The sequence below is a fragment of the Kitasatospora sp. NPDC127116 genome, from assembly GCF_042677365.1.
GTDB classification, from domain to species: domain Bacteria; phylum Actinomycetota; class Actinomycetes; order Streptomycetales; family Streptomycetaceae; genus Kitasatospora; species Kitasatospora lactacystinica.
This window is the reverse complement of sequence record NZ_JBHXTL010000058.1, coordinates 1-57,275: the sequence shown is the minus strand read 5'-3', so window position 1 is coordinate 57,275 and position 57,275 is coordinate 1. Positions and strand designations below refer to the sequence as shown.

The 57,275-nt window shown below is 73.5% G+C and carries 27 protein-coding genes; 13 read left to right on the top strand and 14 right to left on the bottom strand.

Annotated features, from left to right (window positions below):
• Positions 1 to 77: 77 nt before the first annotated feature.
• From ACFVHV_RS22890 to ACFVHV_RS22855, 8 genes are all read right to left on the bottom strand, one after another.
• On the bottom strand, positions 78 to 3,110 hold the full coding sequence (locus ACFVHV_RS22890; protein WP_380353041.1) for a hypothetical protein: 3,033 nt from the start codon (positions 3,108 to 3,110) through the stop codon (positions 78 to 80).
• Positions 3,110 to 4,978 (bottom strand): HSP90 family protein, encoded by a 1,869-nt coding sequence (locus ACFVHV_RS22885; protein ID WP_359897626.1) that lies wholly within the window; start codon positions 4,976 to 4,978, stop codon positions 3,110 to 3,112. Before ACFVHV_RS22885 ends, ACFVHV_RS22890 begins: the two co-directional genes overlap by 1 nt.
• A gap of 93 nt (positions 4,979 to 5,071) precedes the next feature.
• On the bottom strand, positions 5,072 to 6,118 hold the full coding sequence (locus ACFVHV_RS22880; RefSeq protein ID WP_359897625.1) for a hypothetical protein: 1,047 nt from the start codon (positions 6,116 to 6,118) through the stop codon (positions 5,072 to 5,074).
• Positions 6,119 to 6,247: 129 nt separating this feature from the next.
• Complete coding sequence (locus ACFVHV_RS22875; protein WP_380353039.1) at positions 6,248 to 6,781, bottom strand: hypothetical protein; 534 nt, start codon at positions 6,779 to 6,781, stop codon at positions 6,248 to 6,250.
• Positions 6,782 to 7,186: 405 nt separating this feature from the next.
• Positions 7,187 to 8,629 carry a glyceraldehyde-3-phosphate dehydrogenase gene (locus ACFVHV_RS22870; RefSeq protein ID WP_380353038.1) on the bottom strand — a complete coding sequence of 481 codons (1,443 nt, stop codon included), beginning with the start codon at positions 8,627 to 8,629 and terminating at the stop codon, positions 7,187 to 7,189.
• A 195-nt stretch (positions 8,630 to 8,824) separates the two neighbouring features.
• On the bottom strand, positions 8,825 to 11,233 hold the full coding sequence (locus tag ACFVHV_RS22865) for an ATP-binding protein (RefSeq protein ID WP_380353036.1): 2,409 nt from the start codon (positions 11,231 to 11,233) through the stop codon (positions 8,825 to 8,827).
• Positions 11,234 to 11,236: 3 nt separating this feature from the next.
• A complete protein-coding gene (locus tag ACFVHV_RS22860) occupies positions 11,237 to 11,830 on the bottom strand; it encodes a DUF6879 family protein (RefSeq protein ID WP_380353035.1) in 594 nt (197 codons plus the stop codon).
• Positions 11,823 to 12,092 carry a hypothetical protein gene (locus ACFVHV_RS22855; RefSeq protein WP_380353043.1) on the bottom strand — a complete coding sequence of 90 codons (270 nt, stop codon included), beginning with the start codon at positions 12,090 to 12,092 and terminating at the stop codon, positions 11,823 to 11,825. Before ACFVHV_RS22855 ends, ACFVHV_RS22860 begins: the two co-directional genes overlap by 8 nt.
• Positions 12,093 to 12,477: 385 nt before the next feature.
• Here ACFVHV_RS22855 and ACFVHV_RS22850 point away from each other — a divergent pair, with 385 nt between their 5' ends.
• The 6 genes from ACFVHV_RS22850 (at position 12,478) to ACFVHV_RS22825 (ending at position 21,292) form a co-directional block, all read left to right on the top strand.
• A complete protein-coding gene (locus ACFVHV_RS22850; RefSeq protein WP_380353033.1) occupies positions 12,478 to 14,628 on the top strand; it encodes a UvrD-helicase domain-containing protein in 2,151 nt (716 codons plus the stop codon).
• A gap of 142 nt (positions 14,629 to 14,770) precedes the next feature.
• Positions 14,771 to 15,238, top strand: a complete 468-nt coding sequence (locus tag ACFVHV_RS22845; protein ID WP_359897621.1) for a GreA/GreB family elongation factor — start codon at positions 14,771 to 14,773, stop codon at positions 15,236 to 15,238.
• Positions 15,239 to 15,528: 290 nt separating this feature from the next.
• Positions 15,529 to 16,845, top strand: a complete 1,317-nt coding sequence (locus tag ACFVHV_RS22840) for an MFS transporter (protein ID WP_380353031.1) — start codon at positions 15,529 to 15,531, stop codon at positions 16,843 to 16,845.
• A 26-nt stretch (positions 16,846 to 16,871) separates the two neighbouring features.
• Entirely contained in the window at positions 16,872 to 17,792 is a 921-nt protein-coding gene (gene fdhD / locus ACFVHV_RS22835; protein ID WP_380353029.1) for a formate dehydrogenase accessory sulfurtransferase FdhD, read from the top strand.
• A 3-nt stretch (positions 17,793 to 17,795) separates the two neighbouring features.
• A complete protein-coding gene (locus ACFVHV_RS22830) occupies positions 17,796 to 18,713 on the top strand; it encodes a LysR family transcriptional regulator (protein ID WP_359897618.1) in 918 nt (305 codons plus the stop codon).
• Positions 18,714 to 18,961: 248 nt separating this feature from the next.
• Positions 18,962 to 21,292 (top strand): FdhF/YdeP family oxidoreductase, encoded by a 2,331-nt coding sequence (locus tag ACFVHV_RS22825; protein WP_380353027.1) that lies wholly within the window; start codon positions 18,962 to 18,964, stop codon positions 21,290 to 21,292.
• A 43-nt stretch (positions 21,293 to 21,335) separates the two neighbouring features.
• Here the strand turns inward: ACFVHV_RS22825 and ACFVHV_RS22820 are convergent, their stop codons facing one another.
• A complete protein-coding gene (locus tag ACFVHV_RS22820) occupies positions 21,336 to 22,646 on the bottom strand; it encodes a DUF3533 domain-containing protein (RefSeq protein WP_359897614.1) in 1,311 nt (436 codons plus the stop codon).
• Between the two features lie 659 nt (positions 22,647 to 23,305).
• Here ACFVHV_RS22820 and ACFVHV_RS22815 point away from each other — a divergent pair.
• The 4 genes from ACFVHV_RS22815 to ACFVHV_RS22800 all read left to right on the top strand — a co-directional run bounded on the left by ACFVHV_RS22815 (position 23,306) and on the right by ACFVHV_RS22800 (position 28,682).
• Entirely contained in the window at positions 23,306 to 24,955 is a 1,650-nt protein-coding gene (locus ACFVHV_RS22815) for an NRAMP family divalent metal transporter (protein WP_380353025.1), read from the top strand.
• 26 nt (positions 24,956 to 24,981) lie between these two features.
• Positions 24,982 to 25,365: a winged helix-turn-helix domain-containing protein gene (locus ACFVHV_RS22810; RefSeq protein ID WP_359897612.1), complete on the top strand. Its 384-nt coding sequence runs from the start codon at positions 24,982 to 24,984 to the stop codon at positions 25,363 to 25,365.
• Positions 25,366 to 25,512: 147 nt separating this feature from the next.
• On the top strand, positions 25,513 to 27,294 hold the full coding sequence (locus tag ACFVHV_RS22805) for an ABC transporter permease (protein WP_380353023.1): 1,782 nt from the start codon (positions 25,513 to 25,515) through the stop codon (positions 27,292 to 27,294).
• Between the two features lie 14 nt (positions 27,295 to 27,308).
• Positions 27,309 to 28,682: a nitrate/sulfonate/bicarbonate ABC transporter ATP-binding protein gene (locus tag ACFVHV_RS22800; RefSeq protein WP_380353022.1), complete on the top strand. Its 1,374-nt coding sequence runs from the start codon at positions 27,309 to 27,311 to the stop codon at positions 28,680 to 28,682.
• Between the two features lie 55 nt (positions 28,683 to 28,737).
• Here ACFVHV_RS22800 and ACFVHV_RS22795 read toward each other — a convergent pair whose 3' ends face one another.
• Positions 28,738 to 29,148, bottom strand: coding sequence for a metalloregulator ArsR/SmtB family transcription factor (locus ACFVHV_RS22795; RefSeq protein WP_359897608.1), 411 nt, complete (start codon positions 29,146 to 29,148; stop codon positions 28,738 to 28,740).
• 443 nt (positions 29,149 to 29,591) lie between these two features.
• Here ACFVHV_RS22795 and ACFVHV_RS22790 point away from each other — a divergent pair, with 443 nt between their 5' ends.
• The 3 genes from ACFVHV_RS22790 to ACFVHV_RS22780 all read left to right on the top strand — a co-directional run bounded on the left by ACFVHV_RS22790 (position 29,592) and on the right by ACFVHV_RS22780 (position 32,591).
• The gene (locus ACFVHV_RS22790; protein ID WP_380353020.1) at positions 29,592 to 30,350 is read left to right on the top strand and encodes a hypothetical protein; all 759 of its coding nucleotides are present in this window, start codon (positions 29,592 to 29,594) and stop codon (positions 30,348 to 30,350) included.
• Positions 30,351 to 30,459: 109 nt separating this feature from the next.
• Positions 30,460 to 31,809, top strand: a complete 1,350-nt coding sequence (locus ACFVHV_RS22785; protein WP_380353018.1) for a helix-turn-helix domain-containing protein — start codon at positions 30,460 to 30,462, stop codon at positions 31,807 to 31,809.
• A gap of 74 nt (positions 31,810 to 31,883) precedes the next feature.
• On the top strand, positions 31,884 to 32,591 hold the full coding sequence (locus ACFVHV_RS22780; RefSeq protein WP_359897605.1) for a TetR/AcrR family transcriptional regulator: 708 nt from the start codon (positions 31,884 to 31,886) through the stop codon (positions 32,589 to 32,591).
• A gap of 185 nt (positions 32,592 to 32,776) precedes the next feature.
• Here ACFVHV_RS22780 and ACFVHV_RS22775 read toward each other — a convergent pair whose 3' ends face one another.
• The 4 genes from ACFVHV_RS22775 to ACFVHV_RS22760 form a co-directional block, all read right to left on the bottom strand.
• Positions 32,777 to 34,414, bottom strand: coding sequence for an amidohydrolase (locus ACFVHV_RS22775; RefSeq protein WP_359897604.1), 1,638 nt, complete (start codon positions 34,412 to 34,414; stop codon positions 32,777 to 32,779).
• A 52-nt stretch (positions 34,415 to 34,466) separates the two neighbouring features.
• Positions 34,467 to 35,894, bottom strand: coding sequence for an APC family permease (locus ACFVHV_RS22770; protein ID WP_359897603.1), 1,428 nt, complete (start codon positions 35,892 to 35,894; stop codon positions 34,467 to 34,469).
• A gap of 367 nt (positions 35,895 to 36,261) precedes the next feature.
• Entirely contained in the window at positions 36,262 to 56,472 is a 20,211-nt protein-coding gene (locus tag ACFVHV_RS22765) for a non-ribosomal peptide synthase/polyketide synthase (protein WP_380353016.1), read from the bottom strand.
• The coding region (locus ACFVHV_RS22760) for a phosphopantetheine-binding protein (protein WP_380353014.1) at positions 56,472 to 57,275 on the bottom strand (804 nt) is incomplete at its 5' end. The genes ACFVHV_RS22765 and ACFVHV_RS22760, both read right to left, overlap by 1 nt.

Here is a 57,275-nt window from a genome sequence, read left to right as displayed (position 1 = left end):
GTGCGGGCGGCTGGCCGCCGCCCACGGCGGGGGTGGTGGGGGGGGCGCGCCCCCCCCCCGGCGGGGCACCGCGCGGGTCACTCCCCGGCGAACCGCTCCCGCAGCTCCACCAGCACCTCCGCCGCCTCCGACAGCCCGGCCGCCTCGCAGCGCGCGATGCCGGCGGCCAGCCGGGCCACCGCCGCCTCGGTGCGACCGAGGTCGCTGCCCTCGATCAGCGCGGCCAGCCGGACGGACTCCGCCCGCGGCGACTCGGCCCGCTCGCCGCCCGCCTCGTACTCCGGGACGGAGCGCTCGGCCTCGGCCAGCGCCTCCTCGTACCGCCCCGCGACGGCCAGCGAGCGCGCCCGCTCGTAGTGCGAACCACCGCGCAGGTACCAGGAGTTGTACTCCTCGCCGCCCTGTTCGGCCGCCTCTCCGACCGCGTCCGCCTCGGCCAGCAGGGCGAGCGCCGCCGCCAGCCCCTCCGCGCCCTGCTCCCGCATCGTCATCCGGGCCAGCTCCCGCAGGGTGGCCGCCAGCTGGTCCACCTGCGGGGCCTTGCCGTGCGCCTCGCGGGCGCGGGCCAGCGCCGCCTCGGCGGCGTCCGGGCGCTCCGCCCGGGCGAGCGCCAGGGTGGCCTCGCAGGCGACCATGGTGTGGGTCTCCTGGTCCTCCCAGCCGGCCACCAGATCGGCCAGCCGCAGGTACTCCTCGGCGGCGTCCCGGTGCTCCTCCAGCTCGGACAGCCCCCGGGCGAGGTCCAGCCGGGCCTGGGCGAGCATCCGCACGTCCAGCCGGGCCGCCGACGCGTCCAGCAGCACCGACTCCAGCACGGCCACCGCGTCCGCCGCCCGCCCGGTGTCGCGCAGCACGTCGGCCAGCTGCATGCGCACCCGGGCGGCCTCCTCGACCGCCTCGGCGCCCTTGCGGTCGTAGCGCGCGGCCGCCTCCGACAGCGCGCGGACGGCGCCGCCGAGGTCCCCCACCTGGAGGCAGCCGTGGCCGAGCATCATGTACGTCGGCGCGTACGGGTAGGAGTCGTCGCCCCAGCGCACGGCCTCGGCCAGCGCCCGGTGGAACACCTCGACCGCCTGGCCCGGCTCGCGGCCCTGCAGCAGCACCTGGCCCAGCAGACCGAGCACCCGCGGGGTGTGCCAGGGCAGCTCGGCGGCGTCCAACTGGGCCAGCACCTCGCGCAGTTCGGCCTCCGCCTCGGCCAGCAGGCCCTTCCGGGCGGCGGCGTCGGCGGTGTACTGCCGGGAGGTGGCGGCCCGCCGCTCGGAGCCGAGCTCCACGGCCGCGCGCCGGTAGGCCCCGACCACCGCCTCGAAGCGCTCGGCCACCTCGTCGGCGGGCTCGGGCAGCGTCTCGACCAGGTCGTGGTGGGCGGCGTAGGCGCGGGTCTGAAGCACGATCAGGTAGTCGTCGTCGGTCAGTTCGCCGCCGGCGCGCAGCTCCTCGGCCCGCGCCAGCGCCGCGTCGAGCGCCGCCCAGTCGGCCCGCCGGCCGCTGTGCCCGGTATCCGCGCCCGCATCCGCATCCGCATCCGCATCCACGCTGCGACCCGAGCCGCCCTCGCCCTCGTCGCTCTCGTGCCCGGCGCCCTCGTTCGGGGTGCCCTCGCCCCCGGCGCTCTCGTCGTCCAGGTCCGCGATGAGGGTCCGGGCCCGGCACATCAGCGCCGACCCGGCCAGCCCCGCCTGCTCGAACAGCTCGGCGGCGGCCAGCAGCCCGGCCTTGCCCTCGGCGTACGCGTCCCGCTGGAGCGCCTCGTGGGCGCGCTGCTCGGCGAGTTCGGCGCGCAGCCGCTCGGGGCCGCCCAGCTCGGTGCTCCGCGGGTGGACGAAGTCCGCGGCCCCGGCGCGCTCGGCGACCCGTTTCCACAGCCGGTCGGCGTCCGGGTGGCCGAGCACCTCCAGCTCGCGGGCCCGCAGCACCAGGGCGGTGAAGTCCTCCGGCTCCGGCTCGACCGTCCGGCGCGGCGCGGGCGCGACGACCGGGGCGTCGGACAGCCCCGGCGCGGCGACGGCCCGCACACCCAGTGCCAGCGGCTCGGCGAGCAGCGGCTCGACGGCCAGCCGGGCGCGCCGCTCGGCGCCGACCGCGCCGGTGCCGTTGCGGGCGTCGAAGCGGGCGGCCAGCGCGTCGGCCTCGGTGCGAACGTGGGCCAGCAGGGAGTCCACCGTCCAGGTGGTGCCCGCCGGGCCGCTCACCGCGAGTTCGCCGTGGCCGGCCCCGGCCAGCAGGGCGAGCAGCACCTCGACGCCGGTCAGGAAGCCCAGCCGGGCGGCGGGTTCGCCGGTGACCGCGAACAGGTCCCGGTTCTCGGCGAGCAGCTCCAGGCCGCGCGGCTCGTTGCCGGACAGCGCGCAGAACTCGATGTGCAGGCCGACGGCGTTCAGCATCGAGGCCTTGCCCCGGGCGAAGCGGTAGCCGGAGAGGTGGCCGGAGCGGGCCTCGTCCAACCGGCCCCGGCGCAGCTGCGCGAGCAGGGCGGTGGCCTGGCTGAGGTAGGGCTCCTGCTCGCAGCCGCTGCGGCCGTCCAGCACCGGGGCGATCACCTCCAGCGCCCGGGCGTCGTCCCCGGCGGCGATGAAGTGCCGGGCGCGGGCGCGGGTCTCGCAGGCGTGGCAGTCGCTCAGCTCGGAGCGCGGGCGGGCCGCCCACAGCTCGTAGGCGTCCTGCACGTCGAGGCCGGTCTGCACGGCCAGGTGGTAGCGCTGGGCGTAGTACGGCTGGAGGTCGTGGCCGGCCGTGCGGTAGCGGTCGCGCAGCTCGGTGTGCCAGCGCCGGATCGCCGCGAGCGGGACGTCCGGGGTGTCCTTGAGCGCGTCGGCGACCCACTTGAAGCGCCAGAGCACCTGGCGCCGGGCCCATTCGCCGAAGCCGTCCGGGTCGGTGTCCCAGAGCTTGAGGATGCGGGCGAAGACGACCGGGCTCTTGCTGCGCTCGCCGTCGTACTCGTAGGCCTCCATCAGCTCCAGCAGGGCCATCGAGCGGATCCCGGTGTCCTCGAACTGCTCGGCGGCGTCGACGAGTTCCTCGGCCGTGACGGTCCTGGTCCGGCCGTACGGGCGGGCGTCGTTCTCGCGCAGCGCGGCCATCACCGCGTCGGGGGTGTCCAGCATCACGCCTCCTTGTCGCCTTCGGGGGTGCCCGCCGCCTCGTGGCCGAGCATGGCGTGGTCCAGCAGGCTGATGAACGAGCGGTTGAGCAGGGCGGACTCGCTGGCCTTGAGCGGGCGGCGGGTCATCAGCACGGCCTGCCCGTACAGCGCCTCGACGGCGGTGACGGCCAGCTCGCGGCTGGTGACGGTGGCGGCGCGGCGCACCAGCGGGTTGAGGTGGTTGAGCACCAGTTGGGCGCGGGGCACCTCGGCGCGCAGCGAGCCGAGGATGTCCGCCCACAGCCCGTCGGCCTCGTCGGCGAGCTGGGCCCTGGTGCGCTCGTGCCGGGCCTCCCGGTTGTCGAGCAGCAGGGCGGGCGCGTTGGTCGGGTGGAAGCTGCGCAGCGCGACGTCGCAGTCGAACCGGCCGACGACCTCGCGGGCGATCGCCAGGAAGGCGTTGGCGGCCAGCTCGACGGCCGGGTCCACGGTGTCCAGGTGCGCGGTGACGGTGCCCGGGTCGAGGTCGGAGACCGAGACGCCGGGCCGGATCTCGGGCAGCCGGTGGACCAGGTCGTGGTCGTAGGTGTAGCCGCCGTTGACCACGCCGAGCCCGGCCGCGGCGGCGATCGGGGCGACCTGGCGGAACTCCTCGACCGTACGGGTCACCAGCACCGTCGGGTGGCTGCGGGCGAACTCGTCCAGGGTGACGTTGCCGTCGGTGGTCTCGAACGGCAGCCAGGGCAGCATCATCCGCAGCAACTCGTCGTCGTAGCGGGCGAGTTCCTTGACGGCCAGGTGGTGGACGGAAAGGAAGCGGTGCAGCAGCGCCGGGTCGCTCGCGGACAGGCCGGTCAGCCAGTCGCGGATCCGGGCGCCGAGCGCGTCCCGGACGGCGGCCAGCGTCTCGTCGGCGTACAGGCCCTCGCGGGAGGCGGTCGGGCGCAGCCCGTCGGTGTCGACGACGCAGCGGACGAAGAAGGCCCAGTCCGGCAGCAGTTCGTCGGCCTGGTCGGAGAGCAGCATGCCCTTGAGGTGCACCCGGTGGCCGTTGCGGCGCGAGGGCGGGGCGGCGTCCGGCAGCACGTACGCGACGCCGCGCAGGCCGACCAGCGGCAGGTCCAGCTCGATGGTGTCGAGCGGGGTGAAGTCGAAGGCGGCGCGGCAGTACTCGGTGAGCGCGTCGCGCCTGGCCAGCGGGGAGGCGTGGCGCTCGGCCCACGGCGGGGTGCGGTTGACCCGGTGCTCGGTGCCGGCGGCGTCGATCACCGTGACGTCGTGGCGCAGCAGGCTGCCGAAGTCCCGGGCGAGGGTGAGGACCCGGCCGGGGCGGGTCCACTCGGCGGCGTCGGCGCGCGGGGCCAGCGTGACGGTGGTGCCCGGCTCGGGCTTGGCCGAGGCGGGCAGCGTGCGGATGGTGTAGCTGCCGTCGGAGCTGCCGCGCCACTCGATCACCGGGGCGTCCGGGGTGGCGGCGGAGCGGGTGACCACGGTGATCTCGTCGGCGACCACGAAGCAGGCGAGCAGGCCGATGCCGAACTGGCCGATGAAGTCGCCGCGGGCCTTGGCCAGCCCGGCGCCGTCGAGCCGGCCGTCGGCGTCGCGCTTGGAGCTGCGGCCGATGGTGGCGAGGAAGGTGTGGACGTCCTTCTCCGTCAGGCCGATGCCGGTGTCGGTGACGGACAGCTCGTCGTCGGCGCGGACGGTGATCCTGGCCGGCGCCTCCGGGTCGAGGGCGCGGCGGGCGGAGATCGCGTCCACCGCGTTCTGCAGCAGCTCGCGCAGGTAGACCCGCGGGCTGGAGTAGAGGTGGTGGGAGAGCAGGTCCACCAGACCGCGCAGGTCCACCTGGAAGGTGTGCGCACTCGTCGGGTTGTCGGTAGGGGACACCGGAGGCTCTTTCGATCGCGGGGTGGATGACGGTGGTGGGATGTGGGTGCGGGTGCGGGTCGATACCGGCACCGGCACCGGCACCGGTACGCCTCAGCGCCAGTACGAGGTGCAGCGGTCGCGGTGGGCGCGGAAGGCCTTGACCGGATTGCCCGACAGGTAGTGCCAGGGCGATTCGGTCACGAAGCCGTCCAGCGCCTCGAACAGCAGGCGCGCGGTCTTCGGCTGGTCGGCGAGGGAGAAGGCCATCGCGAAGGTGTTGAAGGCGCCCTGCCAGCCGCGCGCCGGCACGAAGGCCGGGTGCAGGACGGACCGGAAGGCCGCCTCCTGCAGCCCCGCCACCACGGCCGGACTGGTCAGGTAGGCGCGGTCCTCGCCGTCCGGGAGGGCCAGCCAGTGCTCCAGGTGCGCGACCGCGACCAGCTCACCGAGGCGGCTGCCCTCCGGGGCCGCGAGCATCACGGAGCGGGCGAACTCGTGCATCTCCTCGTGCGAACCGCCCCACTTGGCGCTCAGCTGCTGCAGCCTGACCCAGTGCGAGGCGGAGTTCCCGGGCGCGCGGCGCACCGCGGCCTCGAAGCGGCTGGTGGCGACCTCCGGGCCGAGCGAGGCCCCGAGGGCGCTGGTCTGCAGGAACCGCCAGGGGGCGTGCCAGGACGGCTCGCGCTCGGCGACCTCCAGCAGTTGCTCCTCGGCGACCTCCAGCCGCTCGTGGAACACCTTCCACCGCTCCTCGGTGACGTCCTTGGCCCGGGCGCCCGTCCGGGCCTCCCAGCCCCAGTCGATGTGCCGGGCACCGGACAGCAACAGCAGCAGCGTGTCGTCCGGGGTGTCGGCCAGCGCGCGGGACGTCCACTGCTCGACCCGGGGCACGTCGGCTATCGCCCCGACCAGGAAGGTCAGGTCCTCGCCCTCGGCGGCGGCCAGCGCGGGGCGCAGCGCGGCCCAGTCCCCGTCGGCGGCCTGGCGGAGCGCCAGACGCACCGACTCGTCCCCGTACGCCGGGTCGAGCCGCGGCTCGGCAGCACCGGCCGGCGCGGCCGATCCGGCTCCCCGCCGGCCGAAGCCGAACCCGAGCCCGCGCCGCTCGGCCCGGTCCTCCGCGCCCTCCCCGCCGGAGCGGCGTCGGAACAGCGGCATGTCTGGCCCCCTCGAACGTCATCGGTATCTTTCGCATGGCCGCACAGTGGCCACGAGATAGGTACATATCACGGTCGACTGACATCCGTTTCCCCAGCCCAGCGCCCCGCCCGTGCGGAGAGGGGCCCCTCAGCCCACGCCCGGCCCGGCGTCCGGCGCCTTCCCGGCCTGGGCCTGCTCGATCCGCTTGACCAGCATCACCGCGAACTTCCGCGTCGCGGCCACGTCCACCGGACCGCCCTCGCTGGTCACGCTCGCCACCACGGTGCCCGAGCGCACCACGATGCCGACGCCCTCGCCCTCGGCCAGCGGCCCCTGGAACGCCTGGCTCTCGCTGCCCAGCACCGGGGTGTCGACCTTCTTGAACGGCCCGGCGGCGTACGAGGCGTAGCTCTCCTTCAGCCGCTGCGCCGCCGCGTCCCGGCTGGGCAGGGTGTCCACCAGGAAGCGGACGACCACGTCCCCCGAGGAGAACCGGACCGACCCGCTGAGCGGCTTTCCGGCGCAGGAGGCGGCGGCGGCACCGGTGCAGGTGACCTTGTGGTCGGCCGTGTCGACCTTCCGCTTCTCCTCCTCCCAGCCGGCCATCGCCTTGGCGTCCGGCAGCACCTGCCCGACCACCTTGTCGTCCAGCAGCGCCACCTCCAGGTCCCCGCGCGGCACCTCCACCGCGGCCGGGGCCGGTGCGGAGGCGGGCGCCGAACCCGCCCCGGGCGCCCCGGCGTCCGACCCGCTCGGCGCGGGCGCGGGCGCAGCCGCGGACGCCCCGGCCGTACCCGTCGACGCCGCCGCCGGACCGGACGCGGACGAACCCGCGGCCGCCGCCCCGCCGACCCCCTTCGACCCCCCGGAGGAGCACCCGGCCAACACGCCCGTCAGCACCCCCGCCGCCGCCACCGCGGCAAGCACCCGCCGACCACCCATCCCCGTCGCCCTCCCTAGACCTGTCAGTGATCCCTCAAGATAGCGACCGCCCCGCCCGCGAACGCCGACGGGGCGGCGACCTGTCGGTCACCGCCCCGTCGTACTGCTCGTCGTACTGCCCCGTCGTCCTGCCCTACCGGTGGATCAGACCGCCGGAACCGGGAAGGTCGGGAACTCGACGCCCGAGATGTACTGGACGACCCGGATCACCTGGCACGAGTAGCCGAACTCGTTGTCGTACCACAGGTAGAGGATCGCGTTGTCGCCCTCGACCTTGGTCGCGCCGGCGTCCACGATCGAGGCGTGGCGCGAGCCGATGAAGTCGCTGGAGACGGCGTCGGGCGAGTCGGTGAAGTCGATCTGGCGCTTCAGCGGCGAGGTCAGCGAGACGTTCCGCAGGTACTCCAGGACGTCCTCGCGGTTGGTCTCCCGCTTGAGCTGGAGGTTGAGGATCGCGATGGAGACGTCCGGCACCGGGACGCGGATCGAGCTGCCGGTGATCTTCGCCTGGAGGTCCGGCAGGGCCTTGGCGACGGCCGAGGCGGCACCGGTCTCGGTGATCACCATGTTCAGCGGCGCCGAGCGGCCGCGGCGGTCGGCCTTGTGGTAGTTGTCCAGCAGGTTCTGGTCGTTGGTGAACGAGTGGACGGTCTCCACGTGGCCGCGGAGCACGCCGTACTCGTCCTCCATCGCCTTCAGCGGCGGGACGATGGCGTTGGTGGTGCAGGAGGCGCAGGACAGGATCTGCTCGTCCGGCTTGATCGTGTCGTGGTTCACGCCGTGCACGATGTTCGGGACGTCGCCCTTGCCCGGCGCGGTCAGCACGACCTTGGCGATACCGGGGCGCAGGTGCTTCGACAGGCCCTCGCGGTCGCGCCAGCGGCCGGTGTTGTCGATCAGGATCGCGTCCTTGATCCCGTACTCCGTGTAGTCGACCTTGGTCGGGTCGTCGGAGTAGATCACCGTGATCTCGTTGCCGTTGGCGATGATCTTGTTGTTCGCCTCGTCGACGGTGATCGTGCCCTGGAACTGGCCGTGGATGGAGTCACGGCGCAGCAGCGAGGCGCGCTTGACCAGGTCGTCGCCGCCGCTGTTGCGCACGACGATGGCCTTCAGCCGCAGGCCGTTGCCCGAGGCCTTCTCGACCAGCAGGCGGGCGACCAGCCGGCCGATGCGGCCGAACCCGTACAGCACGACGTCCTGCCCGGACCGGCGCTCCAGCTTGTTCTCGCCGGTGGCACCGACGACGGCCTGGGCGGTGAACTCCGCCACCGACAGGCCGCGGTCGTCCGCCTTGTACGTCGCGGCGAGCATGCCGAGGTCGATCTGCGAGGGGCCGAGGTCCAGGGCGGTCAGTGCCTCCAGGAACGGCATCGTCTCGGTGACCGAGAGCTCCTCGCCGGCTATCTGCCGGGCGAAGCGATGCGTCTTGAGGATGCTGACCACCGACTTGTTCACCAGGGAACGGCTGTGGAGCAGAACGGTGACGTCCCTCTCCCGGTGCAGCCGCCCGATGATCGGGATCATCGACTCCGCGATCTCCTCGCGGTTCTTCCAGTCCGTGAACACGTCGTCGTTGACAGTCACAAGTCCATCTTTCGAGCTGAGGGTGTTGCCCACATGGTAGCTTCGCCCGCCCGCGCCCCGACCGCCGGTCCCTCCCCGGCCCCTCCCGCCCGAGCCCCCGACCTGCGCGTTCACCCCACCCCCGCCCCCGAAGGTGATCACCGCCACCCTCACCCGGCGGCTCCGCCCGGGAGGACCGGCTCTCCGCGGACCGACTCAGGCGCCCTCTCCCAGGGCAGCCGTCAGCCGGTCACGCAGGCGCAGCGCGGCCGGGTCGGTGAAGCCGCCGAGCAGTGACAGCGCCTCACGCCTGTGTTCCCGCGCGATGTCCGCTCCCCCTCCCATGGCGTCCAGCGCCTCGGAGAGTCGGCAGAGGGCCACGGCCCACTGCCACCGGTCGCCCAGCTCGCGGTGCACGGCGACGGCACGGCGATGGAACTCGCTCGCCTCCTGGGCCCGGCCGAGTTCGCGGTACGTCAGACCGGCGCCGTCCCAGGCGAGTGCTTCGCGGCTGCGGTCGCCGAGACTTCGTTGCAGGACGGCGGCACGCTGGTACGAAGCGAGGGCATCGGTGAAGCGGCCTGCCGCCCGTTGGGCATGTCCGAGCTGCGTCAGCCAGTGTGCCTCCGCGACGGCGTTGTCGAGGTCCACCGCGAGGTCGACGGCTCGCTGAGCGCTTTCCAGTGCCTCGCCCGTCCGGCCGCCTTCGAGCTGGATCCGGCTGAGGACGCTCAGCGCGTTGCCCTCGGCCCGGAGGTCGGCAGCCTCGCGGAACGACTCCAGGCCTGCTCGGGCCACCCGCTCCGCGTCCGCGAGTAGACCCAGAGCCGCCCGGACCTCGGCGAGATTGACCGCCGTCCGGGGCTCCCAGTAGGTGTCCCCGAGGGCCCGGAACAGCTCACGGGCTCTCTCGAAAGCCTCCTGGGCGCCCGGCAGCAGGTTCCTGCGCAACCGGAGAAGGCCGAGTCCGTTGAGGGTCAGGGCTTCGCCTTCCGGATCGCCGAGCTCACGGCGGACGGCAAGTGCGGCCTCGTACTGCTCGGCGGCCTGATCCAGGTGGCTGGACTGGGTGTACGCCATGCCCAGGCTCTCGTGAAGTTCCGCCTGCGCGTGCCGCTCGTCCCGGCGCCGCGCGGCCTCCAGGCCCAGGAGGGAGGTCTCGAACCAGTCCTGGAAGGTGTTGCGCTGCATGTAGAAGGCGCGGAGGACGATGGCGAGTCGCCACACGTGTTCGTCCAGGCCCAGGGCGGCCGCGGTCCGCACGGCCGACGCGAGGTTCTCCCGCTCCGCCTCGAACCAGTTCGCCGCGGCGACGTCGTCCTCGAAGCGCGCGGCCTGCACCTCCGGATCGAGTGGGGCAAGCTCGACACGGGGCTCGTGGGGAGCGACGCGCACTTGGGCGGCGTCGGCCGCGTGGAGGTACCAGGCCAGCACCCGCCCGACCGCCCGCTCGCTCTCCTCCGGCTCCTGTTCTCGCTTCACCTGGTCGACGGCATAGGCGCGCAGCAGGTCGTGGAACCGGTAGCGGTCCGGCGCGGTCTGCTCGACCATGTGCGTCGCGACCAGCCCGTCGAGCAGGCGGCCCGCCTGCCGGACACTGCTCGCCACCAGCGCGGCAGCGGCCGCGGTACTGAACTCACCGGTCGGATGGAGGCCGAGCATGCGGAAGAGCCGTGCGGCACCGGCGGGCAGGGCTCGGTACGACCAGGCGAAGACGGAACGAACCGCCTCCGGATCCTCCTCGTCGGCGCTGGACAGCGCGTCCCACAGGCTGGACTCGTCGCGCAGGTCCTGGATCAGGTCGTTCAGCAGCATCCGAGGCCGGCCGGCCGCGCGTTCGGCCGCGATGCGCAGGGCGAGCGGCAGACGGGCACAGAGGCGGGCCAACTGCGCGAGCTCGTCCGGGTCGTCCCCCCTGCGGTAGTCCGCCGTGACCGCGCGCAGCAGTTCGACGGCGTCATGCTCCGCCAGGACCTCCAGGGTCAGGTGTCGGGCCCCCTCACGCACGCCGAGGCCCGAGAGACGGTGCCTGCTGGTCACCACGACCAGGCATCCGGGAACACCGGGCAGCAGCGGACGGACCTGGGCGGCGCTCGAGGCGTTGTCCAGGACGATCAGCATCCGGCGATCGGCCACCAGGGATCGATAGGTCGATGCCATGGCCTCGGGGTCGGTCGGTATCGCCGCCGTCGGTACGGCGAGCGCACGCAGGAACCGTTCCAGCACGTGTGCGGCGGCCACGGGCTCCTGCGGGTCGTAGCCGTGCAGGTTCGCGTACAACTGCCCGTCCGGGAACCTCTCGCGAACGGCATGCGCCCAGTGCAGGGCCAGCGAGGTCTTGCCGACCCCGGCGGTGCCGGTGAGCACCAGGACCTGGGCTGCGGGCGACCGCTCGGCCAGGAGGCGATCCATGGCCTCCTGTTCCACGGTCCGGTTGACGAACCCGCGGACGTCCGTGGGCAGTTGCCACGGAACGGGTTCGCCGTGCCGGGCGGCGGCCGGCGGCGCGGCGTGGATGTGGACGGGCCCCTGGATGTCCCGCGCCTGCACGACATGCCCGGTGGAGGACCCCGACAGCGAGGAGCTGACCCTGCCCGGGGACGGCTCGGGGACCTCTCGTTCCACTCCTCAGCGCTCCGCCGGCATCCGCGCCATGAACGTCCCGATGTCCTCGCCCCGGTCGTACAGGCGGGCGACGAACTCCGCGACCCGTTCCCTGGCCGCGCGGTCCACGTAGCGGATCGCACCGGCCAGGGTGCCGGCCTCGTCGTACGAGATGTCGTAGACGGTGTCCGGCCCCAGTGTGACGAGTTCCGGGAACAGCGCGTCACGTTCGTACGGCGCGATCAGCTCGGGGCCGATCACGCGGATCAGTTCGCCGCACTCGGCCCGCACCCGCAACAGCCGCAGTTCCCATGCCAGATAGGGAGTGAGCGGGAACTCGACGACGCGAACGCGCAGCAGCCGGCAGGCGTGGTCGGCGGCCAGCCGGGAGAGCCGGAGGAGTTCGTCGCGCCTGGCCTCGATCAGCTCCAGGGCCTTCGGGCGGTCCCCCTCCAGATGGGCGCGCCAGCTGGCGTCCTCGGGCTCCTGGAAGTCCTGTCGCCGTTCCAGCTTCCACGAGTCGTAGCCGTCGACCGCGAAGTCCCGTTGGCGGAAGTCGGCCCGGTATTCGGCAAGGGGGAGCCGGTCACCCGGCACGCCACCGAGAAGGTCACGCATCGGGCAGATCCGCCTTCGCGGAGAGCAGCGTGATCCGGGGGATCACCACGAGCCGCTCGTGCTCGTTGATCACCGCACCCTCGGGGAGTCCGGTCCGGTAGGCCTCGGTGAGGTCCCGCCCGATGACGGCGATGTCGCCGTTGTCGAGCTCCCAGATGTCGGGGCAGCCGTCCCGGCCGCCCGTGGTGCCCAGTTCGGTCGGCGACTTGCCCAGGCGCCGGGTCAGCTCCGCGTCGGGATCGGCCTCCCAGGGCTGGCTCATCATGCCTCCACAGGGTCGCGTGAGCGCTCGGCTACACACCGTACAAATCCGCTCGGCTCCGCGTCAATGAATTACCCGCCGGAGCCGACTGCCGCACCATGCCCGCACCCTGTCCGCCGGTGCCGGGCGCACCGCTCCGCGCGCGACCGGCAGGCCGGTGCACGCCGGTTCGGGTCGTTGTGGCGCGGCTCGGGTTCGGCGGGCACGCCCGGCCCGGCCATTCCGCTCGATATCCGCCGCGAAAGAGACCCGGCCCGAACGGCCGGGGTTCTTTCGCGTCCTCCCGAGGTTCCACCCGCGGGCTCCGGAGCCCCCACTTCGAGTGATCGACAAGGCCAGTACAGTAAGCGCACCACCCGTCCGACCGAGGCGCAAGGGGGCCCGCGTGGCGACGCTGGGTATGCACCGGGACTTTCTGCTGGAGTTCGCGGCACTGGAGAAATCCGTGCAGCGCAGGGTCTTCGACGTGTTCGAGAAGTTCACCGGAGCGACGCACACCGGCGCGCATCTGGAGAAGCTCACCCACCAGCGGGACCCGCGGATCCGGACCATACGGATCACCGACTTCTGGCGCGGAGTGGTCCTCAAGGCCGACCGGGGCGACGGGTACATGCTGCTGAAGGTGCTCCCCCACGACAAGGCGAACGACTGGGCGTACAAGCACCGGGCCTCGGTGAACGCCGCCACCCAGGGCGTCGAGATCCGCAACGACGTCGCCCTGGAACGCGCCACCGAGTCGCTGCGGGCCCTGGCCCCCGACGAACCCCGGAGGCTCTTCGCCGACCGCTCCGACAAGGTCCTGCGCAGCCTGGGCATCGAGGAGGAGATCCTGCCGATCATCCGGCTGCTTCCGGACGAGGCCCATCTGGAGGCGCTCCACCGGGTCCTGCCGGAGCAGCAGTTCGACGTTCTGATCGGCCTCGCGAGCGGGATGGAACCGGCCGACATCGACCGTGAGATCGTCCAGGCGTACGCGCGGGCGGCGGCTCCGGTGAACGCCGCGCAGCCCGAGGACGGGCTGGTCTCGGCGATGGCCCACGCGCGCGGCCGGGTCGCCCTGGTGTCCGGCCCCGAGGAACTGCGGGAGATCCTGGAGCGCCCGTTCGACGTGTGGCGGATCTTCCTGCACCCGGCCCAGTACCGGATCGCCTACCGGGAGTCGTACAACGGGCCCGCCCGGGTGACCGGCGGCCCCGGGACCGGGAAGACAGTGGTGGCCCTGCACCGGGCCTACCACCTGGCGCGCCGGCTGCCGCCGGACGCACCTGACGGATCGATTCTGCTGACCACCTTCACCAAGGACCTCGCCGGCGAGCTCGAACGCTGCCTCACGCTGCTCATCACGGACGAGCGGATCAGGGCGAAGGTCCGGGTGGTCACCGTCGACGCGCTGGCGAACGAGGTGCTCCGCCGCTCGCGGGGCGGCGCCCCACTGAAGATCGTCTTCAACCAGCGCGCGGTCCTCGCCCGCTGGGGCCGGATCGTCCGCCGGCTCGGGATCGACCTCACCGACGTCTTCCTGGACCAGGAGTGGCGGCAGGTCGTCCTGGCCCAGGCGATCGAGAGCCCGGAGCAGTACCTGAAGGCACCCCGGTCCGGCCGCGGTACGGCCCTCGGTCCGCTGCAGAAGGCCCAAGTGTGGCGTGCGGTGGCCGCGTTCGAGGACGAGCTGCGACAGGCCGGGGAGTTGACGTTCCTGCAGGTCTGCGCGCAGGCCGCGCGGGCGCTCGACGAACAGGACGACCGCCCGTTCCGGCACGTGGTGATCGACGAGGCGCAGGACCTGCACCCCGCGCAGTGGAGGTTCCTCCGCGCGATCGTCGCGTCCGGACCGGACGACCTGTTCCTCGCCGGCGACCCGCACCAGCGGATCTACGGGAACAAGGTCTCGCTGCGCTCACTCGGAATCCAGGTCGTCGGACGGTCCTCCCGACTGCGGGTCAACTACCGGACCACGCACGAGATCATCAGCTGGTCCGCGTCCCTGCTCACCGGCGAGCGGCCCGACGACATGGACGGCGGCGAGGACTCCCTCGTCGGCTACCACTCGACCCTGCACGGCGCGCACCCCGAGGTGCACGGCCACGTCGACAAGGCCGACGAGATCCAGGACCTCGTCGCCCGGATCGCGGCGTGGACCGCGTCCGGCGTCGCCCCGGAGGACATCGGCGTCGCCGCCCGGACCGCCCAGCTCGGCCGCGAGATCGCCCAGGCCCTGGAGCAGGCCGGGACGCCCGCCTACGTGCTCGGCAACGCACCGTCCCCGGGCGTGCGGGTCGGGACCATGCACCGGATGAAGGGCCTGGAGTTCCGCTGCGTCGCCGTGGTGGGCGTGAGCGACGGCCTGGTGCCCATGCGCAGCGCGATCACCCCGGTGGACACCGACCCGCTGCAGCACCAGGAGGACCTCAGCGGCGAGTTGAGCCTGCTCTTCGTGGCGTGCACGCGCGCACGCGAGGCCCTCAGCGTGTCCTGGCACGGCACACCGAGCGTCTTCCTCGAACCGGTCGTCCCGGCGCAGTTGCTCGCACGGTGACCCGCGGCGCCCCGGGCGACGCCTCCTCGACGAATCGCTCCGGGTGGTCGATCGGCCCGGAAGTTGCCCGGGGCCCGGAGGGGTGGGGTAATGGGAGGCGGCCGGTGTTCGAGCGTGTGACGAGCAGCCCCGGGAGCGTGGGATGAGCGGTGGGCCGGAACCGATCAGTGCCGAGGGCCTGCGTGCGGTGCAGGAGGACCTGGCGCAGTTGCGGGAGGAGCGGGGGAAGGTGGCCGCGACGCTGCGCGGGCTGGAACCGGTGGGGGACCGGGCGGATGCGGCGGACGAGTTGCAGCGGGCGTCGGAGGTGACCCGGCTGGACCGGCGGATCGCCGAGCTGGAGGCGCGGCTGCGGGAGGCCGAGGTGGCCGGGGAGCCGTCCGCGCGGGTGGTGGGGGTGGGATCGACGGTCACCGTGCGGTTCGACGACGGCACGGAGGAGACGGTCGAGATCTCCGAGCTGGCGGAGGAGCGGGACCTCACCCTGGTGACCTTCGACAGTCCGCTCGGGAAGGCGCTGCTCGGGCGGCATGCCGGGGAGACGGTGAACTACGAGACGCCGGCCGGCGCGGCCAGCGCGGTGGTGCTGTCGGTGGGCGGCACGGAATAGCCGGCACGCGATAGCCGGGGCGGAACAGCCGGGGCGGAACAGCCGGGGCGGAACAGCCGGGGCGGAATAATCCGAACGGAATATTCGGAACGGAATTCCCGGTCGCACTTTCGGGATGTCCGGCAGGCTTTCCGGACACCCGGCAAAGTGGGATATCCGTCGAATCTCCGATAGGCGCCGCCTATCGGCTCACAGGATTCACTTCTTTGACGCCCCGCGGCGACGGACCGCACACTGGACTGCGGAAATCCAGGAATGGCCGGAAAGCCGGAAACGGGGCAGGACAGCGCATGGGCGGTACCGACGGAATGCCCGCGCCCCGCACCGCCCGCTGGCTCCCGGCGGCCGCCGCCGTCGCCGTCGCCGCCTGGGGCGCCAACCAGTTCACGGCGCTGGCCACCGTGTACCGGGCGCGCACCGACTGGTCGGCGCTCTCGCTGGCCGCGATGTTCTCGGTCTACCTGCTCGGTCTGCTGCCCGGTCTGCTGCTGGGCGGGCCCGCCGCGGACCGGTACGGCCGGCGGCGGACGGTGCGCGGCGCGCTGGGCCTGTCCGCCGCCGCCAGCGTGGTGCTGGCGCTGCCGGACGAGCCCTCGGTGTACGCCGCCCGGCTGGCCACCGGCTTCGCGGCCGGGCTGGTCTTCCTGGCCGGGACGGCCTGGCTGCGCGAGCTCTCCGGGCCCGCCGTCCCGCCCGAGCGGGGCGCCCGCCGGGCGATGTACGCCACCGGTACGGGCTTCGCGGCGGGCGCGCTGGCCTCCGGGGTGATCGCCGAGTGGCTGCCCGGCCCGACGGTGCTGCCCGCCCTCGCCCATGCGCTGGGCTGCCTGCTGGTGCTGCGGGCCACCCGCGGACTCCCGGAGACCGCCCGGAGCCACGGCAACGGCAGCAACGGCAGCGGTAACAGCAGCGGCAGCGGCGGCGGCAACGGCGGGAGCAACAACGGCAGCGGACCGGCGGCCGTCCACCACCCCCGGTTCCGCGCCGTCCGCCACCCCCGGTTCCGCTACGTGGTCCTGCCCGCCAGCCCGGCCGTGCTCGGCGCCGCCACGGTGGCGTACGTGGTGCTGCCGCCGCTGGTCGCCGACCGGGTGCCCGGCTACGCGCCGCTGTTCAGCGGCCTGGTCGCGGCGCTGACCCTGGCCACGGGCGTGGTCGCCCAGCCCTTCGCCGCCCGGCTGGACGACGCGGACAGCGCCCGGGCCACCCTCACCGCGATGGCCACGGTGATCGCCGGGCTGCTGCTCGGCGCCCTCGCCGCCGACCTCGACTCGGTGGGCCTGGTGGTGGCCGCCGCCCTCGTCCTCGGCACCGGGTACGGGCTGACGCTCGGCGCGGGGCTGCACGAGGTGGAGCGGCTGACCCCGCGCGCCTCCGGGCCGACCTCCGCCTCCCTCTACCAGAGCATCACCTCCAGCGGCTTCCTCACCCCGCTGCTGCTCGCCGGCACCGCCGGCCACGCCTCCTACCCGGCGCTGCTGGCGGGCATGGCGGCCGTCGGCCTGCTCTGCCTGGCGGTCACCGCCGCGCACAGCCGCCGCCACCTGCCCGACCCGCCGGACCCGTACGCCGCCGCCAGGAGGGAGGATTCATCCGTACAGACCTGACGGAGACCTTCGAGGAGCCGACGACCATGGGCCGAGTGACCGTCCCCCGCAGAGTGCTGCGCCTGCGCCAGGGCGCACCCTCGTACCGTCCCGACACCCTGGCCGCCGAGGAGCCGATGGAGATCCGGGTCGGCGGGCGCGCGCTGACGGTGACCATGCGCACCCCTGGCAGTGACTTCGACCTGGCGGCCGGGTTCCTGGTCAGCGAGGGCGTGGTGCACGCCGCCGAGCAGGTGGCGAGCATCCGCTACTGCGCCGGTGCCACCGCCGACGGGGGCAACACCTACAACGTGGTGGACGTCCTGCTCGCCCCCGGTGTGCCGGCGCCCGACGCCTCGCTGGAGCGCAACTTCTACACCACCTCCTCCTGCGGCCTGTGCGGCAAGGCCAGCCTGGACGCGGTGCGCACCACCGCGCCGTGGAGCGTCGCCGAGGACGGGCTGCGCGTGACCCCCGCGCTGCTCTCCGCGCTGCCCGACCGGCTGCGCGCCGCCCAGAAGGTCTTCGACAGCACCGGCGGCCTGCACGCGGCCGGACTGTTCGACGCCGACGGGCGGCTGCTCTGCCTGCGCGAGGACGTGGGCCGGCACAACGCGGTGGACAAGGTGGTCGGCCACGCGCTGCGCGAGGGCCTGCTGCCGGCCCGCGGCACGGTGCTGATGGTCAGCGGGCGGGCCTCCTTCGAGCTGGTGCAGAAAGCGGTGATGGCGGGCATCCCGGTGCTCGCGGCGGTCTCCGCGCCGTCCTCGCTGGCCGTGGACCTCGCGGAGGAGAGCGGGCTGACCCTGGTCGGCTTCCTGCGCGGCGACTCGATGAACGTCTACACCCGCACCGACCGCGTCGACACCTCCACGCCGGCCACCACCGCTCCGGCCACCACCACCGGCGCCACGGCCGCCAGCACCGCCCCCGCCACCGCCACCGCCACCGCCACCGGAGTCGAGTAGGCGATGCTGTTCCGCCAGCTCGAGTACCTCGTCGCGCTCGCCCGGGAGCGCCACTTCGCCCGCGCCGCCCAGGCCTGCCACGTCTCCCAGCCCGCCCTCTCCGAGGCGCTGCGCAAGCTGGAGGACGAGCTGAAGGTGCTGCTGGTGCGGCGCGGCCGCGCCTACGAGGGCCTGACTCCCGAGGGCGAGCGGATCGTGCTGTGGGCGCAGCGCATCCTGGCCGACCGGGACGCCCTCCGGGACGAGGTGGACGCGCTGCGCACCGGCCTGAGCGGACGACTGCGGATCGGCTCGGTGCCGACCGCCTCGGGCGCCGTGTCGCTGCTCACCGGGCCGTTCTGCACCGCCCACCCGCTGGCCGCAGTGGAGCTGTCCACCGACCTTCGATCCGATGAACTCCTGCGCCAGGTACGGAACTTCGAGATCGACGCGGGCGTCACCTACCTGCCCGGACCGGGCGAGGACGACCTGCGGGCACTCCCGCTGTACGAGGAGCGGTACGTCCTGCTGACCGGTCTGGCCGACGAGCCGGCCCAGCAGCCGCGGGCGACCTGGGAACAGGCCTCCCGGCTGCCGCTGTGCCTGCTGCACCCGGGCATGCAGGGCCGCCGGGTGCTGGACGAGGTGTTCGCGGGGCTCGGGCTGGCACCGACGCCCCGGGTCGAGACCGACTCGGTGGCCTCGCTCTTCGCCCACGTCCGCACCGGGCACTGGGCGAGCGTCGTGCCGTACGCGTGGCTGCACGTGTTCGGCGTGCCGCGCGGGATGCGGGCGGTCCCGCTGACGGAGCCGGCGCACAGCGCGCCGATCGGGCTGGTGATCGCCGCCCGGGAGCCCGGCTCGGTGATGGCCCGCGCCCTGCTGGAGGTCGCCCGGCGCACCGAGGTGGCCACCGTGCTCGGCAGCCTGCCGGCGGCGTGATCGCCCGGGCCGGGGCCCGAGACCGGGGACCGGGGACCGGGGCCTGACCGCCCGAGCCACGACCGCTCGACGCGCGAGGACCGTCCGGGCCACGACCGCTCGACGCGCGAGGACCGCCCGAGCCACGACCGCTCGACGCGCGAGGACCGCCCGGGCCACGACCGCTCGACGCGCGAGGTCCGGCCTCCGGACGTAGCGTCGACTGCAACGCCGGGTGTCCGACCCCCGTGCGACGGAAGGCGAGGCCCGTGACCACCTCCGACGACGCCGTCACCACTCCCCCGCAGGAGCCCCCGGGGCAGGAGGAGGTCGGCCCCTCCCCCGCCGGCCCGCCCCACGCCCAGCCGTACCACCACCCGGCCGCCGGCTGGGGCGCCGCCAAGAGCGTCACCCGCTTCCTGGTGCGCGAGGGCGCGTACCTGGACGGGCCGCGGGCGGTGATGCGGATGAACCACGAGAACAGCGGCTTCGACTGCCCCGGCTGCGCCTGGCCCGACGACACCAAGGGCCTGCACCTGGACATCTGCGAGAACGGCATCAAGCACGTCACCTGGGAGATGACCCGCAAGCGGGTCGGCCGGGAGTTCTTCGCCGCCCACACGGTGACCGAGCTGTCCGGGTGGAGCGATTTCGCACTGGAGGACCAGGGCCGGCTCACCGAGCCGATGGTCTACGACCCGGACACCGACCGCTATGTCCCGATCGGCTGGAAGGACGCGTTCGCCCTGGTCGGCCGCACCCTGCGCGGGCTGGACGACCCCAACCGGGCCGCCTTCTACACCTCCGGCCGGCTCGGCAACGAGGCGACCTTCCTCTACCAGCTGATGGCCCGCGAGCTGGGCACCAACAACCTGCCCGACTGCTCCAACATGTGCCACGAGGCCAGCGGCCGGGCCCTGCAGGCCTCGCTCGGCACCGGGAAGGGGACGGTCGACCTCAAGGACTGGGAGGTCACCGACGCCCTGTTCATCCTGGGCGTCAACGCGGCCTCCAACGCGCCCCGGATGCTCACCTCGCTGGCCGAGGCGTACAAGCGGGGCGCGCAGATCGTGCACGTCAATCCGCTGGTCGAGGCGGCGGCGACCCGGACGATCATCCCGCACGACTTCACCGACATGGCGCTGAACCGGGCCACCCGCACCAGCACCCTGAACCTCCAGCCGCGGATCGGCGGCGACATGGCGCTGCTGCGCGGCATGGCGAAGGCGATCCTGGAACAGTCCGCGGCCGACGACCGGGCGCTGGACCGGCTGTTCATCGACCGCCACACCAGCGGGTTCGAGGCGTACCGCGACGTCTGCCTGGCCACGCCCTGGGACGAGATCGAGCGGCAGAGCGGGCTGGACCGGGCCGAGATCCTCAAGGCGGCGCGGGTCTACCGGGAGGCCGACCGCTCGATCTTCAGCTGGTGCCTGGGCGTCACCCAGCACGAGCACGGGGTGGACACCGTCCGGGAGATCGTCAACCTCCTGCTGCTGCGCGGCAATCTGGGCCGGGAGGGGGCCGGCCCCTCCCCGGTGCGCGGGCACAGCAACGTCCAGGGCAACCGCACCTGCGGCATCGACCACCGGCCCGCCGGCGCGTTCCTGGACCGGCTCGCCGAGGTGTGCGGGATCGAGCCGCCGCGCGAGCACGGGCTGGACACCGTCGGCACGATCGAGGCGATGCGGCGCGGCGACGTCACGGTGTTCGTCGGCATGGGCGGCAACTTCGCGCTCGCCGCCCCGGACACCCCGTACACCTACCAGGCCCTGGAGTCCTGCGAGTTGACCGTCCAGGTGAGCACCAAGCTGAACCGCAGCCACCTGGTGCACGGGCGGGCCGCGCTGATCCTGCCGTGCCTGGGCCGGACCGAGAAGGACCACCAGCGGGCCGGGGTGCAGTCCACCTCGGTCGAGGACTCGATGAGCATGGTGCACCTGTCGGTCGGCATGAAGCGCCCGGCCTCGCCGCACCTGCTCTCCGAGCCCGCGATCGTCGCCGGGATGGCCCGCGCGGCGCTGCCGGACAGTTCCACCCCCTGGGAGTGGTACATCGAGGACTACGACCGCATCCGCGACACCATGGCCCAGGTCCTCGACGGCTTCGAGGACTTCAACCGCCGGGTGCGGCTGCCGCTGGGCTTCCGGATCAAGCAGCCCGCCCGCGAGCTGGTCTTCGACACCCGCTCCGGCAAGGCGGAGTTCTCCGCCGCCCCGCTGCCCGACGTCGTCCCCGAGGTGGGCACCCTGGCGCTGGGCACGATGCGCTCGCACGACCAGTGGAACACCACCATCTACTCGGACAACGACCGCTACCGGGGCGTGCGGAACCTGCGCACGCTGGTGTTCATGAACCGGGACGACATGCGCGAGCGCGGCCTGGACGAGTTCGACCGGGTGGACGTCACCAGCACCGCCCGGGACGGGTCCACCCGCTCGGTGCACGGCTACCTGGCCGTCCCGTACGACATCCCGCGCGGCTGCGCGGCCGGGTACATGCCGGAGCTGAACGTGCTGTGCGCGATCGGCGACTACAGCACCCAGAGCGACCAGCCGATCATGAAGCACCTCAAGGTGACCGTCACCAAGTCGTCCTGACCTTCCAGGACGCCCGACCGCCCCGGCCGACCGGCCCCGGCGGTCAGGTGTCCTGGCCGGAGGGCTGGGGCGTCCAGCGGTGCAGGCCCTTGCGGTCGTAGTAGCGGGTCATCCCGAAGCCGAACAGCAGGGCCAGCGCCGCGCCGATTCCGATCATGACCCAGCCGCGGGTGAGCCCGGCGTCGGCCCTGGCGTCGAAGAAGAGGATCGCCCGGATGCCGTCGCTGAGCTGGCGCATCGGCTCGAAGAGGCTCAGGAAGCGGTAGAAGCCGGGGACCGCCTGGAGCGGGACGGTGGCGCCGGAGGAGGGCAGCGCCAGCGCGATGAAGACGAACATCGACACCAGCTGCCCGATCCCGCCGAACGCGGCGTTGATCGCCTGCACGCCGAGGCCCACGGCGAGGCTGGCGCAGTAGGCGAAGATCCACAGCTGTGCCAGGTGGGGGGCGTCCATGCCCAGGACGCCGACCGAGCAGAGCACCACGAGCGAGGTGGTGAGCAGCATGATCCCGGCCGTCATGACCATCTTGAGCAGCAGGGTCTGGGTGCGGTTGATCGGGACGGTCGGGCGGCGGGTGTGCCAGGGGCCGATCTCGCTGTCGCTGTAGCCGAGCGCGCCGTCGACGCCGTTGTGGACGATGTTGCCGCCGATGAAGCCGGTCAGCACGGCCAGCAGGGTGAAGTAGAAGGCGCTCAGGCCGAGCCCGCTGTGGCCGCCGATCGGGTGGCCGACCTGGGTGGTGACGGCGATCGGGTCGGCGAGCAGCAGCCGGGCGGTGGCTCCGGTGTCCGGGCCCGGGGCGCCGGAGGCCGGTACGGCGGCCAGCAGTTGCCCGCCGAGCGCCGACGAGGCCTGGTGGGCGGCGTTCTGGGAGATCTGCGCGGCGATCGAGGAGCCGAGGCTGCCCATGCCGGGGTTGGTCAGCACGGTGACGGTCGGCCGCTCGACGGCGCCGCCGGTGACCAGCGCGGTGACGGCGGCACTGAAGTCCTTCGGCACGACCAGCGCGCCGTAGACCTTGCCGGCGGCGAGCTGTTCGCTCAGTCCGGCCGCGTCCACCTGCCGCCACTGGACGGTGCTGTCGGGAGTGCCGGCCACCACGGCGGCGGCCAGCCGGGCGCCGAGGGGCTCCGCCTGCCCGGGCGGCGGCGGGCCCTGGTCCTCGTTCACCAGGGCGATCGGCAGCCGGTGCAGGTGCCCGCTCGGGTTGAGGATGCCCCCCATGTAGAGCAGGGAGAGGAGGACGGCCAGCAGGCAGCACAGGACGCCCGGGAAGAGCCACAGTTTCGGGTTCCGTGCGAGCGTCAGCGCCCGCGCCTGCCGGGGAGGCCCCTGGGAGTCTGCGGTCGCCATGCCACCCCTCGGGTTCGGGCACGACCTGGTGCCGGTGCCGGTACGGCGGGAAGTCGTTCCGTGGCGGCCCGGCGGCCAAACCCCCGTCACCCGGCCGGCCGCCGCCCGCCCCGGGGCGCGGACGGACAGCGGCGGGCGCGGACGGGAAGCAGCGGGCAGTGGCGGGCAGTGGCGGGCGCGGACGGGCGGCGGCGGCAGGCACCGGCGTACGCCGACAGAAAGGTAAAGGTTTTACCAAGTGCGCAAGTATCGCTCCCGGGCGGGACTAAGCTCTGACGAGTTGGGGTGAACCGGCGGTCGCGTCGCGCGGGCCGGTGAGCTCCTTGCCGCGTCGATGACACGCACCACGGGGTGCGCCGGCCGGGAGGAGGCGAGAGACATGGATTGCAGTAGTCCGGGCCACAGTTGCCCCTGCCCCCGCCTGCCCTCGCACACCTCCGGCATGCGGTAACACCTTTCCCCGCAGCACGTCCTGACGATCCGTCACCATTCTTCGGCAGTCATCAGCGACGACGGCACGCCATGTCCGCACGCGGCTCCGCCGTGCCCGCACGCCACCGTACGGGCCGCGCAGCCGCGCGCCGATGCGCCGTGCCCGCCCGCGGGGAGAGCCGCCGCCTGCCTCCGAACCGCCCCTCCGGGGCCCAGGGAGGAAACCCATGACCACCCACGCCACGCTCAACTCCGCTCCGCCCGAGCCGCGTTCGGCCGTCCTCGACGACGCGCACGTCGGCGACATCAAGGGCGCGCTCGGTACCATCCGGCTCGACGACACCACGCCCCGGCACGGCCTGTCGGCGAGACTGAAGACCCTGCTCGCGATCGTCGGGCCCGGCCTGATCGTGATGGTCGGCGACAACGACGCCGGCGCCTTCTCCACCTACGGCCAGGCCGGACAGAACTACGGCACCCAGTTGCTGTGGACGCTGCTGATGCTGGTCCCGGTGCTGTACGTCAACCAGGAGATGGTGCTGCGGCTGGGCGCCGTCACCGGCGTCGGCCACGCCCGGCTGATCCTGGAGCGCTTCGGGAAGTTCTGGGGCGCGTTCAGCGTGATCGACCTGTTCCTGCTGAACGCGCTGACGCTGGTCACCGAGTTCATCGGGGTCACGCTCGCGGCCGGGTACCTGGGCCTGCCGAAGGCGGCCTCGGTGGTGCTCGCCGCCGGGATCATCATCGCCTCGGCCTTCACCGGCTCGTTCCAGCGCTTCGAGCGGGTCGCCGTGACGCTGTGCCTGGGCTCGCTGCTGCTGGTGCCGATCTACTTCATGGTCCACCCGAAGACCTCGCGGATGGCGCACGACTTCGTGGTGCCCGCCATGCCCGGCGGGTCGGGCGGGCTGGCGGCCGTGATGCTGGTGATCATCTCCATCGTCGGCACCACCGTGGCGCCCTGGCAGCTGTTCTTCCAGCAGTCGTACGTCATCGACAAGCGGATCACCCCGCGCTTCATGACGTACGAGAAGGCCGACCTCTGGATCGGCATCGTGATCGTGATCGTCGGCGCCGCCGCCATGATGGGCCTCACCGCCGCCGCCTTCGCGGGCACCGACGGCTTCGGGCACTTCTCCGACGCGGCCGCCGTCGCCCGGGGCATCGAGGACAAGGCCGGGCACCTGGCCGGCGTGCTGTTCGCCATCGCCCTGCTGGACGCCTCGATCATCGGCGCCTTCGCGGTGTCCCTGTCCACCGCGTACGCGATCGGCGACGTCTTCGGCATCAAGCACTCGCTGCACCGCGGGGTGAAGGGCGCCAAGGGCTTCTACGGGATCTACGCGGGCCTGGTGGTCGCGGCGGCGGCGATCACGCTGCTCTCCACCGACTACACCCAGGGCCTGATGACCCAGTTCGTCCAGGTGCTGGCCGGGGTGCTGCTGCCCTCCGCGACCGTCTTCCTGCTGCTGCTCTGCAACGACCGCGCGGTGCTGGGCCCCTGGACGAACGGGCCGCGGACCAACGCCTTCACCTCGCTGGTGGTCGGCGTCCTGGTGATGCTCTCCCTGATCCTCACCGCCGCCGTGGTCTGGCCCGGCATCGACTCCGGGACGATCCTCCGGATCATGGCCGGCTGCGGCGTGGCGGGCGTGCTCGTCGCCGGGTACTCCTTCACCTTCGGGCGCCGCGGCACCAAGGAGGACCCCGTCGACCGCACCGGCCGGGAGAACTGGCGGATGCCGCCGCTGGAGACCCTCGACAAGCCGGTGCTGTCCACCGCCCGCAAGGTCGGCATGGGCGCGCTGCGCGCCTACCTGCTGATCGCGACGGCCATGGTCGTCGTCAAGATCGTCCAGACCGCGCTGAACCACTGAGCCGACCACGAAGGAGCCCCCGCGCCATGGTCCCGCACCGCCCCAGGCTCGACGCCGTCTTCTCGCACCACCCCGCCCCGGGCCGGCGCCCGGCCCCGCGACCCGCGCCCGCGCCCGGCCTGGTGGTGGACACCGACCAGCGCACCGTCACCGTCGAGGGCCGGCACGTCACCATGCCGTACCTGGAGTTCGAACTGCTCGCGCACCTGGTCGGCAACCCGCTGCGGGTGCACTCCCGGCGCCAGCTGATGGAGAACGTCTGGGGCCGCCCGGACACCGGCGACTCCCGCACCGTCGCCACCCACATCGCCCGGATCCGGCGCAAGCTCGGCCCCGGGCACCGGGAGGCGATCGCCACCGTCCGGCAGATCGGCTACAAGTACGACCCCCGGCTGGCCCGGACCGCCTGACCCCGGCCCGGGACGGCGCGCCCCCGGGACGGGACACGGCGCCCCGCCCGGGGCCGGGCGCACCCGGTGGCCCCGTGGGGGCGGGCGGGTTTGCGTACGGACGTCCCGAGGGAGCAGACTGCCCGGGTTTGCCCCGGAGGTACCGCCATGACCCTGACGAAGCCCGCCCCGGGCCGGTCCCGGAGCCCGCTGCCGGGCCTGTCCCGGGGCTCACTGCCCGCCCGGACCGCGCACCGGCTCGGCGGGCGGGTCTGGACGGACCTGGTCGTCGCGGCCGCCGTCCTGGTCCTGCTCTACCTCGTGCTGCGGCTCGGCCAGGGCGGCGCCGTCCGCTTCTCCACCACCCGGGACGCGGCCGTCGACACCGACCCGGCCCGGCTGCCGTACGACGCGGCGCGCTCGCTGCTGCGGATGTTCGCCGCGCTCGCCCTCTCGGTCGTCTTCACCTTCTGCTACGCCTACGCGGCCGCCCGCAGCCGCCGGCTGGAACGGGTGCTGATCCCGGCGCTGGACATCCTCCAGTCGGTGCCGGTGCTCGCCTTCCTGAGCCTCGCGGTCTCCGGTTTCCTCGCCCTCTTCCCCGGCTCGGTGCTCGGCCTCGAATGCGCCGCCGTCTTCGCCATCTTCACCTCCCAGGCGTGGAACATGACCTTCGCCTTCTACCAGGCGCTGGTCTCGCTGCCCCGCGAACTCGACGAGCTGTCCCGCTCCTTCGGGTTCAGCCGGTGGACGCGGTTCTGGAAGGTCGAGCTGCCCTCGGGCATGATCGGCCTGGTCTGGAACGGCATGCTCGGCTTCGGCGGCGGCTGGTTCTTCCTGGTCGCCTCCGAGGCGATCACCGTGGACGGCCGGCGGTACGCGCTGCCCGGGGTCGGCTCGTACGCGGGCGCGGCCATCGCCGCCGGGGACCTCGGCCGGGTCGGCTGGGCCATCGCCACCATGGTGGTACTGGTGGTCGGCGTGAACTTCCTGTTCTGGCGGCCGCTCACCGCCTGGGCCGAACGCTTCAAGAACGAGCAGTCCGAGGCCACCGAGGTGCAGCGCTCGGTCGTGCTGGACCTGCTGCGCCGCTCCCGGCTGCCCGCCGCGCTCGGCCGCGCGCTGCGCCCCGCCGGACGGGCCCTGAACCGGGCCGGGCGGGTGTTCGGCACCGCCGACCGCCCGCCCGCCGTCCACCCCGGCCGGCGGCGGGCCGGGGACGTGGCCTTCGCCCTCGTCGCGGGCGGCATCGTGCTGTGGGGCCTCGTCGACCTCGGCCGCTACCTGGCCGACCGCACCGGCCTCGGCGTCTTCGGCGAGCCGCTGCTGCTCGGGCTCGCCACCCTCGCCCGGGTGGTGGTGCTGGTCGCGGTGGCCACCGCGGTCTGGGTGCCGATCGGCGTGAAGATCGGCTTCTCGCCCCGACTGACCAGGATCGCCCAGCCCGTCGTCCAGGTGCTGGCCGGCTTCCCCGCCAACTTCCTCTTCCCCCTGGTGGTCTGGCTGCTGCTGCGCACCGGGGTGTCGATCGACCTCGGCGGCATCCTGCTGATGGCCCTCGGCTCCCAGTGGTACATCCTGTTCAACGCCATCGCCGGTGCCATGGCCGTCCCCGCCGACCTGCGCGAGGCCATGGACGACCTGGGCGTACGCGGGTGGCAGCGCTGGCGGCGGCTGATCCTCCCCGGCGTCTTCCCGGCGTACGTCACCGGCGGCATCACCGCCTCCGGCGGCGCCTGGAACGCCTCCATCGTCGCCGAGGTGGTCACCTTCGGCTCCACCACGCTGACCGCGACCGGCCTCGGCGCGTACATCGCCCGGGCCGCCGAGCGCGGCGACCACCCGCATCTGCTCGCCGGGGTCGCGGTGATGAGCCTGTACGTCGTCGCCCTCAACCGTCTGCTCTGGCGCCGGCTGTACCGGCTGGCCGAGCGCCGCTACTCGCTGTAGTCCGGAGTCCGCCGATGCGCTTCCCGTTCCGCAACCGTGCCGCCGAGCCCGCACCCGCCCCCGCACCCGCCCCCCACGAGGACGGGGACGGGGAGGCGCTGCTGGAGACCGCCGGTCTGACCAAGTCCTACGCCGGGGCCGCCGGCGAACTGCCGGTGCTCTCCGGCATCGACCTCACCGTCCGGGCCGGCGAGGTCGTCGCCGTGCTCGGACGCTCGGGCTCCGGCAAGTCCACCCTGCTGCGCTGCCTGGCCGGCCTGGTCCCGCCCAGCTCCGGCACCGTCCGCTACCGCGGCACCCCGCTCACCGGCGCCAACCCCGGCACCGCGCTGGTCTTCCAGACCTTCGCGCTGCTGCCCTGGCTGACCGTGCGGCAGAACGTCGAACTCGGCCTGGAGGCCCGCGGTGTCCCTCCCCGGGAGCGCGCCCGGGCCGCCGACCAGGCCATCGACCTGATCGGCCTGACCGGCTTCGCCTCCGCCTACCCCAAGGAGCTCTCCGGCGGCATGCGCCAGCGGGTCGGCTTCGCCCGGGCACTGGTCGTCGAACCGGACGTGCTGATGATGGACGAGCCGTTCTCCGCCCTCGACGTGCTCACCGCCGAGAACCTGCGCGGCGAGCTGATGGAGCTGTGGGAGTCCGGCCAGTTCCCCACCCGGGCCGTCGTCCTGGTCACCCACAACATCGAGGAGGCGGTGCTGATGGCCGACCGCATCGTGGTCCTCGGCGCCCGCCCGTACGGGACGATCCGGGAGACCGTGGAGGTCGCCCTGGAGCGGCCGCGCGACCGCGACTCGGCCGCCTTCGACGAGCTGGTGGACCGGGTGTACCGGATCATGACCGGCCGGCCCAAGGACACCCGCCCGTCCGGCCGCACCGAACCCGACCCCGAACGGCGCACCGTCGCCGCCACCCCGCTGCCCAGCGCCGGCGTGGACGGCCTCTCCGGTCTCGCCGAGACGATCGCCCACCGGGGCGGGAGCTGCGACCTGGCCGGCCTCGCCGACGAACTCGGCCTGGACATCGACGACCTGCTCCCCCAGGTCGACGCCCTCGACCTGCTGGGCTTCGCCGAGGTCCACGGCGACGACCTGCTGCTCACCGCGACGGGCGCCGCCTACACCGGGGCCGACGCCCAGGAGGCCCGCGCCGTCTTCGCCGCCGCCGCCCTGGAGGTCCCGCTGATCAAGCTGATCGCCAACAGCCTCGGCGGCCGGCCCGGCGCCACCGTCCGCACCGGCTTCCTGCGCGACCTGCTCGGCCGCCACTACACCGGCGAACAGACCGACCGGCAGTTGGAGACCGCCACCGACTGGGGCCGCTACGCGGGGCTCTTCGCGTACGACGCCGACCGGCAGGAGTACCGGCTGGCGGCGCCGGGCCGCTGACCGGCCCGGCCGCACGCCGACGCCCCGGGCGAGCACCGCGGAGGGCCGGGAGGGCTCAGCCGGTCGCCGGGCGGCGGCGCACCGCGCGGGCCGCGCGGGCGAAGGGCTGCGGCGCGGTGGCACCGGCCGGGGCTGCGCCGTCGTCGTCGCCGTCGCGGCGGGCGGGCAGGTCGTGGGCGATCAGCGCGGCCTCGGTGAGCAGCCCGCGCACCTCGGTGGCCCGGTAGAAGATCCGCGTCCCCTCCCGGCGCGCCACCACCAGCCCGGCCGCGCGCAGCTTCGCCAGGTGCTGCGAGGTCGCCGACACGTGCGCCCCCAGCAGTTCGGCCAGCTCGCTCACCGGCAGCTCCCGGTGGCTCAGCGCCCACAGCAGCCGGTACCGCGACGGGTCCGCCACCGCCTTCAGCACCGCCACCGCCCGCTCCGCCGCCTCGGCGTCCCAGGCCTCTTCCCGCGCACCACCCATACAGGGATCGTACCGACGCCCGCCGGCCCGCCGACCCGCCCCTCGACGACGGCACCGGCCGGGCCCGGGGCGTGTCCGGTGGGTCCTGTCGGATCAGGGCGCGGCGTCGGGGCGCGGCGTCCGGGCGCGTGCCTCGCGGGGCCGAGGTGGGGGCACCTCCCGGCCGGACGCCGGGGGGCGCGTGGTGCACCCGGCAAAGCTCCGCACGACGCGCCCCGGCTCCGCCGCCGGCGCCCCTGAGGGCCTCGCGGCGTTCCGGGAGGCCGTTCCAGGCGGGTGTGAAACCGCAGGTCAACGGGGGTGGAACCGTTCCAGCGTCCCGGCTCGGCGGGGAGGTCTGGCGGACCGGCCGGACGACGGACCAGAGTGCTGCCCAGCGGTCGGCCCCGACGGCCCGCCGCCTTCCTCGCCTCCTTCATCCGCAACCTCACGGGGGAACCTCCATGTCCGCTCGCCGTACCCTGTTCGTCCCGGCCGCCCTCGCCCTGGGCGCCGCCCTCGCCCTGACCGCCTGCGGGCCGGACGGCGGCGACGCGGCCCGGCCCGTGAAGCCCGCCGGGACCATCGCGGGCGGCACCGCCCCCGGTGCCGCGGCACCCGCCGCGTCCGCCGACCGGCCGACCGTCGGCGCTCCGGCCCCGGCGGCCCCGGCCACCGCGGCGCCCGCCGCAGGCGGCTCCGCCCGCCCGAAGACCCCCGTGGTCCCCGCCACGGGCGGCGGGGCCGCGGCCGCCGGCGACGAGGCGTACGCCTACACCCACCCCTGCAAGGCCGACAAGCTGACGGTCAAGGTGTCCGCCCGGGCCGGGTCGCCCGACCAGCGGGTGATCGAGGTCCACAACCAGGGCACCGCCTACTGCGGCCTGAGCTACTACCCGCTCATCGGTCTCGGCAGCTCGAAGGCCCCCCACCACGGCGACGACCTCACCCCGCTGGTTCCGGGCGGGCTGGGCGGCCCGCCGGCCTACGCGCTGGCTCCCGGCAGGAGCACCTACGCGGTGGTGGACCTCAACCCCGGCAGCGGCGGGGTGGCCGACGTGGACCAGCTGAACGTCCTGCCCGACGACCAGATGCCCAACGCCGACACCCGGAACTTCCAGCTCGGCGCCGGCGCGAAGGTGGGCAAGCAGCCGAAGCTCGGCCTGTACCGGGAGAGCGTCGCCGACGCGGCGGCCTCCACGGAGACGGCCGGCCGGAGCTGACCTGCTGCTTCGCACTCCCCTGCCCCGGTCCCCGCCCCGGCCTGCCGGTACGGTGATTCGCGGATCGACGACATCCCGGGCCGGGCCCGGGGTGGGGGAAGGGCAGCGGATGAGTGTGGAGACCGAGGAGTTCGCGGCGATGCTGCGCGAACTCAAGGAGCGTTCGGGCCGCAGCTACGGGGCCCTGGCCACCCGGCTGCACGTCAGCACCTCCACCCTGCACCGCTACTGCAACGGCGCCGCCGTACCGACCGAGTACGCGCCGGTGGAGCGGCTGGCCCGGGTCTGCGGGGCCGGCGGCGAGGAACTGGTCGAACTGCACCGCCGCTGGATCCTGGCCGACGCGGCCCGCCGCCGGGAGGCCTCCCCCGCGGGCACTCCGGCCGCCGCCGCACCGGTACCCACGCCGACGCCCGCACCGACACCGCAGCCGCAGCCGCAGCCGCAGCCGGAAGCGGAGCCGCGGCTCCGGCCGGACGCCGCACCCGACCCGCAGTCCGCCGCCGCGCCGGAGGAGGAACCGGAGGTGACGACCACCCACCCCGTGCCCCCGCCCGCCGGGCCGCGCCGCCGCATCCGCACCCGGGTGCTGCTGAGCGCGACCGCCGTGGTCGCGCTGGCCGCCGTGGCCTCCGGCCTCCTCCTGCGCGACACCGGCGACAACGGCGGCACCCCGAACGCCTCCGCCTCCTCGCCCGCCGCACCGTCCGTCGCCGCCACCGCGGGGGCCGGTACGGCGCCCACCGGTGCCCCGGCACCGCCGGCCCCCGCGGGCTCCGCCGCCGCGGACACCCCGTCCGCCGCCGCCCCGGCGGCCCCCGAGGACCTCCCCGCGCCCTTCCACGTCAGTGTCCTCAGCAACGGCTGGGGCAGCCCCTGCGACCAGTGGTTCCTCTCCGCCCGCTCCCCCGCCCAGGTGACCCCGCCCCCGTCGTCCTCCGGCCGGATCGACAGCTGGGCGGCCTCCCAGCGCCTGGTCCCGGCCGGGCACCTGCGCATCGAGCTGACCGCCCTCGGCGCGAGCTCGGACGCCGTCGTGCTGAACTCCATGTCCGTACAGGTGGTCAGCACCCGGCCCGCCCCCAAGTGGAACGCCTACACGCCCGGGTCCGGCTGCGGAGGCGGGCTGGAACCGGCGTCCTTCGCGGTCGACCTCGACGCGGCCACGCCGCGCCTCGTCCCCGTCGCGGGCCGGGAGGGCGAACGGAGGACCGGCACGACGGACTTCCCGTACCGGATCTCGGCCACCGACCCGCAGGTGATCGACGTGGACGCCGCCACCCGTTCCCAGGACGTCAGCTGGTTCCTCGAACTGGTGTGGACCGGCAAGGACGGCCGCAAGGGCACGATGCGGGTGGACCTCGGCGACCAGCAGCCGTTCCGCACCGTCGGCATGCAGGGCGCGCCGAACTACGCCCACAACGGCACCTCCTGGACCCCGGCCCACAAGGAGGGCTGAGTCCGGCCGACGGCCGGGGGCGGGTGGCGCCCGACCCCTGGCCTACGTCAACGGTGCGGGCATAACCTCGGGGGATGACCGACCGCGTAGTCCCCGAACCGCAGCGCCGTCGACGCCGCCCCACCAAGCAGGGCGTGGTGCTGTCCGCCGAGCTGATCGTCGGGACCGCGATCCGGCTGATCGGCAGCCACGGCACCGAGGCGCTCACGGTGCGGCGGCTCGGCGCCGCGCTCGGCGCCGACCCGAGCGCGGTCTACCGCTACTTCCACAGCACCGACGACCTGCTGCTCGCCGTCGCCGACGAGCTGATCGGCCGCGCCCAGCACGGCTGGCGGCCCACCGGCGACTGGCGCGCCGACCTGCGCGCCATCGGCCTGCGCATCCACGCCAGCTACCTGGCCCACCCGCAGGCCGCCATCCTCGCCGCCCACCGCACCACCGGCCGCACCCACGAGATCGCCGCCGTCGAGGCGATCCTCGGCGTCCTGCGCAGGGCGGGCTTCCCGGACCCGGAGGCCGTCCGGATCTACCACGCCTTCGTCGACCAGAGCCTCGGCTTCGCCGCCCTGGACGCCGCCACGCTCGCCCTCCCGGCCCCTGCCCAGACCGCCGACCTCCAGGTCTGGCAGGCCTCCTACGCCCGGCTCGACGCCGCCGACCACCCCCACATCGCGGCCACCGCCCACCTGCTCACCAGCGACATGCGCCGCAGCGGCTACCCGTACGCCCTGGACCTGCTCCTGGAGGCCGCCGAGGCCCGGCTGCGAGCGGCGGGCGGCTGAGGCGGGCGGGCGCGTGACTTTCCTCGTGGCGGGTTCTGCAGGTGTGGCAGGCATGGCGCGCGGTGACGGGGGTGGCCGGCCCCGGACGCCCGGCGCGGCACCGCCCGGGCCCGGGCACGCCGCCGGCCGCCGGCGGTGAGCCCCCGTACGCCCACCGCCGACGGCCGGTCCGGCCCCTGCCCGGCTCAGTCCGCCGCGTGCACCAGCTCGCCGCCGACGTACGTCCGCAGGACCCGGGCCCGCGCGATCTCCTCCGGCGGCCCGGTGAGGATGTCCCGGTCGAGCACGACCAGGTCCGCGAGCCGCCCGGCCGCCAGCACGCCGGCGTCGTCGTGCCCGTTGAGGTACGCGCTGCCGGCCGTGTACGCGGCGATGGCCGAGCCCAGGTCGAGCCGCTGCTCGGGCAGGAAGACCCGCCCGTCGGTGGCCTCCGGCTCCATCCGGTTGACCGCCACGTGCAGCCCCGCCAGCGGGTCCGGGCTGCTCACCGGCCAGTCGCTGCCCGCCGCCAGGGTGGCGCCGGCCCGCTGGAGGGCGCCGAACGGGTACTGCCAGGCGGCCCGTTCGGGCCCGAGGAAGGGGATGGTCAGCTCGTCCATCTGCGGCTCGTGGGCGGCCCAGAGCGGCTGGATGTTGGCGACGGCGCCGAGCCGGGCGAAGCGCGGGAGGTCGTCCGGGTGGACCACCTGGAGGTGGGCGAGGTGGTGCCGGGCGCCGCGCCGGCCGTTGGCGGTGCGGGCGGCCTCGACGGCGTCCAGCGCCTCGCGCACGGCCCGGTCGCCGAGCGCGTGGAAGTGGACCTGGAAGTCGAGCGCGTCCAGTGCGGTGACGTGGCCGCGCAGCGCCACCGGATCGACGAAGCTGAGGCCGGAGTTGGCGGTGGCGCAGCCGCAGCCGTCCAGGTAGGGGCTGGTCATCGCGGCGGTGAAGTTCTCCGCGATGCCGTCCTGCATGATCTTCACCGAGCCGGCCCGGAACCGTCCGTGGCTCAACTCCGCGCGTCGCCGCACGAGTTCGGGGATCTGTTCGGCGCCCCGGTCCCGCTCCCACCACAGTGCGCCGGTCACCCGGGCGGTCAGCGCGCCGGAGCGGGCGGCGGCCAGGTAGGCGTCCGACGGGTCCGGCTGGCCGTTGAACGCGCCGAGCAGCGCGTCCTGCCAGCCGGTGATGCCGAGCGAGTGCAGCAGCCGCTGGGCGCGCAGCAGCCCGTCGAGCCGGTCGGCGGCGGTCGAGGGCGGCACCAGCCGGGCGACCAGGGCGGTGGCGCCCTCCTGGAGGGTGCCGCCGGGAGTGCCGTCGGCCTCGCGCTCGATCCGTCCGTCGGCCGGGTCGGGGGTGTCGGCGGTGAGCCCGGCGAGTTCCAGCGCCCTGGTGTTGGCCCAGGCGCCGTGGTGGTCCCGGTTGGTCAGGTACACCGGCCGGTCGGGGACGACGGAGTCGAGCAACTGCCGGGTGGGCAGTCCGCCCTCGAAGCTCTCCATCGACCACCCGCTGCCGGTGATCCACTCCTGCTCCGGGTTGGCGTCGGCGTACGCCCGGACGCGCTCCAGGTAGTCGGCGACGCCGACCGTCCCGGTGAGGTCACAGGAGGCCAGCTCGGCGCCGCCGAACACCGCGTGGATGTGCGCGTCCTGGAAGCCGGGCAGCAGCAGTTTGCCGGTGAGGTCGACGACCTCCGTCCTCGGCCCGATCAGCTCCCGGACCTCGTCGTGCCCGACGGCGGTGATCCGTTCGCCGACGACCGCCAGGCCGCTCGCCCGGGTGCGGGCCGCGTCGCCGGTGTGGACGGGGCCGTGGGTGAAGACCAGATCGGCCTCGGTCATGGGTGGTGCTCCGTTCTCGCGTCCTCGTGATTCGTCCTGCCGTACTGCGGGGTCACTCGGCCACGGCGCCCTCCCGCAGGAAGTACGGCGAGCGCCGCCGCCAGCGGGCCCAGGCCGCCGCCGGCAGCCCGCTGACCACCATCATGATCACCACGGACAGCTCGAACCACCCGTTGTCCGCGGCGAGTTCGAAGTGGTCCGTGGAGTCGTAGAAGCTCCAGGCCAGGTACCCGCCGACGGCGAGCAGCGCCGCCGCGCCCAGCAGCGGCCCGACGACCGCGCGCAGCCCCTCCGGCAGGTCGGTGCGCAGCAGCCCGCGGAACCGGACGGCTGCGGCGACGGCGGTCAACGCGTAGTAGAGCGCGACGACGATGCCGATCGCGTTGACCGCGGCCGAGATCAGGTCGTTGACGGTCGGGATGGCGATCGAGGCCAGTGCCAGCAGGACCGCGACGCCGGTGATCAGCAGGGTGCCGACGGCGGGCGTGGCGTGCCGGGGGTGCAGCCGGGTCCAGACCGGGCCGAGCACCCGGTCGCGCCCCATCGCGTACATCCCGCGGGCGGTCGGGATCACCGAGGACTGCAGCGAGGCCACGGCGGAGAACATCAGCGCGATCAACGGCAATGCGGCCAGCGGCTGTTCGGCGAGCTTCGTGCCGAAGTAGGTCAGTCCGTGGGCGCCGTTGTCGGCCAACTCGTCGATCGGCAGCACCCGTTGGAAGGCCGTTCCGGCGAGCAGGAACAGCGCCAGCATCACCACCAGGGCCAGCAGACCGCCCCGGGAGGCGTCCCGCGGGTCGCGCACCTCCTCGCCGACGCTGAACACCGACTCGAAGCCCCAGTAGCAGAACACCGCGAGCACCATGCCCTGGGCGACCGCGTCGAAGGAGGGGATGTCGAAGGGGTTGTACCACTGGAGCGAGAACGGCTGGTCGCCGGCGATCAGCCCGTAGCCGCAGAAGCCGAGCAGCACGGCGTACTCGAAGACCAGCAGCGCCTTCTGCAGCCTGGCCGCCAGGTCCAGCCCGCGCACCGCGACCAGTGCGGCGCCCACCAGCACCACCAGGCCGATCAGGGTGCACTGGACGGTCGAGTCGGCGTCGAGCCGCAGCCCGGCGACGCTGCGGACGTGGGCCTGGTCCAGCAGCTGGACGATCGAGGAGCCGGTGACGGTCGTGGTGTACGCCATGAAGACCACGGTCCCCACGGTGTTCACCCACCCGGTCAGGAAGCCCAGCCAGGGGCTGAGGATGCGCCCGACCCAGCGGTAGCTGCTGCCCGCGTCCGGCTCGACGGCGTTCAGCCGCCCGTACCCGCCGGCGATGGCGAGCACCGGCAGGAAGGCCAGCAGCATGATCGCCGGAAGGTGCAGGCCGACCACGCCGGCCATCAGGCCCAGGCCGATCCCGATGCTGCTGGTGGCGGCCGTGCTGGAGGCGGCGATCACCGCTCCGTCCACCAGGCCGAGCGACTTGCGCATCGTGACGTGGGAGCCTCGCGCGTCCGCTCTCGGGCCGCCGCCCGTGTCCTTCACCGTCGATGCCAACGGATCACCGCCTTGGTCGTGGGGTGCGCGTGTGGGGGAATCCCGGCACCGGTCGCAGAGGGTGACGCGGGCGGGAAGTGCGAGCCATGAAACCGGCGGCCCCGCCACACGTCAATGGCGTTGTCATAAGCCTCCGCGCCGTCGCCGCCCCGTCCGCACGGTCGCCGCCCCGTCGCCGCCCCGTCCGCGCCGTCGCCGCCCCGCCCCGCCCCGGCCCGGCCCGTTCCGGCCCGAGGGGCCCGCCGGTCGTCCGGCGGGCCCCTCGGTGCCTCCTGCTCTTCCCGGTGCTTCCTGCCGGGTCCTAACCCTCCAGACCCTCCGGGCCCTCCAGCCACCGGCCCGTCGCGTCCCAGGCCGCCCGCAGCGCCTCCGGCCGGGCCAGCTCGTGGTGCCCGCACGGCAGGGCCGTCTGCGCCACCTCGCCGGTGACGTACGGCTTCCACCGGACCCCGAGCGGCGTCCCGGCCGGCTTGCCCAGCAGCGCCGCCACGTGGATCAGGTCGCCCTGGTACGTCCCCGGAACGTGCGCCGTCGCGATCTCGACGTTGTTCGCCCGGACGCCCTCGGCCACGGCCAGCTCCTCGTCGGAGAGGTCGAGGCCGAAGCGCTCGCCGACCCGCAGGACGGCGTCGGTCCAGTCGACCTCCTCGATCCCGGGCTCGTCCACGCCCTGGTCCACGGTGACCGACGGGTAGGCGTCGAGCACGACCAGCGCGCCGACCTCCTGGCCGACGGCCTGCAGCTGCACCGCCATCTCGTGCGCGACGACACCGCCCAGCGACCAGCCCAGCAGGTGGTACGGGCCGCTCGGCTGCACCGCCCGGACCTGCTCGACGTAGTCCGCCGCCATCTCCTTGACCGAACCCGGCAACGCGCCCGGCTCGCTCAGACCGCGCGCCTGGAGGCCGTACAGCGGCCGTTCCTCGGGCATGATCCCGGTCAGCGGGGCGTAGCACCAGCTGAGACCACCGGCCGGGTGCACCGCGAAGAACGGCGGCCGCTCGCCGCCCGTGCGCAGCGGGAGCAGGACCTTGAGCCCCTCCGCGCCCGCCGGCCGGCGCAGCCCCCGGACCAGGGACTCGACCGTGGGGCCCTCGAAGAGGTTCCGGACCCCCACCGTGACCCCGAGCGTCGACCGCAGCCGGTCGACCAGTGTCACCGCCAGCAGCGAATGCCCGCCCAGCTCGAAGAAGTTGTCGTCGATGCCGACCCGGGGCAGGCCCAGGACCTCGGCGAACACCTCGCAGACCAGCCGCTCGTCCGCGGTGCGCGGCGCCCGGTAGGACGCCTCCAGCAGCTCCGCCCGGTCCGGCGCGGGCAGCGCACGGCGGTCCAGCTTGCCGTTGACCGTCAGCGGCAGCGCGTCCAGCACCGTGATCGCGGACGGGACCATGTACTCCGGCAGCACCCCGCCCAGCCCGGCCCGGACCTCGGCGACGTCCACCTCCGCGGCCACGGCCGCGTCCACGGCCGGGACGACGTAGGCGGCGATGCGCCGGTCACCGGGGACGTCCTCGCGGACGATCACGGTGGCCTGCGCGATCCCGGGCCGGCCGAGCAGGGCGGCCTCGATCTCGCCGAGCTCGATGCGGTGGCCGCGGATCTTCACCTGGTCGTCGGTGCGGCCCAGGTACTCCAGCGTCCCGTCCTCGCGCCAGCGGGCCAGGTCACCGGTGCGGTACATCCGCTCCCCGGCCGAACCGAACGGGCAGGCCACGAACCGCTCCGCCGTCAGACCCCGGCGGCCCAGGTAGCCCCGGGCCAGGCCGGCACCCGCCACGTACATCTCGCCGGGCACCCCGACCGGAACCGGTGCGAGGAACCCGTCCAGCACGAACACCCGGGTGTCGACCACCGGCGAACCGATCGACACCACGCCCGCCGACGGATCGCACGGCCACATCGTGGCGTCCACCGTCGTCTCGGTCGGGCCGTACGAGTTGAACACCCGGTGGTCGCGCATCCAGCGGGCCATCACGTCCGGCGGACAGGCCTCACCGGCGGTCACCAGGACGACGTCGTCGGCGATCGACCGCTCGTCCAGCGTCGCCAGCACGGCCGGCGGCAGCGTCACATGGGTGACCCGCTGCTCCGCCAGGAAGTGCGGCAGGGCCTCGCCCAGGCGGCGGTCCTGCGGGATCACCACCAGGGCCGCGCCGGTCAGCAGGGCCATGAACCACTCCCAGCCGAAGGTGTCGAAGCCCGCCGAGGCGAACTGCCCGACCCTCGACCCGGAGCCGACCCCCAGGTACCGCACCTGACCGGCCACCAGGCTCGCCACACCCGCGTGGGAGACCAGCACGCCCTTGGGGCGACCGGTCGACCCGGAGGTGTAGATCACGTACGCCGCGTCCGCGGTCCGCACCACGCGGTCCACCAGCGCGCCGCCGCCCAGACCGGCCAGCTCCGCCACCGTCTCCGGCGCGTCCAGGACCAGCGCGCCGGAACCGGGCAGAGCCGACACCGTGCCCGCCGAGGCCAGCACCGTCACCGGCCTCGCGTCCTCCAGCATGTAGCCGATCCGGTCCGCCGGGTACGCCGGGTCGATCGGCATGTACGCACCGCCGGCCTTGACCACCGCCAGCAGCGCGACCATCAGCCCGACCCCGCGCTCCAGGCAGACGCCGACCACGGACTCCGCGCCCACGCCCCGCGACACCAGCAGCCTGGCCAGGCGGTTCGCCCGGGCGTCCAGCTCCCGGTAGGAGACCTCGGCCCCGTCGGCGGCCACCGCGACCGCCTCCGGCAGCCGCTCCACCTGGGCCTCGAAGAGCTCGCCGACCGTCGCGGCCGGAACGTCGGAGGCGGTGTCGTTCCACGCGGTCAGCAGCCGGTCGCGCTGCCGGTCGTCGAGGACGGGAATCCGCTCCAGCGACGTACCGGCGTCCCGCTCCAGCGCGCCGACCATGTTCTCGACCGCCGTGTGCAGCAGACCGCACACCGCGTCCGGGTCGATCGGCGAACCCGCCTGCACCGAGAGCCGGAAGCCGGCACCGGTGTCGTCCACCGAGGCCGTCAGCGGGTAGTTGGTCCGCTCGTGCCCGTACAGCACCCGGATCCCGGCGAGGCCGGTGCCCTCGCCCGTCGCGCCGGGGCTGTGGCGGTAGTTGAGGAGCGAGGTGAACAGCGGGCTCTGCGCCGGCAGGCCGGTGGCCTGCTGGGCGAGGGTCAGCGGGGCGTGCTCGTGCCGCAGCAGCTCGCCCAACTGCACCTGCGCGGCCCGCAGTCCGGCGTCCAGCGCCCGGGTCGCGTCGATCCGGATCGGCAGGGTGTTGATGTACAGACCCGGCGTCCGGTGCGCGGTGCCTCCCGCGTCCATCCGGCCCAGGAACACCGTGCCGAACACGGGGTGGGTCTGGCCGGTCGTCGCGGCCGCGACGCGGGCCCAGGCCAGGTGGAAGAACGCCGCCGCGCTGACGCCGTGACGACGCGCCTGCTCACGGACCCGGCCGGCCAGCTCGTCCGACAGCTCGACCACCGCCTCGCCGGTGCCGCTGCCGTCGCCATGGGTGTCGAGCACGCCGTACGGCGCGGTCGGCTCCTCGACGTCACCGAGCGCCCGCTCGAAGTACGCGCGGTGCTGGTCGGCGGTGACCGCCAGGCGCGCGTGCGCGACGAAGTCGCGGTACGGCGCCGGCTCGGGCAGGCGGTCCTCCTCGTGCTCCAGGTGCGCGCGCACCTCGTCGAAGAGGATCTCCAGGGCCTGGTGGTCACGGGTGAGGTGGTGGCTGCGCAGAGCCATCAACCACTGCCCGGATTCATCGTCCTGATTGATCGTCAGGTCGATCATGGGTGCGCGGCCGATGTCCATCGAGGGCGGGCACGCCGCCAGCAGCCGGGCCACCGCGTCATCGCCGGAACCATGCGAGTCACGGGAGAGCGTGACCTCGTGGACGGGCAGAGTCGCCCGGCGCAGGACGACCTGGAGCGGCTGGGGCAGGTTCTCCCACAGCACGGCCGTCCGCAGGATGTCGTGCCGGTCGACGACGTGCTGAAGCGCGGTCACGAACGCGTCGACGCGCTCCCGCGAGTCGAAGCCCAGAACGACCGGAACGATGTAGACGTCGCGCCCCTGGTCCGCGTCCAGCAGGTGGTGGAAGAAGATCCCCTCCTGCAGCGGCGCCAGCGGGTAGACGTCCGCGACGTTCGCCGCACCGCCCGGGACCGCCGCACTGATCCGGTCGAGGTCCGCCTGGCTCAGCTCGGCCAGCGTGACCATGTCCGGGGTGAGGACGGTCGCGTCGCTCGGGATCCGGTTCTCCGGCACCACGAAGGCCCGGCCGGTGTCGGCGGCGGCCAGCCCGGCGGGCGTCGGCACCTGGAACAGTCCACGCACCGACACCTGGAGGCCGCGCGAGCGCAGGCGCTCGACCAGGGTGACCGCCAGCAGCGAATGCCCGCCGAGTTCGAAGAAGTTGTCGTCGATGCCCACCTGGGGCAGGCCCAGGACCTCGGCGAACACCTCGCAGAGCAGTTCCTCGTCCGCCGTGCGCGGCGCGCGGTAGGCCTCCTGGATCGCGGTGATCTCGGGGGCCGGGAGAGCGCGGCGGTCGAGCTTGCCGTTGACGGTCAGCGGGAGCGCGTCCAGCAGCACGATCGCGGACGGGACCATGTACTCCGGCAGCACCGTCGCGAGGGTGCCGCGCAAGGCGGCGGTATCGATCTCCGCATTGGCGGCGGGGACGATGTAGGCGGCGATGCGCTTGTCGCCCGGGACGTCCTCGCGGACGATCACGGCGGCCTGGGCGACACCCGACTGACCGAGCACCGCCGCTTCGATCTCGCCCAGCTCGATCCGGTAACCGCGCACCTTCACCTGGTCGTCGGTCCGGCCCAGGTAGTCGAGGGTGCCGTCCTCGCGCCAACGGGCGAGGTCGCCGGTGCGGTACATCCTTGCGCCCGCCTCGCCGAACGGGCAGGCCACGAACCGCTCCGCCGTCAGACCCGGACGGTTCAGGTACCCGCGCGCCAGCTGAACACCGGCGAGGTACAACTCGCCCGCCACACCGACCGGAACCGGCCTGAGCCCGGCATCCAGCACGTACACCCGGGTGTTGCCGACGGGGCCGCCGATCGGCACGGTCGCCGTCCCCGGGACACACTCCCAGGCGGTGACGTCGATCGACGCCTCCGTCGGGCCGTACAGGTTGTGCAGCGGAACACCCACATCCCGCAGGAAGGCGTCGCGCAGCTCCGGCGACAACGCCTCACCACTCGCGAACACCGCCCGCAGCGAAGTACAGGTCCGCGAGGCCGGCTCCAGCAGGAACACCTGCATCATCGACGGAATGAAGTGCGTGACCGTCACACCCTCGGCACGAATCACCTCCGCCAGGTAGGCCGGATCGCGGTGCCCGTCCGGACGTGCGACCACCAGGGTGGCGCCGGTGGTCAGCGGCCAGAAGAACTCCCACACGGAGACGTCGAACCCGACCGGAGTCTTCTGCAGCACCCGATCCGACGACGTCAGCCGGTAGTCGTCCTGCATCCACGCCAAACGGTTCACCACACCGTCGTGCGCGACCACCACACCCTTCGGGCGGCCGGTGGAACCGGACGTGTAGATCACGTACGCCGGGCTCTGCGGGCCATGACCCGCCCGCTCCGGGTTCGAAACCGCCTGCACGCCAAGGGCGTTGACGGTCTCGGCATCGTCCAGGTCGATCCGCCGGACACCAGCCGCCAGCTCTCCGCCCATCGTCACACTGTCGGTGACCAGCACCGTCGGACGGCCGTCCTCCAGGGTGGAGGCCAGGCGCTCCGCCGGGTAGTCCAGGTCCAGCGGCAGATACGCCGCCCCCGCCTTCCCGATCGCCACCAGCGACACGACCAGCTCGACCGAGCGCGGAAGACACACCGCCACCAGGTGCTCCGGCCCAACGCCGGCCTCAACCAGCAGGTGCGCCAAGCGGTTCGCCCGCTCGTTCAACTCCGCGTACGACACGACCTCACGCGCCGCACCACTGCCGAACACCACCGCGTCCGCATCCGGCGTCCGCGCCACCTGCGCCTCGAACAGCCCCGGCAGCGTCCCCACCGGCACCTCACGCACGGTGTCGTTCCACCCGTGCAGCACCAACTCCCGCTGCCCGGCGTCCAGCACCGAGACCTGGTCGAGCTTCAGGTCGGGCTCGTGCTCCAGTCCGTCGGCGAGCCGCTCCACCAGAGCCTCGAACAGGCCGCAGACCACGTCCGAGTCCATCGGAGCGCACGCCTGCACCGTGAGCCGGAACCCGACACCGGTGTCGTCCACCGACACCGTCAACGGGTAGTTCGTCCGCTCCTGCCCGAACAGCGGGGTGACGCCGGCAAGGACGGTCTGATGGGTGTCGGCCGTCCGGCTGTGGCGGTAGTTGAGGAGCGAGGTGAACAGCGGGCTCTGCGCCGGGACGCCGGTGGCCTGCTGGGCGAGGGTCAGCGGGGCGTGCTCGTGCCGCAGCAGCTCGCCCAGCTGCTGCTGGGTCACCTTCAGCCCCGCCAGCAGCGACTGGGTCGCGTCGATGCGGATCGGCAGGGTGTTGATGTACAGACCCGGGGTCCGGCTCGCCGTGTCCCCGGCGTCCATCCGGCCGAACAGCACGGTGCCGAACACCGGATGCGTCTGCCCCGTCGTCGCCGCCGCGACCCGCGCCCAAGCCAGGTGGAAGAACGCCGCCGCACTCACACCGTACCGGCGCGCCAACTCGCGCACCCGGTGGGCCAGTTCACCGGAGAGATCGACCACGGCCTCCCCGGCCTCGCTGCCGTCGCCGTGCGTGTCCAGCACACCGTACGGCGCCGTCGGCTCCTCCACCTCCCCGAGCGCCCGCTCGAAGAACGCACGGTGCTGGCCGGCCGTGACAGCCAGCCGGGCGTGCGCCACGAAGTCGCGGTACGGCGCCGGCTCCGGCAGGCGGTCCTCCTCCTGCTCCAGGTGCGCCCGCACCTCGTCGAAGAGGATCTCCAGCGCCTGGTGGTCCCGGATCAGGTGGTGGCTCTGCAGGGCCATCAGCCAGCGGTCCCGGCCCGGATCGGCCGCGACGACGAGCCGCATCATCGGGGCACGGCGGATGTCCATCGAGGGCGGGCAGGCCGCCAGCAGCCGGGCCACCGCGTCCTCGCCCGGGTCCCCGGTGAGGGCGATCTCCTCGACCGCCACCGGGGCCTGCCGCAGGACGACCTGGAGCGGCTGGGGCAGGTTCTCCCACAGCACGGCCGTCCGCAGGATGTCGTGCCGGTCGACGACGTGCTGGAGCGCGGCGACGAAGTCGTCCATGCGCCCGCGCGAGTCGAAGCCCAGAACGACCGGGACGATGTAGACGTCGCGGCCCTGGTCGGCGTCCAGGAGGTGGTGGAAGAAGATGCCCTCCTGCAGCGGCGCCAGCGGGTAGACGTCCGCGACGTTCGCCGCACCACCGGGGACCTGATCCACCAGACGGTCGAGGTCCGCCTGGGTCAGCTCGGCCAGCGTGACCATGTCCGGGGTGAGGACGGTCGCGTCGCTCGGGATCCGGTTCTCCGGCACCACGAAGGCCTGACCGGCGTCGACGGCGGCCAGCGCCGCCGGCGTCGGGGCCTGGAACAGCGCCTTCACCGACACCGGCAGACCGCTCGCCCGCAGTCGCTCCACCAGCGTCACCGCCAGCAGGGAGTGGCCGCCCAGCTCGAAGAAGTTGTCGTCGATGCCGACCTGGGGCAGACCCAGGACCTCGGCGAACACCTCGCTGAGCAGCTGCTCGTCCGCCGTGCGCGGCGCCCGGTAGGACGACTCCAGCAGCTCCGTGCGGTCCGGCACCGGGAGTGCCCGGCGGTCCAGCTTGCCGTTGACCGTCAGCGGGAGCGCGTCCAGCACCATGATCGCGGACGGGACCATGTACTCGGGCAGGACGGCGCCCAGCCCGGCCCGGATCTCGGTGGTGTCGATCTCCGCACCGGCGGCGGGCACCACGTAGGCGGCGATGCGCTTGTCACCGGGGACGTCCTCACGGACGATCACGGCCGCCTGGGCGACACCCGGCTGACCGAGCAGGCCGGCTTCGATCTCGCCCAGCTCGATCCGGTAACCGCGCACCTTCACCTGGTCGTCGGTGCGGCCCAGGTAGTCGATCGTGCCGTCCTCTCGCCAACGGGCGAGGTCACCCGTGCGGTACATCCGGTCCCCCGCACCGCCGAACGGACAGGCGACGAAGCGCTCCGCCGTCAGCCCCGGGCGGTTCAGGTACCCGCGTGCCAGCTGCACACCGGCGATGTACAGCTCGCCCGCCACACCGGCCGGCACCGGACGCAGGGCGGCGTCCAGCACGTAGGCCCGGGTGTTGCCGACCGGGCCGCCGATCGGCACGGTCGCCGTCCCCGGCACGCACTCCCAGGCGGTGACCTCGATGGACACCTCGGTGGGGCCGTAGAGGTTGTGCAGCGGGATGCCCATGTCCCGCAGGAACGCGTCCCGCAGTTCCGGCGACAGAGCCTCGCCGCTGGCGAACACCGCCCGCAGAGACGTGCAGGTCCGCGCGGCCGGCTCCAGCAGGAACACCTGCATCATCGACGGGATGAAGTGCGCGACGGTCACGCCCTCCGCGCGGATCACCTCCGCCAGGTACGCGGGGTCACGGTGGCCGTCCGGGCGTGCGACGACGAGCGTCGCGCCGGTGGTCAGCGGCCAGAAGAACTCCCAGACGGAGACGTCGAACCCGACCGGGGTCTTCTGCAGCACCCGGTCCGACGGCGTCAGCCGGTAGTCCTGCTGCCCCCAGGAAAGGCGGTTGACGATCCCCTGGTGGGAGATCACCACGCCCTTGGGGCGACCGGTGGAACCGGAGGTGTAGATGACGTACGCCGGGCTCTCCGGGCGGTGGCCGGGGCGCTCCGGGTTCGAAACCGGCTGCGCACCAAGCGCGTTGGCGGTCTCCGGCGCGTCCAGATCGATCCGCCGGACGCCCGCCGCCGCTGCCGGGGCCCCGTCCATCGTCACGCTGTCGGTGACCAGGACGGTCGGGCGACCGTCCTCCAGGGTGGAGGCCAGACGGTCGTCCGGGTAGTCCGGGTCCAGCGGCAGATACGCCGCCCCGGCCTTGCCGATCGCCAGCAACGACACCACCAGCTCGGTCGAGCGCGGCAGGCAGACGGCCACCAGGTGCTCGGGGCCGACACCGCCCTCGACCAGCAGGTGCGCCAGGCGGTTCGCCCGCTCGTTCAACTCCGCGTACGACACGACCTCGCGGGCCGCACCGCTGCCGAACACCACGGCCGTGGCGTCCGGCGTCCGCGCCGCCTGCGCCTCGAAGAGCCCCGGCAGCGTCGCGGCCGGCAGCTCACGCGCGGTGTCGTTCCAGCCGCGCAGCACCAACTCCCGCTGCCCGGCATCGAGAACGGCGATCCGGTCGAGCGTGGCGGCGGAGTCCTCCTCCAGCCCGCCGACCAGGTTCTCCACCGCCGTGCACAGCAGACCGCAGACCACGTCGGAGTCCATCGGCGCACACGCCTGCACCGTGAACCGGAATCCGACACCGGTGTCGTCCACCGACACCGTCAACGGGTAGTTCGTCCGCTCCGAGGCGTACACGATGTCGATGCCCGTGGTCCCGATTCCGGGCACGCCCTGCTGGTCGGGGTGAGAACTGGGCACACTGTGGCGGTAGTTGAGGAGCGAGGTGAACAACGGGCTCTGGGCGGGGACGCCGGTCACCTGCTGGGCGAGGGTCAGCGGGGCGTGCTCGTGCCGCAGCAGCTCACCCAGCTGCTGCTGCGCCACCTTCAGACCCGCCACCAGCGGCCGGGTGGCGTCGATCCGGATCGGCAGGGTGTTGATGTACAGACCCGGGGTGCGGCTCGCCGTGTCACCGGCATCCATCCGGCCGAGCAGCACCGTGCCGAACACGGGGTGCGTCTGGCCGGTCGTCGCGGCCGCGACGCGGGCCCAGGCCAGGTGGAAGAACGCCGCGGCGCTCACGCCGTGCCGACGAGCCTGTTCGCGGACGCGCTCGGCCAGTTCGGCCGACAGCTCGACGATCGACTCACCGGCGTCGGTGCCGTCGCCGTGGGTATCCAGCACTCCGTACGGCGCGGTCGGCTCCTCGACGTCACCGAGCGCCCGCTCGAAGTACGCGCGGTGCTGGTCGGCGGTGACGGCCAGGCGCGCGTGCGCGACGAAGTCGCGGTACGGCGCTGGCTCGGGCAGGCGGTCCTCCTCGTGCTCCAGGTGCGCGCGCACCTCGTCGAAGAGGATCTCCAGGGCCTGGTGGTCGCGGGTGAGGTGGTGACTGCGCAGAGCCATCAACCACCGATCACCGACGGTGTCCTGAGCGATCGTCAGGTCGACCATGGGCGCACGGCGGATGTCCATCGACGGCGGGCAGGCCGCCAGCAGCCGGGCCACCGCGTCATCGCCGGAGCCATGCGAGTCACGGGAGAGCGTGACCTCGTGGACGGGCAGAGTCGCCCGGCGCAGGACGACCTGGAGCGGCTGGGGCAGGTTCTCCCACAGCACGGCCGTCCGCAGGATGCCGTGGCGGTCCACCACCGCCTGCAGCGCCGACACGAACGCGTCGACGCGCTCGCGGGAGTCGAAGGCCAGCACGGTCGGCAAGATGTAGACGTCACGGCCCTGCTCCGCGTCCAGCAGGTGATGGAAGAAGATCCCCTCCTGCAGCGGCGCCAGCGGATAGATGTCGGCGACGTTCGCCGCACCACCGGGGACCTGCTCCACGATCCGCGCGAGATCGTCCTCGGCGACCTCGGCCAGCGTGACCATGTCCGGGGTGAGGGCGGTGGCGCCGTCCGGGATCCGGTTCTCCGGCACCACGAACGCCTGGCCGGTGTCGACGGCCGCGAGTCCGGCCGCCGTCGGGGCCTGGAAGAGCGCCCGCACCGAGACCTGGAGGCCGCGCGAGCGCAGCCGCTCGACCAGGGTGACCGCCAGCAGGGAGTGGCCGCCGAGTTCGAAGAAGTTGTCGTCGATGCCCACCTGGGGCAGGCCCAGGACCTCGGCGAACACCTCGCAGAGCAGTTCCTCGTCCGCCGTACGCGGCGCTCGGTAGGCCTCCTGGATCGCGGTGATCTCGGGAGCCGGCAGAGCGCGGCGGTCCAGCTTGCCGTTGACCGTCAGCGGAAGCTCGTCCAGCGCCATGATCGCGGACGGGACCATGTAGTCGGGAAGCGTCGTCGCGAGCGCATCCCGCAGTGCAACGGCATCCACCTCCGCGTCCACGGCCGGGACGACATAGGCGGCGATGCGCTTGTCACCCGGGACGTCCTCGCGGACGATCACGGCGGCCTGGGCGACACCCGACTGACCGAGCACCGCCGCTTCGATCTCGCCCAGCTCGATCCGGTAACCGCGCACCTTCACCTGGTCGTCGGTCCGGCCCAGGTAGTCGAGCGTGCCGTCCTCTCGCCAACGCGCCAGGTCGCCGGTGCGGTACATCCGCTCCCCAGCCGAACCGAACGGGCAGGCCACGAACCGCTCCGCCGTCAGCCCCGGACGGTTCAGATACCCACGCGCCAACTGCACACCGGCGAGGTACAACTCGCCGGGAACACCGACCGGAACCGGCCGCAGCGCCGCGTCCAGCACATACACCCGGGTGTTACCGACCGGGCCGCCGATCGGCACCGTCGCCGTCCCCGGCACACACTCCCAGGCAGTGACGTCGATCGACGCCTCCGTCGGCCCGTACAAGTTGTGCAGCGGAACACCAACATCCCGCAGGAAAGCGTCGCGCAACTCCGGCGACAACGCCTCACCACTCGCGAACACCGCCCGCAGCGAAGTACAGGTCCGCGCGGCCGGCTCCAGCAGGAACACCTGCATCATCGACGGAATGAAGTGCGTGACCGTCACACCCTCCGCACGGATCACCTCCGCCAGGTACGCCGGATCGCGATGACCGTCCGGACGTGCGACCACCAGGGTGGCGCCGGTGGTCAGCGGCCAGAAGAACTCCCACACGGAGACGTCGAACCCGACCGGAGTCTTCTGCAGCACCCGATCCGACGACGTCAGCCGGTAGTCGTCCTGCATCCACGCCAAACGGTTCACCACACCGTCGTGCGCGACCACCACACCCTTCGGACGACCCGTCGACCCCGAGGTGTAGATCACGTACGCCGGGCTCTGCGGGCCATGACCCACCCGCTCCGGGTTCGAAACCGCCTGCACGCCAAGGGCGTTGACGGTCTCGGCATCGTCCAGGTCGATCCGCCGGACACCAGCCGCCAGCTCCCCGCCCATCGTCACACTGTCGGTGACCAGGGCGGTCGGACGGCCGTCCTCCAGAGTGGAGGCCAGACGCTCCGCCGGATAGTCCGGGTCCAGCGGCAGATACGCCGCCCCCGCCTTCCCGATCGCCAGCAACGACACCACCAGCTCGGTCGAGCGCGGCAGACACACCGCCACCAGATCCTCGGCGCCGACACCGCCCTCGACCAGCAGGTGCGCCAAGCGGTTCGCCCGCTCGTTCAACTCCGCGTACGACACGACCTCACGCGCCGCACCACCGCCGAACACCACAGCCGTGGCATCCGGCGTCCGCGCCACCTGCGCCTCGAACAGCCCCGGCAGCGTCCCCACCGGCACCTCACGCACGGTGTCGTTCCAGCCACGCAGCACCAACTCCCGCTGCCCGTCGTCCAGAACGGGAACCAGATCCAGCGAAGAGGCGGAATCCCGCTCCAGCCCGCCGACCAGGTTCTCCACCGCCGTGCACAGCAGACCGCAGACCACGTCCGAGTCCATCGGAGCGCACGCCTGCACCGTGAACCGGAACCCGACACCGGTGTCGTCCACCGACACCGTCAACGGGTAGTTCGTCCGCTCCTGAGCGCGGAGCAGCTGGATCCCGGCGATCGTCCGCGCGGTTCCACCGCCGACCCCGCCGACCCCGCCGGTGGCGGCGGTGCGACGGTAGTTGAGGAGAGAGGTGAACAGCGGGCTCTGCGCCGGCAGGCTGGTCGCCTGCCGCGCCAGGGTCAGCGGGGCGTGCTCATGGGTCAGCAGCTCGCCCAACTGCACCTGCGCCGCCCGCAGTCCGGTGCTCAACCGCTGGGTGGCGTCGATGCGGATCGGCAGGGTGTTGATGTACAGACCCGGGGTGCGGCTCGCCGTGTCCCCGGCGTCCATCCGGCCGAGCAGCACGGTGCCGAACACCGGATGCGTCTGCCCCGTCGTCGCCGCCGCGACCCGCGCCCAGGCCAGGTGGAAGAACGCGGCGGCGCTCACGCCGTGGCGACGCGCCTGCTCGCGGACCCGGCCGGCCAGCTCGTCCGACAGTTCGGCGATCGACTCGCCGGCGTCGGTGCCGTCGCCGTGGGTGTCCAGAACGCCGTACGGCGCGGTCGGCTCCTCGACGTCACCGAGCGCCCGCTCGAAGTACGCGCGGTGCTGCTCGGCGCTGACGGCCAGGCGCGCGTGGGCGACGAAGTCGCGGTACGGCGCCGGGGCCGGCAGCCGCTGGACGTCCTGCTCCAGGTGCGCGCGCACCTCGTCCAGCAGGATCTCCAGCGCCTGGTGGTCACGGATCAGGTGGTGGCTGCGCAGAGCGATCAACCACCGCCCACCATCGATGTCCTGAGTGATCGTCAGATCGATCAGGGGTGCCCGTCGGACGTCCATCGCGGACGGGCAGGCCGCCAGCAGCTGCGTCACGACATCGCCACCGGCGCCGGCACCGGCGTCGGCACCCGCCGCCAGGGCGATCTCGGAGACGGCCAGCGGCGCCTGCCGCAGGACGACCTGGAGCGGCTGGGAGAGCCCCTCCCAGAGCACGGCCGTCCGCAGGATGTCGTGCCGGTCCACCACCGACTGCAGCGCCGACACGAATCCGTCGACCCGCTCCCGCGAGTCGAAGGCCAGCACCGTCGGGAAGACGTAGATGTCACGTCCCTCGTCGGCGTCCAGGAGGTGGTGGAAGAAGATGCCCTCCTGCAGTGGAGCCAGCGGGTAGACGTCGGCGACGTTCGCCGCACCGCCCGGGACCTGCTCCACGATCCGCGCGAGATCGTCCTCGGTGACCTCGGCCAGCGTGATCATGTCCGGGGTGAGAGCGGTCGCGCCGTCCGGGATCCGGTTCTCCGGCACCACGAACGCCTGGCCCGCGTCCACGGCCGCCAGTCCGAGCGGGGTCGGCGTCTGGAACAGCGCCTTCACCGACACCTGCAGGCCGCGCGAGCGCAGCCGCTCCACCAGCGTCACCGCCAGCAGGGAGTGACCACCCAGCTCGAAGAAGTTGTCGTCGATGCCGACCCGCTCCAGCCCGAGGACCTCGGCGAACACCTCGCAGAGCAGTTCCTCGTCCGCGGTGCGCGGCGCCCGGTAGGACGCCTCCGGCAGCGCCGACCGGTCCGGTGCCGGCAGGCCCCGGCGGTTGATCTTTCCGTTCGCGGTCAGCGGCAGCTCGTCCAGCACGACCACGGCGGACGGGACCATGTAGTCGGGGAGCGTCACCGCGAGCGCGTCCCGCAGTACGCCGGCATCCACGGCCGCGTCCACGGCCGGGACGACGTAGGCGACGATGCGCTTGTCGCCCGGGACGTCCTCGCGGACGACCGCGACGGCCTGGGAGACGCCCGCCCGGCCGAGCAGGGCGGACTCGATCTCACCCAGCTCGATGCGGTAGCCGCGCACCTTCACCTGGTCGTCCGTACGGCGCAGGTACTCCAGCGTGCCGTCCTCGCGCCAGCGCACCAGGTCGCCGGTGCGGTACATCCTTGCGCCCGCCTCACCGAACGGGCAGGCCACGAACCGCTCCGCGGTCAGGCCGGCGCGGTTCAGGTAGCCGCGTGCCAGGCCGCTGCCGGCGATGTACAGCTCGCCCGCCACGCCCACCGGCACCGGTCGCAGCGCCGCGTCCAGCACGTACACCCGGGTGTTGAGGATGGGCCGGCCGATGGAGACCGGGGTGTCCGCCGAGACCTCCGAGGCCGTGGACCAGATGGTCGTCTCGGTCGGGCCGTACAGGTTGGTGACGGAGGCGGCGGTGCCCGCCAGGGTGCGGGCGAGCTCGCCGGGGAGCGCCTCGCCGCCGACCAGGACCCGGACGGACCGCAGGACGTCGTCGTCCGCCAGGGCCCGCCACAGACTGGGCGTGGCCTGCATGACGGTGACGGCCTCGCGCCCGAGGAGGGCGCGCAGGGCGTCCGGGTCGCGGACCTCGTCGCGGTCGGCGAGGACCACGGCGGCGCCGGACACCAGCGGAAGGTGCAGTTCGAGTCCGGCGATGTCGAAGCCGATGGTGGTGACGGCCAGCAGGCGGTCGTGCTCGGTGACCCGCAGGCGGTGGTTCATCGCCGCGAGGAAGTTGTTCAGCGCGGAGTGCGGGAGGACGACGCCCTTGGGGCGGCCGGTGGAGCCGGAGGTGAAGATGACGTAGGCCGGGTTCTCCGGGCGGTGGCCGGGGCGCTCCGGGTTCGAAACCGGCTGCGCACCAAGGGCGTTGGCGGTCTCCGGCGCGTCCAGGTCGATCCGCCGGACGCCCGCGTCCGCCGTCAGGGCCTCGTCCGTCGTCACGCTGTCGGTGACCAGGGCGGTGGGACGGCCGTCGGCCAGGGTCGTCGCCAGGCGCTCGACCGGGTAGTCCGGGTCGAGCGGCAGGTAGGCGGCGCCCGTCTTGGAGACGGCCAGCAGCGACACGACCAGCTCGGCCGACCGCGGCAGGCACACGGCCACCAGGTGCTCCGGGCCGACGCCGTCGGCCGCCAGCAGGTGCGCCAGGCGGTTGGCCCGCGCGTTCAGCTCGGCGTACGTCAGGCTCTCGCCTGCGGCGACCAGGGCGACGGCCTCCGGGGTGCGGGCGGCCTGCGCCTCGAAGAGCTCGGGCAGGGTCGCGGCCGGGACGTCGGAGGCGGTGTCGTTCCAGGCGGTCAGCAGCCGGTCGCGCTGCCGGTCGTCGAGGACGGGGATGCGGTCGAGCGGGGTCCGGGAGTCCTGCTCCAGCTCTGCGGCCAGGTTCTCGACGGCGGTGTGCAGCAGACCGCACACCACGTCCGGGTCGATCGCGGGAACGGCCTGCACGGAGAGCCGGAAGCCGACGACGGTGTCGTCCACCGACACGGTGAGCGGGTAGTTGGTCCGCTCGTGCCCGTACAGCACCCGGATCCCGGCGAGGCCGGTGCCCTCGTTCGCGGCGCCGGGGCTGTGGCGGTAGTTGAGGAGCGAGGTGAACAGCGGGCTCTGCGCGGGGACTCCGGTGGCCTGCTGGGCGAGGGTCAGCGGGGCGTGCTCGTGCCGCAGCAGCTCGCCCAACTGGACCTGGACGGCGCGCAGTCCGGCGTCCAGCGGCCGGGTGGCGTCGATCCGGATCGGCAGGGTGTTGATGTACAGCCCGGGGGTCCGGTGCGCGGTGCCCCCGGCGTCCATCCGGCCGAGCAGCACGGTTCCGAACACGGGGTGGGTCTGGCCGGTCGTGGCCGCGGCGACGCGGGCCCAGGCCAGGTGGAAGAACGCCGCGGCGCTGACGCCGTGGCGGCGGGCCTGCTCGCGAACGCGCTCCGCGAGCCCGTCGGACAGTTCGACGATCGACTCGCCGGTGCCGCTGCCGTCGCCGTGGGTGTCCAGCACTCCGTAGGGTGCGGTCGGCTCCTCGACGTCGCCGAGTGCCCGCTCGAAGTAGGCGCGGTGCTGCTCGGCGCTGACGGCCAGGCGCGCGTGGGCGACGAAGTCGCGGTACGGCGCCGGCTCCGGCAGCCGCTGGACGTCCTGCTCCAGGTGCGCGCGCACCTCGTCCAGCAGGATCTCCAGCGCGGTGTGGTCGCGGGTGAGGTGGTGACTGCGCAGGGCCATCAACCACCGCCCACCGGGGGCGTCCTGAGCAATCGTCAGATCGGCCATCGGGGCACGCCGGATGTCCATCGACGGCGGGCAGGCCGCCAGCAGTCGGGCCACCGCGTCATCGCCGGAGTCGCCCGCGTCACGGGAGCCACCGGAGCCACCGGAGCCACCGGACAGCGTGACCTCGTGAACGGGCAGGGTCGCCCGGCGCAGGACGACCTGGAGCGGCTGGGGCAGGTTCTCCCACAGCACCGCCGTCCGCAGGATGCCGTGGCGGTCCACCACCGCCTGCAGCGCCGACACGAACGCGTCGACCCGCTCCCGCGAGTCGAAGGCCAGCACGGTCGGCAGGATGTAGACGTCACGGCCCTGCTCCGCGTCCAGCAGGTGGTGGAAGAAGATCCCCTCCTGCAACGGCGCCAGCGGGTAGACGTCGGCGACGTTCGCCGCACCACCGGGGACCTGCTCCACGATCCGGTCGAGGTCCGCCGGGCTCAGCTCGGCCAGCGTGATCATGTCCGGGGTCAGCGCGGTCGCGCCGTCCGGGATCCGGTTCTCCGGCACCACGAACGCCCGGGCGGCCTCGTCGGCCGCCGACAGCCCGGCGGGCGTCGGCGCCTGGAACAGCGCCTTCACCGACACCGGCAGCCCGCGCGAGCGCAGCCGCTCGACCAGCGTCACCGCCAGCAGCGAGTGCCCGCCCAGCTCGAAGAAGTTGTCGTCGATGCCGACCCGCTCCACGCCGAGGACCTCGGCGAACACCTCACAGGTCAGTTCCTCGTCCGCGGTGCGCGGCGCCCGGTAGGACGCCTCCAGCAGCGCCCCCCGGTCCGGCGCCGGCAGGGCGCGGCGGTCCAGCTTGCCGTTGACCGTCAGCGGCAGCGTCTCCAGCACCACGACCGCGGACGGGACCATGTACTCCGGCAGCATCGTCGCGAGGGCGCCCCGCAGCACGGAGGTGTCGACCTCCGCGCCCGGGTCGGGCACCACGTAGCCGGTCAGCCGCTTGTCGCCGGGGACGTCCTCGCGGACGATCACCGCCGCCTGGGCGACACCCGCCCGACCGAGCAGGGCGGCCTCGATCTCGCCCAGCTCGATGCGGAAGCCGCGGATCTTCACCTGGTCGTCGGTGCGGCCCAGGTACTCCAGCGTGCCGTCGGCGCGCCAACGCGCCAGGTCCCCGGTGCGGTACATCCTTGCGCCCGCCTCGCCGAACGGGCAGGCCACGAACCGCTCCGCCGTCAGCCCCGGACGGTTCAGGTAGCCCCGCGCCAGCTGGTCGCCCGCGACGTACATCTCGCCCGGCACGCCGACCGGCGCCGGCCGCAGTCCGGCGTCCAGCACGTAGACGCGCAGTCCGGGGATGCCCTCGCCGATCGGGCTGCCCAGGGAGCCCTCGACGGCCGTCGACCGGTCGAGCCGGAGGTGGCTCACGTGCACGGTGGTCTCGGTGATGCCGTACATGTTGACGAGTCGCGGGGCGTCGTCCCGATGCCGCGCGTACCACTCGCGCAGGCGGCCGGTGTCGAGCGCCTCGCCGCCGAACACGACAGTGCGCAGCCGCAGTTCGGACCCGAGGTCCGGGTGCCGGGCCTCGGCCTGGGCCAGCTGGTAGAAAGCGGACGGCGTCTGGTTGAGGACGGTCACGCCCTCGTCCGCCAGCAGGCGCAGGAACTCCACCGGCGACCTGGACACCTCGACCGGCACGACGACCAGACGGCCGCCGTGGAGCAGCGGGCCCCACAGCTCCCACACCGAGAAGTCGAAGGCGAAGGAGTGGAACCAGGTCCACACGTCGTCGGCGCCGAACTCGAACCACGGCTGGGTCTCGTCGAGCAGGCGCACCACGTTCCCGTGCGGGACGACGACGCCCTTGGGGCGGCCCGTCGAGCCCGAGGTGTAGATGATGTACGCGGTGTTCGCCGGGGACAGCGCGCCGGGGACCTCGGCCGGCAGCGGCACGTCGCCCTTGCCGGCGGACAGCCGCGCGAGGGTCTCCGGGTCGTCCAGGACCACCCGGCGGACGGCCTCCTCGTGCGCGACCGCTCCCGCCGACGCGGTGGAGGTGATCACCAGGGCGGGGGCGCAGTCCGCGAACACGAAGCTGATGCGGTCCGACGGCGAGGCCGGGTCGACCGGCAGGTAGGCGCCGCCGGCCTTCAGCACGGCGAGCAGGGCCACGACCAGGTCGAGCGAGCGTTCCAGGCAGACCGCGACGGAGGTCTCGGGCCCGACGCCGTGCCGGACCAGCAGGGCGGCCAGCGCGTCCGAGCGCTCGGCGAGTTCCGCGTAGGTGAGCCGGGCGTCGCCGAGGACCGCGGCGACGGCGTCGGGCGTCCGCTCGACCTGCGCCGCGAAGAGCGCCGGCAGGGTCGCCGCCGGCCGGGTGCCGCGCGCGGGGGTGTGCCACGCGTCCAGCAGGCGGTGGCGCTCGGCCGGGCTCGTCACCTCCAGCAGGCCGAGCGGCCGGTCGGGGTCCGAGAGCGCCGAGTCGAGGACCTGGACGAACCGCTCCGCCATCGCCTCGACGGTCGCCTCGTCGAACAGGTCGGCGGCGTAGGTGATGCTGCCGGCCAGACCGGCGGGCCGGCCCTGGGCGTCGAAGCGCTCGGCGAGCTGGACGTCGAGGTCGAACTTGGCCGGACGCTGGTCGCCGCTCAGCGGCTCGGCCTCCAGGCCGGGCAGCCGCAGCTCCGCGTCCGCGTTGTTCTGGACGCTCAGGGTCACCTGGAACAGCGGGTGCCGGGACATCGAGCGGGCCGGCGCCAGGTCCTCCACCAGGCGCTCGAACGGCAGGTCCTGGTGGGAGAACGCCTCCAGCGACGTCTCCCGGACCTGCCGGAGCAGGTCCCGGAAGGTGGCCTCGTCGGCGACCCGCGCCCGGAGCACCAGCGTGTTGACGAACAGGCCGACCAGGTCGTGCAGGGCCTCGTCCAGGCGCCCGGCGATCGGCACGCCGATCGGGATGTCGTTCCCGGCCCCGAGCCGCGACAGCAGGACGGCGAGGGCCGCCTGCGCCGCCATGAAGACGGTGGCCCCCTCGGCCTTCGCGGTCCGCACCAGTCGCTCGTGGAGCCCGGCGGGCACGGTCAGGTCGACCACGCCGCCCACGTGCGAGGCGCGGGTGGGACGCGGCCGGTCGACCGGGAGTTCCAGCTCGTGCGGCATGCCCGCGAGCGCCTGGCGCCAGTGCGCCAGCTGCTCGTTGAGGAGGCTCTCCGGATCCTCGTCGGCGCCGAGCACGTCCTGCTGCCAGAAGGTGTAGTCGGCGTACTGGACCTCCAGCTGCTCCCACTCGGGGGCCCGCCCGCCCCGGCGCGCCGCGTAGGCGACGGAGAGGTCCCGTGCGAGCGGGCCCCTCGACCATCCGTCGCTCGCGATGTGGTGCATCACGACGATCAGCGCGTGGTCGTCCGGCGCGGTGGCGAACAGCCAGGCCCGGAACGGGATGTCGTGCTCCAGGTCGAAGGTGTGCCGGGCGGCCGCGGCCAGCGCCGCCGGCAGGTCCGCGGCGTCCACCTCGGTCACCGGCAGGTCGATCCGGGCCGACTCGGCGGCCAGGACCTTCTGGTGCGGCTTGCCGTCCTTGGCCGGGAAGACGGTGCGGAGGACCTCGTGGCGCTCCACCACGTCCCTCAGGGCGTCCCGCAGGGCCTCACGGTCCAGGGCTCCCCGCAGGCGCAGGGGGAGCGAGATGTTGTACGTGTCGCTCGGCCCCTCCAACTGCCCGAGGAACCACAGCCGCTGCTGAGCGTAGGACAACGGGATCATCAGATCTCCTCCTGCCTGGTGCGACGACGCAGGGCGGGCCTGGTGCGCTTGGGACGGTTGATGTGGGACGAAAGGCCCGCCACGGTGGGGCTCTCGAAGATCGCCCTGAGAGGCAGTTCGACCTCCAGGGCGGAACGGATCCGGCTGACCAGCCGGGTGGCCAGCAGCGAGTGCCCGCCGAGTTCGAAGAAGCTGTCGTCGATGCCGACCCGCTCCAGACCGAGGACCTCGGCGAACGCCTCGCACAGGAGCGTCTCCTCGGGCGTCCTCGGCGCGCGGTAGGAGGCCTCCAGCTCCGCCGTGCGGTCGGGGGCCGGGAGGGCGCGGCGGTCGAGCTTGCCGTTGACGGTCAGCGGCAGAGCGTCCAGGGCGATGACGGCGGAGGGGACCATGTAGTCGGGCAGGACGGCGGCCAGGGCCGTCCTGACCTCGGCCGTGTCCACCTCGGCACCGGTGGCCGGGACGACGTAGGCCGTCAGCCGCTTGTCGCCCGAAACGTCCTCGCGGACGATCACCACACCCTGCGCGATACCGGGCCGGCCGAGCAGCGCGGACTCGATCTCGCCCAGCTCGATGCGGTAGCCGCGCACCTTGACCTGGTCGTCGGTGCGGCCCAGGTACTCCAGCGTGCCGTCGGCGCGCCAGCGGGCCAGGTCGCCGGTGCGGTACATCCGCTCCCCGACCGAACCGAACGGGCAGGCGACGAAGCGCTCCGCCGTCAGGTCCGGACGGCCCAGGTAGCCGCGCGCCAGCTGGACACCGGCGATGTACAACTCACCCGCCGCACCCACCGGAACCGGACG

Bases quoted from the DNA above. Each gene is read 5' to 3' on its own strand.
- ACFVHV_RS22890 (WP_380353041.1), bottom strand. From the start codon at position 3,110: ATGCTGGACACCCCCGACGCGGTGATGGCCGCGCTGCGCGAGAACGAC.
- ACFVHV_RS22880 (WP_359897625.1), bottom strand. From the start codon at position 6,118: ATGCCGCTGTTCCGACGCCGCTCCGGCGGGGAGGGCGCGGAGGACCGG.
- ACFVHV_RS22860 (WP_380353035.1), bottom strand. From the start codon at position 11,830: ATGCGTGACCTTCTCGGTGGCGTGCCGGGTGACCGGCTCCCCCTTGCC.
- ACFVHV_RS22855 (WP_380353043.1), bottom strand. From the start codon at position 12,092: ATGAGCCAGCCCTGGGAGGCCGATCCCGACGCGGAGCTGACCCGGCGC.
- ACFVHV_RS22845 (WP_359897621.1), top strand. From the start codon at position 14,771: ATGAGCGGTGGGCCGGAACCGATCAGTGCCGAGGGCCTGCGTGCGGTG.
- ACFVHV_RS22840 (WP_380353031.1), top strand. From the start codon at position 15,529: ATGGGCGGTACCGACGGAATGCCCGCGCCCCGCACCGCCCGCTGGCTC.
- fdhD (WP_380353029.1), top strand. From the start codon at position 16,872: ATGGGCCGAGTGACCGTCCCCCGCAGAGTGCTGCGCCTGCGCCAGGGC.
- ACFVHV_RS22830 (WP_359897618.1), top strand. From the start codon at position 17,796: ATGCTGTTCCGCCAGCTCGAGTACCTCGTCGCGCTCGCCCGGGAGCGC.
- ACFVHV_RS22820 (WP_359897614.1), bottom strand. From the start codon at position 22,646: ATGGCGACCGCAGACTCCCAGGGGCCTCCCCGGCAGGCGCGGGCGCTG.
- ACFVHV_RS22815 (WP_380353025.1), top strand. From the start codon at position 23,306: ATGACCACCCACGCCACGCTCAACTCCGCTCCGCCCGAGCCGCGTTCG.
- ACFVHV_RS22810 (WP_359897612.1), top strand. From the start codon at position 24,982: ATGGTCCCGCACCGCCCCAGGCTCGACGCCGTCTTCTCGCACCACCCC.
- ACFVHV_RS22805 (WP_380353023.1), top strand. From the start codon at position 25,513: ATGACCCTGACGAAGCCCGCCCCGGGCCGGTCCCGGAGCCCGCTGCCG.
- ACFVHV_RS22800 (WP_380353022.1), top strand. From the start codon at position 27,309: ATGCGCTTCCCGTTCCGCAACCGTGCCGCCGAGCCCGCACCCGCCCCC.
- ACFVHV_RS22795 (WP_359897608.1), bottom strand. From the start codon at position 29,148: ATGGGTGGTGCGCGGGAAGAGGCCTGGGACGCCGAGGCGGCGGAGCGG.
- ACFVHV_RS22790 (WP_380353020.1), top strand. From the start codon at position 29,592: ATGTCCGCTCGCCGTACCCTGTTCGTCCCGGCCGCCCTCGCCCTGGGC.
- ACFVHV_RS22785 (WP_380353018.1), top strand. From the start codon at position 30,460: ATGAGTGTGGAGACCGAGGAGTTCGCGGCGATGCTGCGCGAACTCAAG.
- ACFVHV_RS22780 (WP_359897605.1), top strand. From the start codon at position 31,884: ATGACCGACCGCGTAGTCCCCGAACCGCAGCGCCGTCGACGCCGCCCC.
- ACFVHV_RS22775 (WP_359897604.1), bottom strand. From the start codon at position 34,414: ATGACCGAGGCCGATCTGGTCTTCACCCACGGCCCCGTCCACACCGGC.
- ACFVHV_RS22770 (WP_359897603.1), bottom strand. From the start codon at position 35,894: ATGCGCAAGTCGCTCGGCCTGGTGGACGGAGCGGTGATCGCCGCCTCC.
- ACFVHV_RS22765 (WP_380353016.1), bottom strand. From the start codon at position 56,472: ATGATCCCGTTGTCCTACGCTCAGCAGCGGCTGTGGTTCCTCGGGCAG.